This is a genomic window from Haemophilus parainfluenzae (assembly GCF_900450995.1).
Taxonomy (GTDB): Bacteria; Pseudomonadota; Gammaproteobacteria; order Enterobacterales; family Pasteurellaceae; genus Haemophilus_D; species Haemophilus_D parainfluenzae_O.
In genome coordinates, this window is record NZ_UGHY01000002.1 from 57,672 (window position 1) to 115,342 (window position 57,671).

At 39.8% G+C, this 57,671-nt stretch carries 50 protein-coding genes, 4 tRNA genes, 3 rRNA genes and 6 pseudogenes (2 of these 63 cut by a window edge); 26 read left to right on the forward strand and 37 right to left on the reverse strand.

The window, feature by feature from the left end:
• Both DX522_RS00340 and thrS read right to left on the reverse strand, forming a co-directional pair.
• A protein-coding gene (locus DX522_RS00340) for a D-hexose-6-phosphate mutarotase (protein ID WP_115179417.1) crosses the window boundary here: on the reverse strand, window positions 1-387 show its beginning. Its footprint begins 432 nt before the window's first position; 387 of the gene's 819 nt are visible here — the first part of the coding sequence; it begins with the start codon at window positions 385-387; its stop codon lies beyond the left edge, outside the window.
• A gap of 126 nt (window positions 388-513) precedes the next feature.
• Window positions 514-2,445 (reverse strand): threonine--tRNA ligase, encoded by a 1,932-nt coding sequence (gene thrS, locus DX522_RS00345; RefSeq protein WP_115179418.1) that lies wholly within the window; start codon window positions 2,443-2,445, stop codon window positions 514-516.
• Between the two features lie 260 nt (window positions 2,446-2,705).
• On the opposite strand from thrS, the gene DX522_RS00350 reads away from it, so the two are divergent.
• From DX522_RS00350 to DX522_RS00400, 11 genes and pseudogenes are all read left to right on the forward strand, one after another.
• Window positions 2,706-3,287 carry an FMN-dependent NADH-azoreductase gene (locus DX522_RS00350; protein ID WP_115179419.1) on the forward strand — a complete coding sequence of 194 codons (582 nt, stop codon included), beginning with the start codon at window positions 2,706-2,708 and terminating at the stop codon, window positions 3,285-3,287.
• Between the two features lie 202 nt (window positions 3,288-3,489).
• A complete protein-coding gene (trpE, locus tag DX522_RS00355; RefSeq protein WP_115179420.1) occupies window positions 3,490-5,040 on the forward strand; it encodes an anthranilate synthase component I in 1,551 nt (516 codons plus the stop codon).
• 12 nt (window positions 5,041-5,052) lie between these two features.
• Entirely contained in the window at window positions 5,053-5,637 is a 585-nt protein-coding gene (locus DX522_RS00360) for an aminodeoxychorismate/anthranilate synthase component II (RefSeq protein ID WP_115179421.1), read from the forward strand.
• A gap of 9 nt (window positions 5,638-5,646) precedes the next feature.
• Window positions 5,647-6,033, forward strand: coding sequence for a tautomerase family protein (locus DX522_RS00365; RefSeq protein WP_005629316.1), 387 nt, complete (start codon window positions 5,647-5,649; stop codon window positions 6,031-6,033).
• 11 nt (window positions 6,034-6,044) lie between these two features.
• Complete coding sequence (gene trpD, locus DX522_RS00370; RefSeq protein WP_115179422.1) at window positions 6,045-7,046, forward strand: anthranilate phosphoribosyltransferase; 1,002 nt, start codon at window positions 6,045-6,047, stop codon at window positions 7,044-7,046.
• Between the two features lie 56 nt (window positions 7,047-7,102).
• On the forward strand, window positions 7,103-8,539 hold the full coding sequence (trpCF, locus tag DX522_RS00375) for a bifunctional indole-3-glycerol-phosphate synthase TrpC/phosphoribosylanthranilate isomerase TrpF (protein ID WP_262054121.1): 1,437 nt from the start codon (window positions 7,103-7,105) through the stop codon (window positions 8,537-8,539).
• Between the two features lie 23 nt (window positions 8,540-8,562).
• A complete protein-coding gene (locus tag DX522_RS00380; protein WP_115179424.1) occupies window positions 8,563-9,321 on the forward strand; it encodes an SDR family oxidoreductase in 759 nt (252 codons plus the stop codon).
• Window positions 9,322-9,378: 57 nt separating this feature from the next.
• Window positions 9,379-10,529, forward strand: a pseudogene (gene trpB / locus DX522_RS00385) (tryptophan synthase subunit beta).
• Complete coding sequence (gene trpA, locus DX522_RS00390) at window positions 10,529-11,335, forward strand: tryptophan synthase subunit alpha (RefSeq protein ID WP_115179425.1); 807 nt, start codon at window positions 10,529-10,531, stop codon at window positions 11,333-11,335. The pseudogene trpB and the gene trpA overlap by 1 nt, the downstream one beginning before the upstream one ends.
• Window positions 11,336-11,418: 83 nt before the next feature.
• Window positions 11,419-11,772, forward strand: a complete 354-nt coding sequence (locus DX522_RS00395; protein WP_115179426.1) for a helix-turn-helix domain-containing protein — start codon at window positions 11,419-11,421, stop codon at window positions 11,770-11,772.
• Complete coding sequence (locus tag DX522_RS00400) at window positions 11,760-12,578, forward strand: IS3 family transposase (RefSeq protein WP_262054259.1); 819 nt, start codon at window positions 11,760-11,762, stop codon at window positions 12,576-12,578. The genes DX522_RS00395 and DX522_RS00400 overlap by 13 nt, the downstream gene beginning before the upstream one ends.
• A 46-nt stretch (window positions 12,579-12,624) precedes the next feature.
• Here the strand turns inward: DX522_RS00400 and metF are convergent, their stop codons facing one another.
• Window positions 12,625-13,515, reverse strand: a complete 891-nt coding sequence (gene metF / locus DX522_RS00405) for a methylenetetrahydrofolate reductase (RefSeq protein WP_115179428.1) — start codon at window positions 13,513-13,515, stop codon at window positions 12,625-12,627.
• 328 nt (window positions 13,516-13,843) lie between these two features.
• On the opposite strand from metF, the gene rplM reads away from it, so the two are divergent.
• From rplM to DX522_RS00425, 4 genes are all read left to right on the forward strand, one after another.
• The gene (gene rplM, locus DX522_RS00410) at window positions 13,844-14,272 is read left to right on the forward strand and encodes a 50S ribosomal protein L13 (RefSeq protein ID WP_005628896.1); all 429 of its coding nucleotides are present in this window, start codon (window positions 13,844-13,846) and stop codon (window positions 14,270-14,272) included.
• Between the two features lie 16 nt (window positions 14,273-14,288).
• A complete protein-coding gene (rpsI, locus tag DX522_RS00415) occupies window positions 14,289-14,681 on the forward strand; it encodes a 30S ribosomal protein S9 (RefSeq protein ID WP_005696173.1) in 393 nt (130 codons plus the stop codon).
• Between the two features lie 227 nt (window positions 14,682-14,908).
• Window positions 14,909-15,547 (forward strand): stringent starvation protein SspA, encoded by a 639-nt coding sequence (gene sspA / locus DX522_RS00420; protein WP_070713053.1) that lies wholly within the window; start codon window positions 14,909-14,911, stop codon window positions 15,545-15,547.
• Window positions 15,547-15,993: a ClpXP protease specificity-enhancing factor gene (locus DX522_RS00425; protein WP_115179429.1), complete on the forward strand. Its 447-nt coding sequence runs from the start codon at window positions 15,547-15,549 to the stop codon at window positions 15,991-15,993. Before sspA ends, DX522_RS00425 begins: the two co-directional genes overlap by 1 nt.
• Window positions 15,994-16,046: 53 nt before the next feature.
• On the opposite strand, the gene DX522_RS12015 is transcribed toward DX522_RS00425, so the two are convergent.
• From DX522_RS12015 to pheS, 7 genes are all read right to left on the reverse strand, one after another.
• Window positions 16,047-16,154: an IS3 family transposase gene (locus DX522_RS12015; RefSeq protein WP_115179430.1), complete on the reverse strand. Its 108-nt coding sequence runs from the start codon at window positions 16,152-16,154 to the stop codon at window positions 16,047-16,049.
• Window positions 16,155-16,157: 3 nt separating this feature from the next.
• Window positions 16,158-16,868, reverse strand: coding sequence for an IS3 family transposase (locus DX522_RS00435; RefSeq protein ID WP_115179431.1), 711 nt, complete (start codon window positions 16,866-16,868; stop codon window positions 16,158-16,160).
• Window positions 16,853-17,206 (reverse strand): helix-turn-helix domain-containing protein, encoded by a 354-nt coding sequence (locus tag DX522_RS00440; RefSeq protein WP_115179432.1) that lies wholly within the window; start codon window positions 17,204-17,206, stop codon window positions 16,853-16,855. The genes DX522_RS00435 and DX522_RS00440 overlap by 16 nt, the downstream gene beginning before the upstream one ends.
• An 83-nt stretch (window positions 17,207-17,289) precedes the next feature.
• Window positions 17,290-17,775, reverse strand: a complete 486-nt coding sequence (locus DX522_RS00445) for a C40 family peptidase (protein WP_115179433.1) — start codon at window positions 17,773-17,775, stop codon at window positions 17,290-17,292.
• A gap of 47 nt (window positions 17,776-17,822) precedes the next feature.
• On the reverse strand, window positions 17,823-18,122 hold the full coding sequence (locus tag DX522_RS00450; protein WP_005697518.1) for an integration host factor subunit alpha: 300 nt from the start codon (window positions 18,120-18,122) through the stop codon (window positions 17,823-17,825).
• Window positions 18,123-18,135: 13 nt separating this feature from the next.
• On the reverse strand, window positions 18,136-20,526 hold the full coding sequence (gene pheT / locus DX522_RS00455; protein ID WP_115179434.1) for a phenylalanine--tRNA ligase subunit beta: 2,391 nt from the start codon (window positions 20,524-20,526) through the stop codon (window positions 18,136-18,138).
• Between the two features lie 75 nt (window positions 20,527-20,601).
• The gene (gene pheS / locus DX522_RS00460) at window positions 20,602-21,591 is read right to left on the reverse strand and encodes a phenylalanine--tRNA ligase subunit alpha (RefSeq protein WP_115179435.1); all 990 of its coding nucleotides are present in this window, start codon (window positions 21,589-21,591) and stop codon (window positions 20,602-20,604) included.
• A 200-nt stretch (window positions 21,592-21,791) separates the two neighbouring features.
• On the opposite strand from pheS, the pseudogene DX522_RS00465 reads away from it, so the two are divergent.
• Window positions 21,792-22,657, forward strand: a pseudogene (locus tag DX522_RS00465) (fructosamine kinase family protein).
• A 64-nt stretch (window positions 22,658-22,721) separates the two neighbouring features.
• Here the strand turns inward: DX522_RS00465 and DX522_RS00470 are convergent.
• The gene (locus tag DX522_RS00470; protein ID WP_115179436.1) at window positions 22,722-23,576 is read right to left on the reverse strand and encodes an OmpA family protein; all 855 of its coding nucleotides are present in this window, start codon (window positions 23,574-23,576) and stop codon (window positions 22,722-22,724) included.
• Between the two features lie 179 nt (window positions 23,577-23,755).
• Window positions 23,756-24,816: pseudogene (gene sohB / locus DX522_RS00475) on the reverse strand (protease SohB).
• 140 nt (window positions 24,817-24,956) lie between these two features.
• Between sohB and asnS the strand changes: the two are divergent.
• The 4 genes from asnS to DX522_RS00500 all read left to right on the forward strand — a co-directional run bounded on the left by asnS (window position 24,957) and on the right by DX522_RS00500 (window position 28,416).
• Complete coding sequence (asnS, locus tag DX522_RS00480) at window positions 24,957-26,360, forward strand: asparagine--tRNA ligase (RefSeq protein WP_115179437.1); 1,404 nt, start codon at window positions 24,957-24,959, stop codon at window positions 26,358-26,360.
• A 127-nt stretch (window positions 26,361-26,487) separates the two neighbouring features.
• Window positions 26,488-27,180, forward strand: a complete 693-nt coding sequence (can, locus tag DX522_RS00485) for a carbonate dehydratase (RefSeq protein ID WP_115179438.1) — start codon at window positions 26,488-26,490, stop codon at window positions 27,178-27,180.
• A 202-nt stretch (window positions 27,181-27,382) separates the two neighbouring features.
• Entirely contained in the window at window positions 27,383-27,610 is a 228-nt protein-coding gene (locus tag DX522_RS11565) for a hypothetical protein (protein WP_262054122.1), read from the forward strand.
• The gene (locus tag DX522_RS00500) at window positions 27,598-28,416 is read left to right on the forward strand and encodes an IS3 family transposase (protein WP_262054262.1); all 819 of its coding nucleotides are present in this window, start codon (window positions 27,598-27,600) and stop codon (window positions 28,414-28,416) included. The genes DX522_RS11565 and DX522_RS00500 overlap by 13 nt, the downstream gene beginning before the upstream one ends.
• 55 nt (window positions 28,417-28,471) lie before the next feature.
• Here DX522_RS00500 and bioD read toward each other — a convergent pair whose 3' ends face one another.
• The 8 genes from bioD to rlmE form a co-directional block, all read right to left on the reverse strand.
• Complete coding sequence (gene bioD / locus DX522_RS00505) at window positions 28,472-29,206, reverse strand: dethiobiotin synthase (RefSeq protein ID WP_115179441.1); 735 nt, start codon at window positions 29,204-29,206, stop codon at window positions 28,472-28,474.
• 102 nt (window positions 29,207-29,308) lie between these two features.
• Entirely contained in the window at window positions 29,309-29,575 is a 267-nt protein-coding gene (locus DX522_RS00510; protein WP_115179442.1) for a YcgL domain-containing protein, read from the reverse strand.
• A 67-nt stretch (window positions 29,576-29,642) separates the two neighbouring features.
• Window positions 29,643-30,080, reverse strand: a complete 438-nt coding sequence (locus tag DX522_RS00515; protein WP_115179443.1) for a histone — start codon at window positions 30,078-30,080, stop codon at window positions 29,643-29,645.
• A 257-nt stretch (window positions 30,081-30,337) separates the two neighbouring features.
• Window positions 30,338-30,820, reverse strand: a complete 483-nt coding sequence (gene sixA, locus DX522_RS00520) for a phosphohistidine phosphatase SixA (protein ID WP_115179444.1) — start codon at window positions 30,818-30,820, stop codon at window positions 30,338-30,340.
• Window positions 30,821-30,889: 69 nt separating this feature from the next.
• Window positions 30,890-32,224, reverse strand: a complete 1,335-nt coding sequence (gene glmM, locus DX522_RS00525; protein ID WP_115179445.1) for a phosphoglucosamine mutase — start codon at window positions 32,222-32,224, stop codon at window positions 30,890-30,892.
• A 76-nt stretch (window positions 32,225-32,300) separates the two neighbouring features.
• Window positions 32,301-33,128, reverse strand: a complete 828-nt coding sequence (folP, locus tag DX522_RS00530; protein ID WP_115179446.1) for a dihydropteroate synthase — start codon at window positions 33,126-33,128, stop codon at window positions 32,301-32,303.
• A gap of 114 nt (window positions 33,129-33,242) precedes the next feature.
• On the reverse strand, window positions 33,243-35,141 hold the full coding sequence (gene ftsH / locus DX522_RS00535) for an ATP-dependent zinc metalloprotease FtsH (RefSeq protein WP_115179447.1): 1,899 nt from the start codon (window positions 35,139-35,141) through the stop codon (window positions 33,243-33,245).
• 96 nt (window positions 35,142-35,237) lie between these two features.
• Complete coding sequence (gene rlmE / locus DX522_RS00540; RefSeq protein WP_005697532.1) at window positions 35,238-35,870, reverse strand: 23S rRNA (uridine(2552)-2'-O)-methyltransferase RlmE; 633 nt, start codon at window positions 35,868-35,870, stop codon at window positions 35,238-35,240.
• 166 nt (window positions 35,871-36,036) lie between these two features.
• Between rlmE and yhbY the strand changes: the two genes are divergently transcribed.
• A complete protein-coding gene (yhbY, locus tag DX522_RS00545; RefSeq protein ID WP_115179448.1) occupies window positions 36,037-36,336 on the forward strand; it encodes a ribosome assembly RNA-binding protein YhbY in 300 nt (99 codons plus the stop codon).
• A 31-nt stretch (window positions 36,337-36,367) separates the two neighbouring features.
• Here yhbY and greA read toward each other — a convergent pair whose 3' ends face one another.
• Window positions 36,368-36,844, reverse strand: coding sequence for a transcription elongation factor GreA (gene greA, locus DX522_RS00550; protein ID WP_005697514.1), 477 nt, complete (start codon window positions 36,842-36,844; stop codon window positions 36,368-36,370).
• A gap of 152 nt (window positions 36,845-36,996) precedes the next feature.
• On the opposite strand from greA, the pseudogene dacB reads away from it, so the two are divergent.
• A pseudogene (dacB, locus tag DX522_RS00555) lies at window positions 36,997-38,435 on the forward strand (serine-type D-Ala-D-Ala carboxypeptidase).
• Between the two features lie 125 nt (window positions 38,436-38,560).
• On the opposite strand, the gene purF reads toward dacB, so the two are convergent.
• From purF to yfbV, 3 genes are all read right to left on the reverse strand, one after another.
• The gene (gene purF / locus DX522_RS00560; protein WP_115179449.1) at window positions 38,561-40,078 is read right to left on the reverse strand and encodes an amidophosphoribosyltransferase; all 1,518 of its coding nucleotides are present in this window, start codon (window positions 40,076-40,078) and stop codon (window positions 38,561-38,563) included.
• Window positions 40,079-40,092: 14 nt separating this feature from the next.
• Window positions 40,093-40,584, reverse strand: coding sequence for a CvpA family protein (locus tag DX522_RS00565; protein ID WP_115179450.1), 492 nt, complete (start codon window positions 40,582-40,584; stop codon window positions 40,093-40,095).
• 104 nt (window positions 40,585-40,688) lie between these two features.
• Complete coding sequence (yfbV, locus tag DX522_RS00570) at window positions 40,689-41,135, reverse strand: terminus macrodomain insulation protein YfbV (protein WP_115179451.1); 447 nt, start codon at window positions 41,133-41,135, stop codon at window positions 40,689-40,691.
• A gap of 220 nt (window positions 41,136-41,355) precedes the next feature.
• Between yfbV and DX522_RS00575 the strand changes: the two genes are divergently transcribed.
• The 3 genes and pseudogenes from DX522_RS00575 (at window position 41,356) to pta (ending at window position 44,077) form a co-directional block, all read left to right on the forward strand.
• Window positions 41,356-42,561 (forward strand): acetate kinase, encoded by a 1,206-nt coding sequence (locus tag DX522_RS00575; RefSeq protein WP_075915853.1) that lies wholly within the window; start codon window positions 41,356-41,358, stop codon window positions 42,559-42,561.
• Between the two features lie 64 nt (window positions 42,562-42,625).
• Window positions 42,626-42,949: pseudogene (locus DX522_RS12020) on the forward strand (AAA family ATPase); the annotation flags it as partial.
• Window positions 42,950-42,979: 30 nt separating this feature from the next.
• A complete protein-coding gene (pta, locus tag DX522_RS00580) occupies window positions 42,980-44,077 on the forward strand; it encodes a phosphate acetyltransferase (RefSeq protein ID WP_374057329.1) in 1,098 nt (365 codons plus the stop codon).
• Window positions 44,078-44,164: 87 nt separating this feature from the next.
• Here pta and rnd read toward each other — a convergent pair whose 3' ends face one another.
• The 13 genes and pseudogenes from rnd to wecA form a co-directional block, all read right to left on the reverse strand.
• On the reverse strand, window positions 44,165-45,316 hold the full coding sequence (rnd, locus tag DX522_RS00585) for a ribonuclease D (RefSeq protein ID WP_115179453.1): 1,152 nt from the start codon (window positions 45,314-45,316) through the stop codon (window positions 44,165-44,167).
• Between the two features lie 69 nt (window positions 45,317-45,385).
• Window positions 45,386-47,074, reverse strand: coding sequence for a long-chain-fatty-acid--CoA ligase FadD (fadD, locus tag DX522_RS00590; protein ID WP_115179454.1), 1,689 nt, complete (start codon window positions 47,072-47,074; stop codon window positions 45,386-45,388).
• Window positions 47,075-47,119: 45 nt separating this feature from the next.
• Complete coding sequence (locus tag DX522_RS00595) at window positions 47,120-47,662, reverse strand: Slp family lipoprotein (RefSeq protein WP_115179455.1); 543 nt, start codon at window positions 47,660-47,662, stop codon at window positions 47,120-47,122.
• 20 nt (window positions 47,663-47,682) lie between these two features.
• Window positions 47,683-48,393, reverse strand: a complete 711-nt coding sequence (gene tsaB, locus DX522_RS00600) for a tRNA (adenosine(37)-N6)-threonylcarbamoyltransferase complex dimerization subunit type 1 TsaB (protein WP_115179456.1) — start codon at window positions 48,391-48,393, stop codon at window positions 47,683-47,685.
• 2 nt (window positions 48,394-48,395) lie between these two features.
• A pseudogene (locus DX522_RS00605) lies at window positions 48,396-50,317 on the reverse strand (ATP-dependent DNA helicase).
• Between the two features lie 122 nt (window positions 50,318-50,439).
• A 5S ribosomal RNA gene (gene rrf / locus DX522_RS00610) occupies window positions 50,440-50,555 on the reverse strand.
• A 149-nt stretch (window positions 50,556-50,704) separates the two neighbouring features.
• Window positions 50,705-53,598 (reverse strand): 23S ribosomal RNA (locus DX522_RS00615).
• A 181-nt stretch (window positions 53,599-53,779) separates the two neighbouring features.
• Window positions 53,780-53,855 (reverse strand) — tRNA-Glu (locus DX522_RS00620).
• Between the two features lie 112 nt (window positions 53,856-53,967).
• Window positions 53,968-55,506, reverse strand: a 16S ribosomal RNA gene (locus DX522_RS00625).
• Together the 16S, 23S and 5S rRNA genes with 4 tRNA genes alongside form the textbook arrangement of a ribosomal RNA operon.
• Before the next feature lie 172 nt (window positions 55,507-55,678).
• A tRNA-Pro gene (locus DX522_RS00630) sits at window positions 55,679-55,755 on the reverse strand.
• 24 nt (window positions 55,756-55,779) lie between these two features.
• A tRNA-His gene (locus DX522_RS00635) sits at window positions 55,780-55,855 on the reverse strand.
• A 30-nt stretch (window positions 55,856-55,885) separates the two neighbouring features.
• A tRNA-Arg gene (locus DX522_RS00640) sits at window positions 55,886-55,962 on the reverse strand.
• Between the two features lie 183 nt (window positions 55,963-56,145).
• The gene (gene wecA, locus DX522_RS00645; RefSeq protein ID WP_049365564.1) at window positions 56,146-57,210 is read right to left on the reverse strand and encodes a UDP-N-acetylglucosamine--undecaprenyl-phosphate N-acetylglucosaminephosphotransferase; all 1,065 of its coding nucleotides are present in this window, start codon (window positions 57,208-57,210) and stop codon (window positions 56,146-56,148) included.
• Window positions 57,211-57,331: 121 nt separating this feature from the next.
• Here wecA and hemL point away from each other — a divergent pair, with 121 nt between their 5' ends.
• Window positions 57,332-57,671 carry the beginning of a glutamate-1-semialdehyde 2,1-aminomutase gene (gene hemL / locus DX522_RS00650; RefSeq protein WP_111316099.1) on the forward strand. Its footprint extends 944 nt past the window's final position, so only the first 340 of its 1,284 coding nucleotides appear in the window; the start codon lies at window positions 57,332-57,334; its stop codon lies off the right edge, out of view.

Sequence of the window (57,671 nt, forward strand, 5' to 3'; positions counted from 1 at the left end):
GGTAAATTCCATTTTCATTTTGGCTTCAATCACACCATATTCAGAAAACAGTGAAAATTCTAACCGCACTTCATTCGCTTGGAGATCATAATCACTCAATTGCCACAAACGTAAACGCGCTGTACCGTGTGAAGGTTGTTTAACGCCTCCAAACCAGGGGTAACAAAGCGGTACACCGCCTCGAATCGCGACACCTTTTGTAAAAGGTTCGATATCACTTAACCAAAAGATATCCTGCTCAGCCCCTTTAGGTTGCCAATTTAATAATTGCGCCCCTTGTAATGCAATTCGAGCTGAACCTACGGAGTGATTTAAGATTAAAACAGGAATTTCATTGATATGTTCTAAAGTTAATTCTGGTGTTAATTGTTGAATTTGAGCTGTCATATTAGCCTCCTTGTGATAAGGCCATTATATAGAAGAAAGAGATATTTGAGTTTATTTTTATACCGTGAATATAAAAAACCGCACATCAAAGTGCGGTCATTTTTAATTAAGATTTTAAAGAGTCAACTACTCTTCACCCAACAATTTCAACTCACGTTGTCTTACTTGGGATTTTAAGATTTCAGCAAATTCTTCAATAGTGAAAGTACCTAAATCAGCCCCTTTACGAGTACGTACTGCCACTTTGCCTTCTGCGATTTCTTTATCACCGCAAACGAGCATATAAGGTACGCGGCGTAAGGTATGTTCGCGAATCTTAAAGCCGACTTTCTCATTACGTAAATCTGCTTTTACGCGTAATCCAGCATCAGAAAGTTGTTTCACCACTTTTTGAACGTAGTCTGCTTGGCTATCTGTAATGTTCATCACAATCGCTTGAACTGGCGCTAACCATGCAGGGAAGAACCCAGCATATTCTTCAGTAATGATACCAATGAAGCGTTCAATAGAACCTAAAATCGCACGGTGAATCATAACCGGTGTACGGCGATCATTATCTTCTGCCACATAAGATGCATTTAAACGACCTGGTAATGCAAAGTCTAATTGGATAGTACCGCATTGCCATTCACGATCTAAGCAGTCACGTAATGCAAACTCAATTTTCGGACCATAGAACGCACCTTCACCTTCTTGAATTTCATATTCAAGACCGTTATGCGCTAATGCTGCCGCAAGACCTGCTTCTGCACGATCCCACATATCATCCGCACCAATACGTTTTTCAGGACGAGTTGATAATTTCACCTGAATATTTTGGAAACCGAACGTGCTGTAAATGTCGTAAACCATTTTAATACAGCTGGTTACTTCGCTTTCAATTTGATCTTCAGTACAGAAAATGTGTGCATCGTCTTGAGTGAAGCCACGGACACGCATTAAACCGTGTAAAGAACCTGATGGTTCGTTACGGTGACAAGAACCAAATTCTGCCATACGGATTGGTAAATCACGGTAAGATTTTAAACCTTGGTTAAAGATTTGAACGTGTCCCGGACAGTTCATTGGTTTAATCGCATATTCACGGTTTTCTGATTGTGTAGTAAACATCAAATCACCGTAGTTTTGCCAGTGACCTGTTTTTTCCCATAACACACGATCCATCATGAACGGACCTTTCACTTCTTGATAATCGTATTCTTTTAATTTAGTACGTACGAAGGTTTCCAATTCACGGAAAATTGTCCAACCATCGTTATGCCAGAACACCATACCCGGTGCTTCTTCTTGCATATGATATAAATCTAACGCTTTACCAATTTTACGGTGGTCACGTTTTGCCGCTTCTTCTAAGCGAGTTAAGTATTCAGCTAATTGTTTTTTATCTGCCCAAGCCGTACCATAGATACGTTGTAACATTTTATTTTTGCTATCACCACGCCAGTACGCACCTGCAACCTTCATTAATTTGAAGTGTTGGCAGAAACGCATATTTGGCACATGTGGCCCACGACACATATCAATGTATTCTTCGTGATGATAAAGCGCAGGCGTTGCGGTACGTTCGATGTTTTCATCTAAGATAGCCATTTTGTATGGCTCACCGCGTTTTTCAAAAGTATCTCTTGCTTCTTGCCAGCTTACCGGAGTTTTGATTACGTCATAATTGGTTTTCGCCAATTCAAGCATACGTTTTTCAATCGCATCAATGTCTTCTTGCGTTAAAGAGCGGTCTAAATCCACGTCATAATAGAAGCCATTTTCAATCGTTGGACCGATTGCCATTTTGACATCTGGGAATAATTGTTTGATTGCGTGACCAAGCAAATGCGCGCAAGAGTGACGAATAATTTCTAAACCGTCTTCATCTTTTGCTGTAATAATTCCAAGGTTGGCATCTTCATTGATGATGTCACACGCATCACGACGTTCACCGTTTACACGGCCAGCGATGGTTGCTTTGGCAAGACCGGCTCCGATATCTTGAGCCACTTCTAACACAGAAACTGGACGATCAAATTCACGTTTAGAACCGTCCGGTAAAGTAATAATAGGCATAATTTTTCCTTATACAGTGGTCGCCCATACGAAAGGCAACATGCAAATAATGATTAAAAACAAACCGCACTTTCATTCACTCCCACTATCGAGCAAACCAAGTGCGGCGGAGAATTTTAGCACTTTCCACCACACTTGTTAATATCTCGCTGAATTCTTTCCAATGAGTAAACAATGATTTTCCTGATAGCGACTTTATCTATTCAAAATTTCCGATAAAATGACCGCACTTTTGATAAATACAAATTAAAGGAAACTCTATGAACGTATTAGTATTAAAATCAAGCATCCTTGCAGATAACTCTCAAAGCAATAAATTAGCCGATTACACCATTGAAAAATTAAAAGAGCACAATATTGTGGTACGTGATTTAGCGGCGCAACCCCTTCCCCATTTTGATGCAACGGCAGCTACTGCGGTACGTGGCGAGCCTAAAACAACGGAAGAAAATGCACTTTTAGCGCTATCAGATGAATTAGTCGCTGAATTAAAGGCTGCGGATATCATCGTCATTGGGGCGCCAATGTATAACTTAGGCATCCCAACACAACTTAAATCTTATTTTGATTTTATCGCTCGCCCTCGTGTAACTTTCCAATACACCGCAAATGGCCCTGAAGGTTTACTTCAAGGTAAAAAAGCGATTGTATTAGCAAGCTTTGGTGGCATGTATGATGAAAACAACAACGTGACGAATTACTTAAAAGCGATTTTAGGTTTTGTTGGCATTACCGATGTTCAGTTTGCTTATGCAAAAGGTATTGGATTAGGTGCAGAGGCAATTGAAAATGCACAACGTTCAGCAAGAAATAAAATTGATGAGATCGTTGCTTCTCTCTAATCACTGAATCAACCTCTTCTATTAAGCTATTTTGAGATATATCTCGAAATGGCTTTTTTCTAATCAACTTTCTCTATTTTTAATATCTTTGGTTAAAAATTAAAAAAATATTGTAAAATCACGCCAATTTTTTGATTATTTTCTTGACTTATGCATTGTGTACTAGTTTAATAGTGCAAAAGTTCAGAATACAGGATTGATTATGAAAAATACCCCTTTTATTGCGGTGACCTCTCAACCGGTTCCCTATCATGCCGACACCACTGCAATTTTTAATACGCTTTGCAAACAGAACTCAAATTCTCTTCTCCTCGACTCTGCCGAAATTGGTAGTAAAAATAGCTTACAGAGCCTTATTCTGATTAATGCTGCCGTTAAAATTACTTGTTTAGGTAATCAGGTGACCTTTAGAGCACTGAATGCGAACGGCAAACAAGTGTTAAACGAAATTCATCCTGTATTAAGCCAACTCGGTACCGTAAGTGCGGTCAATTTTGAGAATGAATTTTCTGTGCAATTTGCGCCGCTTGACAATCAATTAGATGAAGACAGCAAATTACAAGCTGCAACTATTTTTAATGGACTTCGTGTAATTTCTAACCATTATCAACATAGCAGCACACCTGTCTTTTTAGGTGGTTTATTTGCTTATGATTTGGTGGCAAATTTTATTCCAATGCAAGGTGTTAAATTAAAAGATGATGGTATTAACTGCCCGGATTACAGTTTCTATCTCGCAGAAAACTTAATTACCATCGATCATCAAACCCAACAAGCTACCTTAAAAAGTTTCTGTTTCAGTCAAGAAGAGCAAGTGGAAGTCGCCAAGACAGCACTTTCTATTGCTCAAAAATTAAAAAATATTGATGGCGTACTTTCCATTAAAGCGGCAAGTGATGAAGTCAGCACCAACTTTGAAGATCCTGAATTTATCAGCATTGTAAAAGCATTAAAACATCATATTAATATTGGTGATGTGTTCCAAATCGTGCCATCTCGACGTTTTTCATTAGCTTGCCCAAATACCCTTGCGAGCTATGCGCAATTAAAACATAACAATCCAAGCCCTTATATGTTCTACATGAAGGATGAGGATTTCATTTTATTCGGTGCATCACCAGAAAGTGCGTTGAAATATGCACCGGATAATCGTCAATTAGAAATTTACCCAATTGCAGGTTCTCGCCCGCGTGGTTTTGATGCCCATGGCAATATTGACCCTGAATTAGATGCGCGTTTGGAATTAGAATTGCGTCTTGATCATAAAGAGCAAGCTGAACATTTAATGTTAGTAGATTTAGCCCGTAATGATATTGCTCGCGTGTGTCAAAGCGGTACACGTAAAGTCGCCGAATTAATGCAAGTGGATCGCTATTCGCACATCATGCATTTGGTTTCTCGCGTAGTGGGTAAACTTCGTCCTGAACTTGATGCCTTACACGCTTATCAAGCTTGTATGAATATGGGGACTTTAACTGGTGCGCCTAAAATCAAAGCGATGCAGTTAATCTATCAATTTGAACAGCAAAAACGTCACAGCTACGGCGGTGCGGTCGGTTATCTCACCTCTGATGGTCATTTTGATACCTGTATCGTGATTCGTTCTGCTTTTGTACAAAATGGCATTGCCCATATTCAAGCGGGCTGTGGTGAAGTGTTGGATTCTGATCCACAAATGGAAGCGGATGAAACTCGCCATAAAGCAGCTGCAGTGCTTAAAGCAATCAAACAAATCAATACCCAAGCAAAATAAGGACGATAAATTATGGCTAATATTCTCTTTTTAGATAATTTTGATTCATTCACTTATAACTTAGTGGATCAATTCCGTGTGCTTGGGCATAACGTAAAAATTTATCGCAATGACACTAATTTAGAACAAGTGGTACAAGAGGCATTAAATACACCGGATACGATTCTTGCGCTCTCACCGGGACCAGGTACTCCGGCAGAAGCTGGTATTTTGCTCCCACTTATTGATCGTTTAAAAAATGATGTGCCAATTATTGGTATTTGCTTAGGCCATCAAGCGCTTATTCAAGCCTTTGGTGGAGAGGTTGTACATGCAGGCGAAGTATTACATGGTAAAGTATCGCGCATTCAACATGATAACCAAGCCATGTTTAAAGATATTGCCAACCCAATGCCTGTGGCGCGTTATCACTCTTTAATGGGTAAAAACCTGCCTGACGAATTTATTGTCAATGCCGATTACAATGGTATTGTGATGGCGATTCGTCATAAAACCTTGCCAATTTGTGCTTTCCAATTCCATCCAGAAAGCATTCTTACCGTGCAAGGTTCGAAATTATTACAACAATCTGTGGAATGGTTATTAAACAGAGATTAAGGAAGAAAAATGATTACCGTATATGGATTAAAAGAAGTGCTTGCACCTCGTCGTCAAGATATTGCTGAAGTAATTTATAACTGTTTAAACCTTGGTTTAGACATTCCTCGCGGAAAGCATGCGATTCGTTTCTTATGTTTAGATAAAGAAGATTTTCTTTATCCTATCGATCGTAACGATGATTACACCGTTATTGAAATTAACCTTATGCAAGGTCGTATGGAAGGGACGAAAAAACGTTTAATCAAAATGCTCTTCAGCGAACTCGAATACAAAATTGGGATTAAATCTCACAACGTTGAAATTACGATTAAAGAACAACCGGCGCATTGTTGGGGTTTCCGTGGTATGACTGGCGATGAAGCGCGCGATTTAGATTACGATATTTACGTATAAGGGACGAGATTATGCAAACGGCTCAATTATTAGAACAACTTTACAGCGGAAAAACACTTAATAAAGAAGAAAGTGCGGTCATTTTTAATGCTATTATGCAAGGCGAACTGAATAACGAACAAATCGCTGCCATGCTGATTGCGTTAAAAGTACGTGGCGCCACCATCGATGAATTAAGTGGTGCGGTATCTGCGTCTTTGCAAAATGCCAAACCATTCTCTCGCCCTGACTACCCTTTTGCGGATATTGTAGGAACGGGTGGCGATGGTCAAAATACCATTAATATTTCTACTGCCAGTGCCATTATTGCAGCCTCTATGGGTGCCAAAGTAGCAAAACACGGGAACCGTAGTGTATCGAGCAAATCAGGTGCCAGTGATGTATTAACCGCACTCGGTGTGAATGTGAATGTCACGCCAGAGCAAACTCGTCAAGCGCTTGATGATATTGGCGTATGTTTCTTATTTGCTCAACAATATCACAGTGGGTTTAAACATGTCGCCCCTGTTCGTGCTGCATTAAAAACACGTACGCTTTTTAATATTTTGGGTCCATTAATTAATCCTGCTCGCCCAACTTATCATTTGCTTGGTGTGTATGCCCCTGAATTAGTGAAAACCTATGCTGAAACCGCTGTCGCATTAGGCCATCAACATACTTTTGTAGTTCATGGTGCGGGTCTAGATGAAGTCGCCGTACATGGTGAAACCCAAGTGGCAGAAATTAAAAACGGTAAAATTAACTACTTCACTTTAACGCCAGAAGATTTTGGTTTAAAAACACAATCTTTAGAAAGTTTACGTGGTGGCGAACCGCAAGAAAATGCCCAATATCTGACCGCACTTTTACAAGGTAAAGGCAAAGCGGAACATGCTAATGCGGTAGCGGCGAATGTGGCATTATTGTTGAAATTATTTGGTCATGATGACTTAAAACAAAATGTTCAAAATGTGTTGACTCACCTTGCATCAGGCAAAGCGTTTGAGACACTACAACATTTGACAAAATATTAAGATAAAGGCCAATTTGATACACCACAATAAAGCCCCAATAAATAAGAAGAAAAATTATGATCACGCAAGATTTCACCAAACCAATTGACTCTGCTACGGTGCTACAAAAAATCGTCTTAGACAAAGCACAATGGGTTAAAGCGAAGGAAACCGAATTTCCGCTTTCACAATTTAAAGAAAACATTCAAAAATCTGACCGCTCTTTTTATGATGCATTGACTAAAGGCACCCATCAAAAATCGGCTTATATTTTGGAATGTAAGAAAGCTTCGCCTTCTAAAGGATTAATTCGTGGCGAATTTAATTTAGATGAAATCGCCAATGTGTATAAACATTATGCGTCAGCTGTTTCTGTGCTAACGGATGAAAAATACTTCCAAGGTAAATTTGAATATTTGCCGCAAGTACGTGACGTTGTCTCACAACCTGTATTGTGCAAGGATTTTATGATTAGCGAATATCAGGTGTATCTTGCGCGCTACTATCAAGCTGATGCTATTTTATTGATGCTTTCAGTGGTGAATGATGAAACCTATCGCGTACTGGCTGATCTTGCACATTCTCTCGGTATGGGCGTATTAACAGAAACCAGTAACGAGGAAGAGTTTGAACGCGCGCTTGCTTTAGGTGCAAAAATTATCGGAGTCAACAATCGTAATCTTCACGATCTCACTGTTGATTTAAACCGCGTAGTAGAACTTACACAAAAATATGCCGATCGTATCCCCGCTGATGCACGTATTATCAGCGAATCAGGGATTTATAATCACAGTCAAATTCGTGATTTGCAAAAAGTGGCACATGGCTTTTTAATCGGCAGCAGCCTAATGGGCAGTGCTGATTTAAATAATGCTGTGCGTGAAGTGATTTTTGGAGAAAATAAAGTATGCGGTTTAACTCGCACGCAAGATGTCAAAGAGGTTTACGCAAACGGGGCATTATACGGCGGCTTAATTTTCGTCGAACATTCAAAACGCTGTGTGAGCCTACGTCAAGCCCAAGAATTAGTGACAGCATCACCTCTTCGTTTTGTGGGTGTATTCCAGAATCAAGAGATTGATTTTATTTTAAAAATCGCTAAACAATTGCAGCTTTATGCTGTTCAGCTACACGGTTCAGAAACTGCTGAATTTATTACCTCACTTCGTCACCAACTGCCTGAGGAAACTCAAATTTGGAAAGCCATTTCAGTCGATACTGAGGCACAAAGTGCGGCTGATTTTACGTATGATTTAAATATCGCACGCTATATTTTCGATAGCCAATCTGCTAATCAACAAGGTGGCACAGGAAAAACCTTTAATTGGTCACTCATTCCTGAAAACTTGAAACACAAAATTATTTTGGCTGGTGGCATTTCACCTGACAATATTGAACAAGCCATTAAGCAAGGTTGCCTAGGGGTTGATCTCAATTCTGGTGTAGAAACTGCCGCTGGCGTAAAAGATAGTGAAAAAGTGCGGTCAGTTTTTAAGACGATTTTATCAAATTAATCTGATTGCTAAGGGGAAGCATTATGCAAAGAACAGCGTTAGTAACCGGCGCAACTGCCGGATTTGGTGCGGCAATTTGTCGCACACTCATTGAAAATGGCTATCGTGTAATTGGCACGGGACGTCGTGTAGCTCGTTTAGAACAATTACAGCAAGAATTAGGTGAAAACTTCCACTTTCTTGCCTTTGATATTTCAGATCGCCAGGCAACAGAAGATGCTTTCCATTCCCTCCCCGCTAATTGGCAATCCATTGATTTATTGGTGAATAATGCAGGTTTAGGATTAGGCTTAGAAAGTGCAGATAAAGCGAGTTTAGATGATTGGATGCAAATGATTGATACCAATATAAAAGGACTCGTCACCATCACTCGTCTTGTGTTACCACAAATGGTAGAACGTAATTCAGGCCATGTTATTAATTTAGGCTCAATTGCAGGTACTTATCCTTATCCAGGTGGCAATGTATATGGTGGCACTAAAGCTTTTATAAAACAATTTAGTTTAAATCTTCGAGCCGATCTTGCTGGTACACAAATTCGCGTGTCCAATGTTGAACCCGGTCTTTGTGGTGGAACTGAATTTTCTAATATCCGCTTTAAAGGTGATGATGCCCGAGCTAAAAAACTCTATGAAAATGTAGAATATGTCAGCCCACAAGATATTGCTAATATTGTTTTATGGCTCAATCAACAACCTGAACATGTCAATATTAATCGCATTGAAGTGATGCCTACTGCACAAACCTTTGCACCACTTAATGTCGCAAGAATTCAAAAATAACAAGGAAATATTATGTCAGAAACCCTTTTAAATCCTTATTTCGGTGAATTTGGTGGAATGTATGTACCGGAAATTCTCGTACCGGTGCTACAACAGCTAGAAAAAGCCTTTGTTGAAGCAAAAGACGATCCTGAATTCCAACGTGAATTTCAAGATTTACTTAAAAATTATGCAGGCAGACCGACCGCTCTTACCCTTTGTCGTAATTTAACCAAAGGGACAAAAGCAAAAATTTATTTAAAACGTGAAGATTTACTTCACGGTGGTGCCCATAAAACCAACCAAGTATTAGGCCAAATTTTATTGGCAAAACGCATGGGTAAAACACGCATTATCGCCGAAACCGGTGCAGGCCAACATGGTGTTGCGACAGCCCTTGCTTGTGCGATGTTAGATATGCCTTGCCGTGTTTACATGGGGGCTAAAGACGTGGAACGTCAATCACCAAACGTCTTCCGTATGCGTTTGATGGGGCAGAAGTAATTCCTGTACAAAAAGGTTCTTGCTCATTAAAAGATGCGTGTTGTGAAGCCATGCGTGATTGGTCAGCTAATTATGAAAATACCCATTATTTATTGGGTACAGCGGCAGGCCCTCATCCATTCCCGACGATTGTGCGTGAATTCCAAAAAATGATTGGTGAAGAAACCAAACGTCAAATTTTAGAAAAAGAAGGTCGCCTACCAGATGCTGTCATTGCAGCAGTCGGTGGTGGTTCGAATGCAATTGGTATGTTTACTGATTTTATTGATGAAAAAGGTGTACGCTTAATTGGTGTGGAACCCGCTGGTCACGGCATTGAAAGAGGTGAACATGGTGCACCATTAGGTCATGCAAAAGTCGGTATTTATTTCGGTATGAAATCACCTTTAATGCAAACGGAAGATGGTCAAGTAGAAGAATCCTACTCTATTTCTGCTGGATTAGACTTCCCTTCTGTAGGACCTCAACATGCTTACTTGCAAAGTATTGGTCGTGCAGAATACCCAAGTATTACAGATGATGAAGCGTTAAATGCTTTCCAAGAATTAGCAAAACATGAAGGAATTATTCCTGCATTGGAAAGTTCGCATGCATTAGCGCATGCGTTAAAAATGGTTCATCAAGAACCGAATAAAGAACAAATCTTAGTGGTGAATCTCTCTGGCCGGGGTGATAAAGATATTTTCACTGTTGATAAAGTTTTAAAAGAAAAAGGAATGCAATAATGAGCCGTTTTGAAACTAAATTTGCAGAACTTGCAGCGAAAAAAGAAGGGGCTTTTGTACCTTTCGTTACATTATGCGATCCAACATTTGATCGCTCTTTTGAGATTATTTGCACGTTAGTCGAAAATGGCGCAGATGCTTTGGAATTAGGCTTTCCATTTTCTGATCCGCTATTAGATGGTCCAGTTATCCAAGCGGCTAATAACCGAGCGCTTAATGCGGGCCATAGCACTGAAGACAGCTTTAAATTACTCGCTAAAGTGCGGTCAAAATATCCAGAAATTCCGATTAGCTTACTCCTTTGTGCAAATTTAATTTTTGCGAAAGGATTAGATAATTTCTATCAACGCTGTGCAGAAGTCGGCGTGGATGCAGTTTTAGTGGCAGATATTCCACTATTGGCAAAAGAAGACTATGTTCAAGCTGCTAAAAAGTATGGCATTCAACCTGTCTTTATCTGCCCACCAAATGCTGATGCAAAAACAGTACAAGGCGTTGCTGAAAACAGCGAAGGTTATACATATTTAGTTTCTCGTGCAGGTGTAACAAGCGCGGAGAATCAAGCTCATGCAGCAAACTTAGATACGCTCGTAGAGCAACTTAAAGCCCACAATGCGCCACCAATCCTACAAGGTTTTGGTATTGCTCAACCAGCTCAAGTGAAAGAAGCCCTTCAACTGGGGGCAGCGGGAGCTATTTCAGGCTCTGCAACAGTAAAAATCATTGAACGAAATTTAGATAATCAAGCTCAATGCTTATCTGAACTTGCCGAGTTTGTTCGCAATATGAAAGCTGCAACCAAATAATAAATAAAAAAGTGCGGTTAAAAATTGATCTGCACCCCAAAAGTTGGACTCAACAAACCAACAATTGAGGTGCAGATTTTTTTATGGGTAAACACTACACAATCGAATTTAAATTACAGGTTCTTCAATCTATTTTGAATGAGAAAATGAGTATTAGAGAAGCAACTCGTTTTTACAATATCTCCTCTGACACATTAGTCAGAACCTGGTTGAAACGGTTTGAAAAAAGTGGCATAAAAGGACTTATTCCCCGTAAACCATCAGGACGACCGCCAATGAAACCCAAATATGCCAGAATGCCACCGCCACCCAAAACTGAAGAAGACCGTTTACGCCTGAGAATTTTACAGCTTGAAGCGGAGGTGGCCTACCTAAAGGAGTTGAGAAGGCTCAGACTTCAGGACGAAGCCGAGCAACGGAAATTATCCAAAGGTTAAGAACACGCTATCCGTTAAAATGGCTTTTAGGCTTTGCACAGTTAGCGCGTAGTACGTTTTTTGCGAAACGTCAGATTAAACCGGATAAGGATGAGTTGTTGAAAAAGACCATTAAACGCATCAAAGCCAATCATCCTGATTATGGCTACCGACGAGTTCATGCCAGCTTGCCAGGCGTGAATCATAAAAAAGTTCAACGTTTAATGCAGGCACTTGGGCTTCAAGTGCGGTCAAGAAAAAGCAAGAAATTTACCACCTATCGAGGCACAATAGGCCATATTGCTCCGAATCGTCTTGAGCGAGATTTTAGTGCAACGGCCCCGAAACAAAAATGGGTGACCGATATCACAGAGTTTAAGGCGAAAGATGGGAGTAAAGTCTATTTATCTCCAATTTTAGACTTATTTAACAATGAGATAATCTCCTATAACCTCAGCTATTCCCCAAACTGGGCGCAAGTAGAGGACATGTTAATGCAAGCCGTCAAAGGATTAAATAAAGCTTGTGGTGTCATTTTACATTCAGACCAGGGATGGCAATATCAAATGGTAGCTTATCGTCGAATCTTGGCTGAACATGGCATCATTCAAAGTATGTCGAGAAAAGGGAATTGCTTAGATAACGCCGCAATGGAAAGTTTCTTTGGGCGATTAAAAACAGAATGTTTTTATGGTCGGGAATTTAAAACAAAAGAAGAGATAGTTGATGCTGTCAGAGATTATTTGGATTACTATAATCACCGACGGATTCAACTAAAATTAAAAGGACTGAGTCCGATACAATATCGAAAACAATCCTTTAAATAACAGTCTAACTTTTTGGGGGCAGATCAATTTTAACCGCACTTTTCTTTTATGGATTTGTTTTAGGGCGAATGCCTAATGTGTGACAAATCGCATACGTGAGTTCGCTACGATTTAATGTATAGAAGTGGAAGTCATTCACACCTTCATGAGAAAGGATTTTTACCATATCCATTGCCACACTCGCCGCGACGAGATTGCGAGTAGTAGGATCATCATCTAATCCTTCATACGCTTTAGCCAACCATGCTGGAATTTTTACATTCGTAAATGATGCCATTTTTTGCAGTTGCTTGAAATTAGTAACAGGTAGAATACCTGGAACAATTTCAGCCTCAATACCAATGGACGCACAGCGATCACGAAAGCGAAGATAACTATCAATATCAAAGAAGAATTGAGTAATGACATGATTAGCACCTGCGTCAATTTTACGTTTCAAATTGATTAAATCTGCTTGTGCTGATTTTGCTTCAGGATGAACCTCTGGGTATGCTGCAACTGAGATATCAAAATCAGCTACGGAGCGGAGTAGTTCAACTAAATCAGCCGCATAGAAAGGTTTTTTCGCATAGCCTTTTGGCTCATCACCGCGTAATGCCACAATGCGACGAATACCGCTATCCCAATAATCTTTTGCTATTTCTTTTAATTCTTCAGGTGTTGCATCAATACCTGTTAAATGTGGTGCGGCTTCTATGCCTGTTTCTGCTTTAATGGCTTTTACGATGCTATGCGTACGATCACGTTCGCCAGAGTTTGCGCCATAAGTCACGGAAACAAATTTAGGATTTAATACTTTTAAGCGATGGATAGAATCCCAAAGCATGCTTTCCATTTTTTCATTTTTAGGCGGAAAGAACTCAAAGGAGACATTAATTTTTTTGTTAATGTCGGCAAGATGTTGATTTAATGTGTTAATTTCTTTTGCGTAGCTCATAGCATACCTTTTTACGTTTTCATTAGAATGCACTTATCATAAGATAAGAACTAACATGCGTCAATTTCAATGATTTCAGCAAAATGATGAATGAAATTAATGATTATTTGTTGTGCGTTGTATTTTAAAAGAAAATCAATTTATTTGCACAAAAAGTTAGCATTTTTTCTAAAAATAGGTATAATACGCCGACCCTGTAAATGCACGGATTCCCACCGTGCATTATTTTATCGAGATCACACTCGAAGGGGTGGAGATTAAGATCAATGGTTGTGTTTCAGACAATATGGAACACTGGGTATCAAACTTATATTTTGGTAATTAATTAATGAAAACTTTTGTAGCAAAACCGGAAACAGTAAAACGTGACTGGTATGTGGTAGATGCGACAGGTAAAACTTTAGGTCGTTTAGCTACTGAATTAGCACGCCGTCTTCGTGGTAAACACAAGGCTGAGTACACTCCACACGTAGATACTGGTGATTACATCATCGTTATCAATGCAGACAAAGTGGCAGTAACTGGTCGTAAAGAAACAGATAAGCTTTACTACTGGCACACTGGCTATGTAGGTGGTATCAAACAAGCGACTTTCAAAGAAATGATCGCTCGCCGTCCTGAAGCGGTGATTGAAATTGCGGTTAAAGGTATGTTGCCAAAAGGTCCATTAGGCCGTGCAATGTTCCGTAAATTAAAAGTGTATGCGGGTGCAGAACACCAACACGCAGCACAACAACCACAAGTATTAGACATTTAATCACGAGGTTTAGGAAATGGCAGAGAATCAAAACTACGGCACTGGTCGCCGCAAAAGCTCTTCAGCTCGTGTATTTATCAAACCGGGCAGTGGTAAAATCACTATTAACCAACGTGAATTAGACGTATATTTCGGTCGCGAAACAGCTCGTATGATCGTACGTCAACCGTTAGAATTAGTGGAATTAACTGATAAATTAGACCTATACATTACTGTTAAAGGTGGTGGTATTTCTGGTCAAGCGGGTGCAATCCGTCACGGTATCACTCGTGCATTAATGGAATATGATGAGACTTTACGTCCTGCTCTTCGTGCAGCTGGCTTCGTTACTCGTGACGCACGTCGCGTTGAACGTAAAAAAGTTGGTTTACACAAAGCACGTCGTCGTCCACAATACTCTAAACGTTAATTTTTTATTATCGTTTCAAGAAAGCAGAGAGCAATCTCTGCTTTTTTATATCTGTAAAAAACAAATTATTAAAAATTGCCTCTCTTTGATTTCTTGTTTTCGTTTGTAATTATTTGATTTTAAAATAAAAATGAGAAATTATTGGCAATTTAGATCTCTGTTATGTTAAAATAGTCGCCCACTTTTAGTAGAAGTATATAGATTATTTTGGATCTTCGGAGGAATAAATGTCCAATGCATCAAGTAAACGTTCAGTAATGACTCTTTTTTCAAATAAAAATGACATTTACTGCCATCAGGTAAAAATTGTCTTAGCTGAAAAAGGTGTTGCTTACGAAAACGAAGAAGTTGATCTGCAAGCATTATCAGAAGATTTAATGGAATTAAATCCTTACGGCACATTACCAACATTGGTGGATCGTGATTTAGTATTATTCAGCTCACGCATTATTATGGAATATCTTGATGAGCGTTTTCCACATCCTCCACTTATGCCAGTTTATCCGGTTTCTCGTGCGAAAAGCCGTCTTTTAATGTTACGTATTGAACAAGATTGGTACCCAACATTAGAGATTGCTGAAAAAGGCACAGAAGTTGAACGTGAAGAAGCGTTAAAACAGTTAAAAGAAGAGTTGTTAGCGGTATCCGCTATCTTCCAACAAACCCCTTATTTTATGAGTGAAGAGTTTGGCTTAGTCGATTGCTATATTGCACCATTATTATGGAAATTACGCAATATGGGCGTGGAATTTAGCGGTACAGGAAGCAAAGCAATCAAAGGCTATATGGATCGTGTATTTAGCCGTGATTCTTTCTTACAATCAGTGGGTGAAGCTGCTCCTAAAAATTTAATGGATGATAAATAATGGCTCATATACCTTCTCCAAAACGTCCTTATTTGCTAAGAGCCTATTATGATTGGCTAGTGGATAATGATTTCACCCCATATTTAGTGGTAGATGCTAATTATTATGGTACTAATGTGCCTGTGGAATACGTGAAAGATGGGCAAATCGTCTTAAATCTTTCAGCGGGGGCGACTGGGAATTTGCAATTAACAAATGACTTTATCCAGTTTAATGCACGTTTCAAAGGTGTGGCTCGTGAGTTATATATTCCGATGGGCGCCGCTTTAGCTATTTATGCTCGTGAAAATGGTGATGGCGTGATGTTTGAGCCAGAAGAAATTTACGATGAGCTAAATCGTGAGCCAACATCCGAACAGCCATTAAGCTTTGCAGAAGCGGTAAATAAGCCAAAGACTGAAAAGAAACCACAGAAATCAGCATCTCATTTGCGAATTGTGGATTAATAAAAGAAAAACAAAATGCGGTCAATTTGATCTGACCCCAAAAAGTTAGACTGTTATTTAAAGGATTGTTTTCGATATTGTATCGGACTCAGTCCTTTTAATTTTAGTGGAATCCGTCGATGATTATAGTAATCCAAATAATCTCTGACAGCATCAACTATCTCTTATTTTGTTTTAAATTCCCGACCATAAAAACATTCTGTTTTTAATCGTCCAAAGAAACTTTCCATCGCAGCATTGTCCAAGCAATTCCCTTTTCTCGACATACTTTGAATGATGCCATGTTCAGCCAAGATTCGACGATAAGCGACCATTTGATATTGCCAGCCTTGGTCTGAATGCAAAATGACACCACAAGCCTTATTTAATCCTTTGACGGCTTGCATTAACATGTCCTCTACTTGTGCCCAGTTTGGGGAATAGCTGAGATTATATGAGACTATCTCATTGTTAAATAAGTCTAAAATTGGAGATAAATAGACTTTACTCCCATCTTTCTCCTTAAACTCTGTGATATCGGTCACCCATTTTTGTTTCGGGGCCGTTGCACTAAAATCGCGTTCAAGATGATTCGGTGCAATCACCCCTATCGTGCCTCGATAGGTCGTCAATTTCTTGCTTTTTCTTGACTGCACTTGAAGCCCAAGTGTCTGCATTAAACGTTGAACTTTTTTATGATTCACGCCTGGCAAGCTGGCATGAACGCGTCGATAGCCATAATCAGGATGATTGGCTTTGATGCGTTGAATGACCTTTTTCAGCGGCTCATCCTTATCCAGTTTAATCTGAAGTTTAGCAAAAAACGTACTACGCGCTAACTGTGCAAAGCCTAAAAGCCATTTTAACGGATAGCGTGTTCTTAACCTTTGGATAATTTCTGTTGCTCTGCTTCGTCCTGAAGTCTGAGCCTTCTCAACTCCTTTAGGTAGGCCACCTCCGCTTCAAGCTGTAAAATTCTCAAACGTAAACGGTCTTCTTCAGTTTTGGGTGGCGGTGGCATTTTTGCATATTTGGGTTTCATCGGCGGTCGTCCTGATGGTTTACGGGGAATCAGTCCTTTTATGCCACTTTTTTCAAACCGTTTCAACCATGTCCTGACTAGGGCGTTGGAAGGAATATTGTAAAAACGCGCGGCTTCTCTAATACTCATTTTCCCATTCAAAATAGGTTGAAGAACCTGTAATTTAAATTCGATTGCGTAGTGTTTACCCATAAAAAAATCTGCACCTCAATTGTTGGTTTGTTGAGTCCAACTTTTGGGGGCAGATCAAAATTAACCGCACTTTTTTCTTTTCACTATACTCGTCTAACTTGCCAAAAAGCTTTTTTCCAATAAGGGCTGTTCATCGAAGAGTAAATCACGCCACCTTTGGTTGATGCATGTAAAAACTTATCTTCTTTCACATAAATCCCCACATGATAGCCATTTGGTCCTCGTCCCGTTTTAAAGAAAATTAAATCGCCAGTTTGGATATCTTCTTTACGAACAAGTTTTCCGTAACCCGCTTGATCTTTCGTAGTTCGAGGAAGATTGATATTAAAACGATCAATAAAGGTCTTTTGCACAAAACCAGAACAATCTATACCACCTCGAGATTGCCCGCCTAAAACATATGGAGTACCCGCCCATTCATATTGTTGTTCACTTAACATAGCAATGGCCATAATAGGATCACCAATCTGACCTTTATAGTTCATTGCATAATCTTCACGAACACCACTTGAACAAGCAAAAAGTAAAAAACTTCCTGCGACTAAAAAAGCACATTTAATCTTATTCATGTTCAATCCTGACAAAAGTGCGGTCAAAAACGACCGCACTTTTCTTACTATTGTTTTGGCTTGGTGTTTTCCACACGAGCACGTAATTTTTGCCCTGGCTTAAATGCCACTACACGGCGAGCAGAAACAGGAATGCTTTCACCTGTTTTCGGATTACGCCCTGGACGGGAAGCTTTATTACGAAGTTCAAAATTACCAAAACCTGATAATTTCACTTCGCCACCAGATTCTAACGATAAACGAATTTCCTCAAAAAAGTCTTCCACTAATGCTTTAGCTTCAGCTTTTTGTAATTGATACTTATCTAATAAGTATTCAGTAATATCAATTTTTGTAATCGTTGCCATGTTAGTCTCCTGTTTAATCTCTAAGCTCCGCATTAAAGCGTTGTTTAACTTCGTTTAATACAGCTGAGATTACCGCATTAATCTCATCATCTTCAAGCGTTTTTTCATTATCTTGAATAGTTAAACTGATTGCTAAGCTCTTATGTCCGCTAGCAACGCCAATGCCTTGATATACGTCGAATAAATTGACTTGTGTTAATTTTTCTCCGCCGGCTTGCTTACATGCTTCGATAATATCGCCTGCTGGCACATTATCGGCAACAACTAAAGCTAAGTCACGACGGTTTGCTGGGAATTTTGAAATCTCTTTGGCTTGCACCACTCGACGATTTGCAATGGCCTCCCATAAAATTTCAAAAACAATTGCTTTGCCATTTAATCCTAGTTTTTGAGCGATAAGTGGATGAATAGTTCCAATAAAACCAATTTCTTTTCCATCTAATTCAATTGAAGCTGATTGTCCTGGGTGCAGTGCACTGTGTGCTTTTGCCACAAATTTAACACGGCTACCCACTTCGGTGAGAGAAAGAATGCTTTCTAAATCACCTTTAAGATCAAAGAAATCTACATTTTCTGCTTTACCCGTCCAGCATTCTGATTTTGCTGTACCAGTAATCACACCTGCAAGAACAAATTCTTGGCGCACACCAAATTCTGCATTGGCATCAGGAACAAAGCGTAAACCTGTTTCAAATAAACGCACGCGGTTTTGTTGACGATTTTGGTTGTATAGTACTGCACCGAGTAATCCACTTAACAATGATACGCGCATTGCTGACATTTCAACTGAAATTGGATTTGGTAATACAAGTGCATCAATTTCTGGATGAAGTAATATCTGTACTTTTGGATCAACGAAGCTATAAGTAATTGCCTCTTGATAATCTGCATCCACGAGTGCGGTCTTAATTCGACTTAATTCTAAATCAGCTTCTTTATGCTCACGCATACGAAGATGTGCTAATGGTGCATTATTTGGAATGCTGTTATAACCATAAATACGGGCTACTTCTTCAATTAAATCTTCTTCGATTTCAATATCAAAACGCCAGCTTGCAGAAGTCACAGTCCAAACATCATTCGCATATTTCACGGCAAAGCCTAAACGCTCAAAAATCTCGGTCACGGTTTCAGTTTCGATATGATGACCTAATAAGCTATCTAATTTTTCACGACGTAAAGTCACTTCATTGACTTTTGGTAAATATTGCTCGCTCACGACTTCACAAATTTCACCTGCTTCACCACCGCAGATGTCAAGTAACAATGCTGTTGCACGCTCCATTGCGTGACGTTGTAGCGTAAAATCAACACCACGTTCAAAGCGATGTGAAGAATCTGTGTGTAAACCATATTGTCTTGCACGTCCCGCAATCGCTAATGGTGCAAAGAATGCCGATTCTAAAATCACATCTTTTGTTGTTTCAGCATCAACACCGCTTGCTTGGCCACCAAAGATACCCGCCATTGCTAGTGGACCAGTTTGATCTGCAATCACTAAAGTATTCGGTTGTAATTTTGCCGTTGTGCCATCTAATAAAACAAGTTCTTCGCCATTATTGGCTAAACGTACTTGAACAGGTTGAGCCACTTTTGATGCATCAAAAGCATGCATTGGTTGACCTAATTCAAGTAAAACATAGTTGGTAATGTCCACAATAGGATCGATAGAACGAATACCACAACGACGTAGTTTTTCTTGTAACCAAATTGGTGACTGCGCTTTAACATTCACATTTTTCACCACGCGCAATAAATAACGCGGGCATGCTTCAGGCGCGCTTAATTCAATTTGAACTTTATCTGAAATCGTTGCAGGTACGGCATCAAAGTGCGGTTGATTAACAACTTGTTTATTAACTACGCCAACTTCACGCGCAATACCTGCAATACTTAAACAATCTGCACGGTTTGGTGTTAAACTAATTTCAATGGCTTTATCATCTAAATCTAAGTATTCACGTAGATTTGTGCCTACTGGTGCATCTAACGGTAGCTCAATAATACCATCTGCATCCACATCAATGCCTAATTCAGAAAATGAGCAAAGCATCCCTTCTGAAGGTTGACCGCGTAATTTAGTTTTCTTAATTTTAAAATCACCAGGTAATACAGCGCCTTCAGTTGCACATGCTACTTTTAAACCTTGACGGCAATTTGGTGCACCACAAACGATATCTAATAAGCGCTCGCCACCAACATTTACTTTAGTGACACGTAATTTGTCTGCATCTGGGTGTTGTGCACATTCAACAACTTCACCCACAACAACACCTGTAAAGTCGCCAGCTACTTTTTCAACACTATCAACTTCTAAACCAAGCATAGTGATTTGATCACATAACTGCTCTGTTGAAATTGATGGATTAACCCATTCTCTCACCCAATTTTCGCTAAATTTCATTATCTCTGTATCCTTTATTGATGAACGTGTTACGTTCTAAATTAATCATTATCGTCAATTTAACCAAGTGGTTAATTACTTAAATTGTTTTAAAAAACGTAAGTCGTTTTCAAAGAATGAGCGTAAATCTGTGACGTTGTAGCGTAACATGGTTAAACGCTCAACCCCCATGCCGACAGCGAAGCCAGAATATTCATTTGGATCAATACCTACGTTACGTAACACATTAGGATGCACCATACCACAACCTAATACTTCTAACCATTTACCATTTTTGCCCATTACATCAACTTCAGCAGAGGGCTCAGTAAATGGGAAATAGGATGGACGGAAACGAACTTGTAAATCTTCTTCAAAAAATGCACGTAAGAAATCGTGTAATAAGCCTTTTAACTCGGTGAAATTTGCTTTTTTATCTACATAAAGCAATTCAATTTGATGGAACATTGGTGTATGTGTTTGATCGTAGTCATTACGATACACACGACCTGGCGCCATAATACGAATAGGCGGCTGCATTTTTTCCATGGTACGAATTTGCACACCAGAGGTTTGTGTACGAAGTAATAATTCAGGATTAAACCAGAATGTATCGTGATCAGCACGTGCGGGGTGATGTTTAGGGATATTTAATGCATCGAAATTGTAATAATCACTTTCAATTTCGAGACCGGTTTCCACAGAAAAACCTAGCTCTGAAAAGAATTTTGTTACGCGATTGATGGTAATGGTCACAGGGTGTAAACCACCAGTTTCTGTTTTACTACCAGGAAGACTCACATCAATACGTTCTTTTTCTAATTTCGCATTGAGTTCAGCTTGCTCCCATTCTGCTTTTTTAGCATTTAAAAAATCTAATGCCGCTTGTTTTGCCTCATTGATTTTAGCGCCCATTGCTGGACGCTCTTCTGCAGCAACATTACGCAACTCTTGCATAAGTTGGGTGAAATGCCCTTTTTTACCAAAATATTCCACACGAATTTCATCTAATGTGGCTAAACTTCTATTTTCGATTTGTTCAATCGCCGATTTTGCTTTCTCAACAAGATCTTTCAGATGTTGCATAGTTTCCCCTGATTATCTTTTCTAACTAAAAATACGCTTAATGATAATACTAACTCATTAAAAAATCACGCGTTTATTGGTGAATTGATGTTTCAGATGAAAAATGACAAAAATTTTTGCTATTTTTTGAGATATGTCACAGTAATTTTTAACATTTTGGATAGAATGAAGAAGAGTCGACCATGTCTAGGAGGCGTATTATGTGGAAATCAATTTCTCAAGTCTTAGCTGATCAATTTGGTGCTTACTATAACATCAAAGAAAAAAACAAAGTTCCTGGTGGCGAAGTGAATGAAACTTGGCTTATTACGGATGGAATCCAACCTGTCTTTGTTAAAGTGAATGAACGGTCTTATCGTTCAATGTTTCGTGCTGAGGCTGATCAATTAAACCTACTAGACAAAACCAATACAATCCGACTTCCGCAAGTGTATGGCGTAGGCTGTTCTCAAAACCATAGTTTCTTATTATTGGAGGCGCTTCCTATTAGTCAACAAACCAATGCAACGCCACATTATTTTGCTGAAGAATTAGCTAAACTCCATCAAGTATCTGGCACTAAAAACTATGGATTAGATTTTGATACTTGGCTTGGACCTGAGTATCAACCGAATAAATGGAATGGAAGTTGGGCAAAATTTTTTGCAGAACAACGTATTGGATGGCAATTACAACTTTGCAAAGATAAAGGTTTAGACTTTGGCAACATTGATTTAATTATTGAAAAGGTAAAACACAAACTTTCAAAACATAATCCTAAACCTTCTTTGTTACATGGTAACTTATGGATTGAGAATACGGCTATCGTAGGTAATCAAACCTTTACTTATGATCCTGCTTGCTACTGGGGGATAGAGAATGTGATTTAGCATTCAGTGAGCTTTTCCAACCGTTCTCAGCTGAATTCTATGAAATTTATGACCGCACTTTACCTCTTGATAAAGACGGCTTTGAAGAAAGAAAACACCTTTATCAGCTCTATTATCTACTAAATTTCAGTCATCGTTTTAATGGGAGTTATATCAACTTAACCACTAAATTGATTGAAGAACTTCTACTTGAATAATTTCTTAAACATCAGATAAAAAAGAGCGTAATTTTCATTACGCTCTTTCTATCTTCTCTATCTATTATTTTTGATAAAGAGGTGCTGGACCTTGAGTACCACCGTTAGATTGACCACCTTCTTGTAATTTTAATACAGAACCAGAAGCAGTGATCTCAACGCGGCGATTAGGGTGTAAACAATCTTTTAATGCTTTTCCATGTGGAATACCATCACAAGCTTTCACTTGAGGGTTTTTACCGTAGCCAACAGCGGTAATTTGAGTATTCACACCATCTTCAATTAAACGTGCTTTAACACGATCAGCACGACGTTGTGAAAGATTTAAGTTATAAGCATCAGAACCTAAACGGTCTGTGTAACCCGCAACTTTAACATCTTTAGCACCAGTAGATTTTAATTGAGATGCTACGCTATCAACAACTTGTTTACCTTGTGCAGTTAAAGTGTCTTTGTTGAAGTCAAATAAGAAGTCACCACTTAAATTGAATGCTGAATTACCGTTACAGCCGTTTGGATACCAGAAAAAGCTTTGCGCGTTATGGTTTTTGTCAAACAACACTTTGTATTGACAAATTTTATGTTCGCCATTTTCACGGTAATTGAACACGTAATCCCATTCAGATACACCATATAGGCCTTCAGTGAAGTGTGGATCACCGATTAATTGACGAATCTGATCTTTGTTCATACCATTTTCAATCATACGAACATTATCCCAATTTGGCCAAGTACCGAATTGGCTACCATCATGGTTGAATTTTGCTGAGTCAATTTTAGGCCATACTAATTGAGGTACTTGTTGACCATTTACATCTTTATACTCTGGAGTACCTGCGTCAGTAACTTTGCTTAAGTTGCCACAAGCAGCAGCAGTTGCGATAGCAACAGTTGATAATAAAATACGAGATAATTTCATTGGCTTTACCTTTTATTTGTTAGAAACCCTAGAAAGGGCATAACTAAACTTTATGAATAAAATATAACAAAACTGTTAAAGTTTCGGATGCATATATTAATGGCAAAAAATCGTCTTGTAAATAATAAAATCAGTAAATTAGCCCTCTTTTTTGTAAAGGAATGTAAAGATATCTATTTTTAATGTATAAAATCATTTGCTCGCTTTATAGCATAACGATGAACAATATTTACCGCACTTTCTTCAGCTTGACGACCTAATTTTTTTATCAAGGATTTTTTCAAGCGATACTTCACACTTACTACATGTTTTTCTTTGATTTTTTCCAAAATTAAATCATCACTGGTTGAAATTTCATCGACTAATTTCAAGTCGATTGCTTGTTGACCAAACCAATGTTCCCCAGTAGCAATTTTATCAATATCTATACAAGGGCGATTTTGTGAGACGAATTGTTTAAATAATTGATGTGTTTCTTCCAACTCTTGTTGAAATTTTTGTTTGCCTTTTTCGGTATTCTCACCTAATACAGTTACTGTGCGTTTAAACTCACCAGCTGTCATCACATCTACATCAACATCATATTTTTTCAATAAACGGTGAACGTTTGGAATTTGTGCTACGACGCCGATAGAACCAATAACAGCAAAAGGCGCAGATACAATTTTATCTGCTACACAAGCCATCATATAACCGCCACTTGCTGCAACCTTATCTACAGCGATGGTTAATTTTATGCCTTTTGGTTTCAAACGAGACAACTGAGAGGCTGCAAACCCATAATCATGAACAATACCCCCGGGCTTTCTAAACGTAATAATACTTCGTCTTCTGGTGTTGCTACATTTAAGATTGCTGAAATTTCTTCTCGAAGTGCGGTCGTTTCTGACGCTGAAATATCACCATGAAAATCTAAAACATACACACAGCTTTTCTTTTCGTCACCTAAGGTTTCACCTTTTTTTAATTTCTCTTTACGTTTTTTTGCCTTTTGTTTTTCTGCTTTTTTCTCTGCTTTTTCTGCTTGTTTAAGTTCTTCTTTTGAAAGCGGGAAATCGCGTAAATGCTTTACTGTGTCCTTAAATTCTTTTGAAAGATCTGTCACAACCAACTCACCATGATATGTTGCATTACGCTGTTTTGCCGAAATAATCATTGCTACAATAGCAACAATCACAAGTAAAATCGTTAAAATCTCCAAAATAAAAATGCCATAGCCGGTCAAAATATCAGACCACATAGTTTTCTCCTAAAATAAAGTGAAGGCATTATTTTACTGTGCAAGCCTGATTTACACTAACTTTTTATGGAAAATTTTGCGATTTAAGGTAAACTAACGCAGTTTTATTGCCTAATTTATAATGAATTACAGAGGTTTATATGTCTAAAGTTGCATCCATTGTTGATGTGTTACAAGGTAAAGTCGCTATTGGCGAAAAAGTTACTGTGCGCGGCTGGGTTCGTACCCGTCGAGATTCTAAAGCTGGCCTTTCTTTCCTCGCTGTTTATGACGGCTCTTGCTTTGATCCTATTCAAGTCATCATCAATAACGATATTGAAAATTATGAAAGTGAAGTATTACGCTTAACAACGGGTTGCTCTGTGATCGTAACAGGTACCATTGTTGAGTCGCCTGCTGAGGGGCAAGCTGTTGAACTTCAAGCTGAAAAAGTAGAAGTGACAGGGTTTGTAGAAGATCCTGATACTTATCCAATGGCAGCAAAACGTCACTCAATTGAATACTTACGTGAAGTGGCTCACTTACGTCCACGTACCAATATTATCGGTGCCGTAGCGCGTGTTCGTCACTGCTTAGCACAAGCTATTCATCGTTTCTTCCATGAACAAGGTTTCTATTGGGTGGCTACCCCATTAATTACTGCATCAGATACTGAAGGTGCGGGTGAAATGTTCCGTGTTTCAACACTTGATTTAGAAAACCTTCCCCGTGGCGAAGATGGTAAAGTTGATTTCAGCCAAGACTTCTTCGGAAAAGAATCATTTTTAACGGTTTCAGGCCAATTAAATGGCGAGACTTATGCTTGTGCATTAAGCAAAATCTATACTTTTGGCCCAACATTCCGTGCTGAAAACTCAAATACAACTCGTCACCTTGCTGAATTCTGGATGGTTGAACCTGAAGTTGCGTTTGCAACGCTTGCTGACAATGCTAAATTAGCAGAAGACATGTTGAAATACGTGTTCCGTGCGGTGCTTGCTGAGCGTAGAGATGACTTAAAATTCTTTGAAAAACATGTAGATAAAGATGTTATTACTCGTTTAGAAAACTTTGTAAACTCTGATTTTGCTCAGATCGACTATACCGATGCGATCGACGTTTTATTAAAATCAGATAAGAAATTCGAATTCCCTGTTTCTTGGGGTATCGATTTATCTTCTGAACATGAACGTTTCTTAGCAGAAGAATATTTCAAATCACCGGTTGTAGTGAAAAACTATCCAAAAGATATCAAAGCCTTTTATATGCGTTTAAATGACGATGGTAAAACTGTGGCAGCAATGGATGTTCTCGCACCAGGAATTGGTGAAATCATCGGTGGTTCCCAACGTGAAGAACGTTTAGAGGTATTAGATAAACGTATGGAAGAAATGGGCTTAAATCCTGAAGATTACTGGTGGTATCGCGATCTTCGTAAATTTGGTACTGTACCACATTCAGGTTTCGGTCTTGGCTTTGAACGCTTAATCGTTTATGTAACCGGCGTACAAAATATTCGCGATGTGATTCCATTCCCTCGTGCACCAAGAAATGCAAATTTCTAAAAATATTGGTTAAATTGACCGCACTTTCTTTAAAGTGCGGTCATCATTTTAGGAGATAATTTTATCCCCTATTTCATTTATTGTGCTTAAAACAAGCTTTCAGCACATCGTATTGAGGAAAGTAAAAATGGACAAAATTAAACAACTCTTTGCTAATAACTACAGTTGGGCGCAAAGAATGAAGGAAGAAAATTCCACTTATTTTAAAGAACTTGCCGATCACCAAACACCTCATTACCTCTGGATTGGCTGCTCAGATAGCCGTGTTCCAGCTGAAAAATTAACAAATCTTGAACCAGGTGAGTTATTTGTACATCGTAATGTAGCCAATCAAGTTATTCATACAGATTTTAACTGCCTTTCAGTTGTGCAATATGCCGTTGATGTACTCAAAATTGAACATATTATTATTTGCGGCCACACCAATTGTGGTGGTATCAAAGCAGCGATGCAAGATCACGATCTAGGGCTAATCAATAACTGGTTGCTCCATATTCGTGATATTTGGTTTAAACATGGTCATCTATTAGGCAATCTTTCAGCAGAAAAACGCTCAGATATGCTCACTAAATTAAATGTTGCAGAGCAAGTTTATAACCTAGGACGTACATCTATCGTAAAAAGTGCTTGGGAACGCGGACAAAAACTCTCCCTGCATGGTTGGGTGTATGACGTAAATGATGGATTCTTAGTGGATCAAGGTGTTATTGCAACCAGTCGAGAAACCCTTGAAATCTCTTACCGTAATGCAATTGCTCGCCTATCTAGTCTCGCGGAAGAAGATATTCTGAAAAAAGAGCCTCCAGAAAACGAAGAATAAAAAAAAGTGCAGTTAAACTGATCTGCACCCCAAAAGTTGGACTCAACAAACCAACAATTGAGGTGCAGATTTTTTTATGGGTAAACATTACACAATCGAATTTTAATTACAGGCTCTTCAACCTATTTTGAATGAGAAAATGAGTATTAGAGAAGCTGCTCGTTTTTACAATATTCCTTCCAACGCCCTAGTCGGGACATAGTTGAAACGGTTTGAAAAAAGTGGCATAAAAGGACTTATTCCCCGTAAACCATCAGGACGACCGCCAATGAAACCTAAATACGCCAGAATGCCTCCTCCACCCAAAACAGAAGAAGGCCGTTTACGCCTGAGAATTTTACAGCTTGAAGCGGAGGTAGCCTACCTAAAGGAGTTGAGAAGGCTCAGACTTCAGGACGAAGCCGAGCAACGGAAATTATCCAAAGGTTAAGAACACGCTATCCATTAAAATGGCTTTTAGGCTTTTCACAGTTAGCGCGTAGTACGTTTTTTGCTAAACTTCAGATTAAACCGGATAAGGATGAGCAGCTGAAAAAGGCCATTAAACGCATCAAAGCCAATCATCCTGATTATGGCTACCGACGTGTTCATGCCAGCTTGCCAGGCGTGAATCATAAAAAAGTTCAACGTTTAATGCAGACACTTGGGCTTCAAGTGCGGTCAAGAAAAAGCAAGAAATTTACGACCTATCGAGGCACGATAGGGGTGATTGCCCCAAATCATATTGAACGCGATTTTAGTGCAACGGCCCCTAAACAAAAATGGGTGACTGATATCACAGAGTTTAAGGCGAAAGATGGGAGTAAAGTCTATTTATCTCCAATTTTAGACTTATTTAACAATGAGATAGTCTCCTATAACCTCAGCTATTCCCCAAACTGGGCGCAAGTAGAGGACATGTTAATGCAAGCCGTCAAAGGATTAAATAAAGCTTGTGGTGTCATTTTACATTCAGACCAGGGATGGCAATATCAAATGGTAGCTTATCGTCGAATCTTGGCTGAACATGGCATCATTCAAAGTATGTCGAGAAAAGGGAATTGCTTGGACAACGCTGCGATGGAAAGTTTCTTTGGGCGATTAAAAACGGAATGTTTTTATGGTCGGGAATTTAACAGTAGAGAAGAGATAGTTGATGCTGTCATAAATTATTTGGATTACTATAATCATCGACGGATTCAACTAAAATTAAAAGGACTGAGTCCGATACAATATCGAAAACAATCCTTTAAATAACAGTCTAACTTTTTGGGGTCAGATCATTTTAACCGCACTTTTTATTCTAAACTTACTATTTAACTAATTCTGTCTGCATATACATTAAACGATCGATATTCGTTAAATAATGTCCTAACTCTTGGGATTCTGGTTTATGGATATAAGGAATTTTCCCTAACAATGGTGCATCAATCTGAGCTTCTAAAATCTCTATAACTTCCTTGTAGTGGCCCAAGCAAGGATTAATTCGATTAGCAATCCAACCCAGTAAAGGCATACCAAGTTGTTTAATTACTTGAGCGGTAAGTAGTGCATGGTTGATGCAGCCTTCTTTAATACCAACAACCAATACAATGGGCATTTTATGCTCAACAACCCAATCAGCAAAGCTTTTACCTTCCACCATGGGGGTGAGTAAGCCAAATGAGCCTTCTACTACAACGGATTGATATTTTTTCACTAATGTCGTTAAAGCCTGATCAATCTTGCTTAATTTAATGCGTGATTTATCGCAAATCAGCATCGGCATAGGATGTGCAAAAGTATAACTATTTACTTCCTGATAGGATACTGGCTCATTTGTTGCATCCATTAAAGCCAACACATCTGAATTATTTTCAGCATCATAATCTGTTTCAGATTCATCGGCTTGATTTTCTATAGGATAGATACCTGCTTCACAGTTACAAGCAATCGGCTTATAACCCACAATTCGTACGCCCTTTGCTTGTAATGCCTGAATAATGGCACGACAGGCGGTGGTCTTACCCACGTCAGTATCTGTACCTGCCACAAAGAAACTACTCATTTTTATTCTCCTATCAAAAGTGCGGTCAATTCTAAAGGAGTTTTTTGAAGAAAATATTGAGATAAAGCAAGATTTGGAGATTTTTAGGAAAAAATAAAAGGCTTATTTGATCTCACTCAAACTATTAAACAAGCCATCATCTTGTTTTGGCATTTGGAGATAAAATCCTTGCTGAGTAATTTTTTCCATTATCTCATTTTTATCTGCATGGACAAGCGGTTTACTTCCCTTCAAATTGAAAGGCATAAGAAACTGCGGCTTACCAAAACTCTGCATTAATATATCCGGTACAGCTGAAAAATCATCTCGTTTCGAAATATAGAGGTAACAGCCTGGCTTACGTAAACTTTTATAAATTGCACATAACATTTTATTGCTCCAAAAGAAAAAACCTACCAAATAATCTCTGATAGGTTTTCATTTTACAAAAGTTTAATTATTTAGTCACAGCATCTTTCACTTCAGCTGCTTTATCTGCTGCCGCATCTTTTGCTTCAGAAGCGGCATTTTTCACTTCTTCCACTTTAGAAGACATTGCTTCTTTTGCTTCAGCCATTTTGTTTGCTGCTGCATCTTTAACTTCTTCAACTTTAGCTACTGCTGCATCTTTTGCTTCCGCAACTTTTTCTACTGCAGCTTCTTTTGCAGAATTCATTGCATCAGTTGCAGCATTTTTAACATCAGTTGCAGCATCTTTTACTGCATCTTTCACATCGTTAGCTGCTGAAGCTGCAGCATCTTTAACTTGTGTTGCAGCGTTTGCTGTAGCATCTTTTGCTGCTTCAACTTTTTGAGCTGTTTCTTGTTTATCAAAACAACCGGTTACAGCTAAAGATGCACCCAATACTAATGCGGCTAATACTGATTTTTTCATTGTTACTCTCCATTTTATGTTTATGGTTAAGAATTAATCCAAAGCCATTTGCTTTGTGCAACTTAGTCTACGCAAAAAAACTCAAAAGAAAACACCTGCAAAAAAAATTTACATTTCTAAAGACATAACTTTTTGAGATTTTCTTAAAAAATAACTCATAACCAAATGATTTTAAATAAGTTAGATAAAAGTTCCGCAGAAAAATTTTATTTTTTGTAAAGATAGAAAAAATATTTTTGTATTTTTTTTAATCAATTTTAACCATTTTCTTTGGGGTAATGGAAAGCTTCAATGGTGCCTTTTTCACCATTCCAGTCAATTTGAACAATCGTTGAAGGGTAAAAACTGATTGGATTTCGCTTGCCATAAAGCTCCGAAATAATACTACCCACTAAAGGTAAATGAGAAACGAGCAAAACACTTTTAATTCCTTCTTCTTGCAAGACAGATAGATAATCTGCCACCATTGTAGCATTACCATAAGGTGTAACCCCACTCCAAATTTCGACATCATTAAGTGTGTTATCTAAGGTTGAATTCACAAGCTCAAACGTTTCTTGTGCTCGTACATAAGGGCTGACAATCACTTTCTGAACTGAAAGTGCGGTTGAATTTAGATGATTTTTAAGCCATTGACCTTGTGATATTGACTGTTTACGCCCATAGTTATTTAAATGCCGCATCTCGTCAGATGAAGCAATAACTTCCGCTTCTCCGTGACGCATAACAAAAATTTTCATATATTGGCTTTCCTAAAAATAATAAAAGATAAATTTTATAGATCAAAATGGGGGCAAGCCCCCACTTTATTAATTTGCTTTAACTGCTTCTGCAATTTCTTCTGCACATTGTTTTGCAAGTACACCGTCTTCACATTCAACCATGACGCGAATAAGAGGCTCAGTACCAGACTTACGTAATAAAATTCGACCTTTGCCTTCTAAACGTTTTTCCACATCTGTAGCTACTGCTTTTACCGCTTCACTTTCTAGTGGGTTATCACCACCAGTAAAACGAACATTAATGAGTACTTGAGGGAATAATTTCACCGCACTTGCAAGCTCATTTAAAGATAAACGATGTTGAACCATTGCGCTTAATACAGCTAGTGATGCAATAATACCATCACCTGTCGTATTTTTATCCGCGATAATAATATGGCCAGAGTTTTCTCCACCTAACGTCCAGTTATGTTCTACCATTTTTTCTAACACATAACGGTCGCCAACGTTAGCACGCACAAAAGGTACACCTAACATTTTTAAAGCAATCTCTAAGCTCATATTACTCATTAATGTGCCCACTACACCACCTTTTAATTGGCCTGAACGTAAAGCTTCACGAGCAATAATGAAAAGGATTTGGTCTCCATCCACTTTATTACCTAAGTGATCCACCATCATAATACGGTCACCATCACCATCGTAAGCAAGACCGACATCCGCTTTAGTTTCAAGCACTTTTTCCTGTAATGCTTTTACGTCGGTTGCACCGCATTTTTCGTTGATATTGATTCCATTTGGATCTGTACCAATTTCAATCACTTCCGCACCCAACTCACGTAATACATTTGGTGCAATGTGATAGGTTGCACCATTTGCACAATCCACTACGATTTTATAACCATCTAAACCAAGGTGAGCAGGGAAAGTACTTTTACAAAATTCAATATAACGTCCTGCGGCATCACTGATACGGCTTGCTTTACCTAAATCAGCTGACTCCACGCAATCCATTGGCTGATCAAGCATGGCTTCAATTGCTTCTTCAATATCATCTGGTAATTTTGTGCCTTGTGAAGAGAAGAATTTAATCCCGTTATCATAGTAAGGGTTATGAGATGCCGAAATGACAATACCCGCTTCTAAACGGAAAGTACGAGTTAAATAAGCCACGGCAGGTGTTGGCATTGGACCGGTAAATGCGGCAGTTAACCCCGCTGCAGCCAAACCTGCTTCAAGTGCAGATTCCAGCATATAACCTGAAATACGAGTATCTTTCCCGATTAACACAGTGCGAGAACCTTGAGAGGCTAAAACCTTACCTGCTGCCCAACCTAATTTCAATGCGAAATCAGGTGTGATTGGATATGTCCCTACTTTTCCACGTACACCATCAGTGCCAAAATATTTACGATTTGCCATGTTTATTCCTTATAAATTTGAATAATTGATATTGTAGAAACCATTTATTCTACAACATATAAAATCTGTTACTTTCTTACGCCTGTTGAGTTGCTCGCCATACTTTTAAGGCATCAGCTGTTGCAGCCACATCATGCACACGTAAAATAGTCGCACCATTTTGTGCAGCAATTAATGCGCCAGCTACACTTCCCACAACACGTTCAGTTACGGGTTTATCTAATACGGCACCAATCATCGATTTACGTGAAAGGCCTGCTAAAATGGGATAACCACTTTTACAAAACTGAGCTAACTGCTGTAAAAGTTTATAATTATGCTGCACGGTCTTACCAAAACCAAACCCCATATCCCAAATGATATTTTCTTTAGCGATTCCCGCATCTAAACAAGCTTGAGTCCGAGTTTCTAAAAACTGATAAACATCTTGGACTACATCATCATAATGCGGATTAGTCTGCATTGTGCGCGGCTGTCCTTGCATGTGCATAATACAAGTTGGTAAATTCAACTGTCCTGCTATTTCGAGTGCGCCAGGTTCACGTAAAGCTCGAATATCATTGATTAAATCCATGCCGACCTTAGCTGCTTCTTGCATCACAATTGCTTTAGAGGTATCCACTGAAATCCAACAATCAAAACGTTTTTGTACCGCTTCAACCAAAGGTATCACCCGTTGCAATTCTTCAGCTTCAGACACTTCTTCTGCCATTGATCGAGTTGACTCTCCGCCAATATCAATAATTGTTGCACCTTCTTTCAGCATTTTTTCAACTTGAAATAATGCTTTGTCTAGACTGAAAAACTGCCCGCTATCAGAAAACGAATCAGGTGTGAAATTCAAAATTCCCATAATTTGAGGGAATGATAAATCTAGACATTTGTTGTTAGCATAAAGTTTCATAAAGTGCGGTCAATTTTTAAATCAAATTTGAAAGGTTAGATTATAACGGAATATAGTAATGAAAAGAATCAAATAATAAATAAAAAAGCCTTCCCAATTAGGAAGGCTTTATTTTTATGCTTCAGGATCTTCTGAATGATTAACCGCATTTTCAGTTTTCTCTTCTTGCGGTTTTGCTGTTGATTTCGTGTCTTTGTTATCTTCCCAACCTGATGGTGGAGTAACAGGTTCACGATTCATTAGCTGCTTGATTTGTTCTTCTTCAATGGTTTCATATTTCACTAACGCATCTTTCATAGCGTGAAGAATATCCATATTGTCGATCAAAATCTGTCTTGCTCTCGCATAGTTACGATTCACAATCGCACGAACTTCTTCATCAATTGCATGTGCTGTTTCGTCAGACATATGTTTTGCTTTCGCCATTGAGCGACCTAAGAACACTTCGCCTTCATCTTCAGTGTAAAGAATCGGACCAAGTTTATCTGAGAAGCCCCATTGAGTCACCATATTACGTGCAATATTGGTTGCCACTTTAATATCGTTAGATGCACCGGTAGAAATATTTTCTTCACCGTAAATCAAATCTTCTGCTAAGCGTCCCGCATAAAGTGTTGAAAGTTTACTTTCTAATTGTTTTTGGCTGATACTAATTTGATCGCCTTCAGGTAAGAAGAAAGTTACACCTAATGCTCGGCCACGAGGGATAATCGTGACTTTATGTACCGGATCATGTTCAGGCACTAAGTAACCCACAATGGCATGACCCGCTTCATGGTACGCTGTCGATTCTTTTTGTTTATCCGTCATGATCATGGTGCGACGTTCAGGTCCCATATTGATCTTATCTTTGGCTTTTTCAAACTCAAGCATCGATACAGTACGTTTATTGCTACGCGCAGCAAATAGTGCAGCTTCATTCACTAAGTTCGCTAAATCTGCACCTGAATAACCAGGTGTACCACGAGCAAGTGTCATTGCATCTACATCATCAGCCACAGGCACTTTACGCATGTGAACTTTTAAAATTTGCTCACGACCTTTCACATCCGGTAAACCCACAACGACTTGACGGTCAAAACGACCTGGACGCGTTAATGCAGGATCAAGTACATCTGGACGGTTAGTTGCAGCAATAACGATTACGCCTTCGTTACCACCGAAACCATCCATTTCAACTAGCATTTGGTTAAGGGTTTGTTCACGCTCATCGTGTCCACCACCTAAGCCAGCACCACGTTGACGACCTACCGCATCAATTTCATCAATAAAGATTAAGCATGGTGCATTTTTCTTCGCTTGCTCGAACATATCACGTACACGAGAAGCACCAACACCCACAAACATCTCTACAAAGTCAGAACCTGAAATGGTAAAGAAAGGCACTTTTGCTTCACCCGCAATAGCTTTCGCTAATAAGGTTTTACCTGTACCTGGAGGACCTACCATCAAAATCCCTTTTGGAATTTTCCCCCCAAGGTTTTGGAATTTTTTCGGTTCACGCAAGAAGTCAACTATTTCAGCCACTTCTTCTTTTGCTTCATCACAACCTGCAACATCTGCAAAAGTCACCTTAATTTGATCTTGGGTCAGCATTTTAGCGCGGCTTTTACCGAAGCTCATAGCTTTCCCGCCACCGCCTTGCATTTGACGCATGAAGAAAATCCATACCCCTACAAGGAATAACATTGGGAACCACGAAATTAAAATTTGTGATAATAAACTGCGTTTTTCAAAAGGCGTACCTTCGATTTTAACTTTTTTATTTAATAAGTCATCTAAGAGCTTTTTGTCTTCCAACGGTGGCATCACGGTCATATATTTAGAACCGTCATTTTTGGTCACAGTGATTTCATTCGCATCAAAGCGCGCTTCCTTCACTTGACTGTTACTCACATCATACACAAAGGTTGTGTAATCTGTTGAATCACTCACGCCATTGGAATTAAAACTTTGGTAAGCTGTCATCATGACAATTGCTACCACAACCCATAGAACTAGATTTTTGACCATATCGTTCAAGGTTTAACCTGCCTTTCTTAAGTTAATTAAAATTAAACGAGATACTATCTCATCCCCGACATAATGAAAAGCTATCAAAGCAATTATCTATTCGCCTTTATAACCGCTTGCTACAATATAAACTTCGCGAGAACGCCCACGAGAGGCCTCAGGCTTACGCACTTTTACAACACTAAAGAGTGAACGTATTTCGCGCAGATACTCGTCAAAACCTTCTCCTTGGAATACTTTGACCACAAAACTGCCTTTTTTTGCCAAAACTTGCTTACACATATCCAAAGCCAGTTCAACTAAATACATTGCACGAGGAATGTCAACAGATGGCATACCACTAAAATTTGGCGCCATATCAGACATCACGACATCAACTTTTGCTTCACCAACTCGTTCTAATAATGCATTCAGCACATTTTCGTCACGAAAATCGCCTTGCAAGAAATCCACGCCGACAATTGGATTCATATCCAAAATATCACAAGCAATCACTCGGCCCTTTCCACCGATTTGGCTCACAACATATTGTGACCAACCACCTGGTGCGGCACCGAGATCCACCACAGTCATTCCCGGTTTAAACAATTTATCCGTTTGTTGAATTTCATCTAACTTAAAGTAAGCACGTGAGCGTAATTTTTGTTTATGTGCTTTCTGAACAAACGGATCTTTAAAATGTTCGTTTAGCCAACGAGAAGAACTCGCCGAACGTTTTTTCTTTCCCATAATCTCTTTCTTTTGTACTATTTTTTGTAGTAGTTTCGTCTATATTTGGGTACAATCTGCCAAATTCAAGGCTAGACTTACCAAAAAGTGCTGAAAAACCACGTTTTTTCTGACCGCTCTTTTCGGTCTTTTTATGATTCATATTCATCTATTTAAAGGATTCCTTATGACAATATTATCAACAAAACAAAAACAATTTTTAAAAGGACTCGCTCATCACCTTAGCCCTGTCGTCATGCTTGGCGGTAACGGCTTAACCGAAGGGGTATTGGCCGAAATCGATAATGCGTTAAATCATCACGAATTAATCAAAGTAAAAATTGCTGGCGCAGATCGCGAAACCAAACAATTAATTATTGATGCGATTGTTCGTGAAACCAAATCATCTAACATTCAAACCATCGGACATGTTTTGGTGCTTTATCGACCAAGCGAGGAAGGTAAAATCCAGCTGCCTCGTAAATAATTGTTATCCCCTCAATTTGAGGGGATGTTTTTTAGATGTAATTTACTTCAATAATCTCGAACTCAACCGTTCCACCTGGTGTGGTAATATTCACGGTATCATCCAACTCTTTCCCTACCAAGCCACGAGCAATCGGTGAATTCACAGAAATCAAACCTGATTTAATATCTGCCTCATCATCGCCCACAATTTGGTAAGTAACTTCTTCATCAGTATCGGTATTAACTAATACAACTGTCGCACCAAAAATAACTTTTCCGTTATTCGGTAATTTAGTGACATCGATAACCTGACAATTTGCAAGTTTGCTTTCAATTTCTTGAATGCGTCCTTCGCAAAAACCTTGTTGTTCACGCGCAGCGTGATATTCTGCATTTTCTTTTAAGTCACCATGCTCACGTGCTTCAGCAATCGCCTTGATAATTTCAGGGCGACGCTCATTTTTTAAGAAATCTAATTCTTGGCGTAATAGCTCCGCACCGCGCACGGTCATTGGAATTTGTTTCATTCTTTTTCCTTAAAATTTGGTAAAAACAAAACCACGACAACGTCTTGCAACCTTGCCGCAGCCAATGAAAAATAAAAAATGATTTACTCTCTTGAGTTCGGAGCTTATTATTATTCGTCTTGAGAAAAATAGCAACCATAACAGAACTAAAAATGACTAAAAAATCTTCTATTTCGACCGCACTTAAAGCGGCATTTATCACACTCGGCTTTTCTTTTTCTGCTATGGCTGAAGTTAATGTGGCTTCTATTACCCAATACCTACCTGAAGGTGCTTCTGCCAGTATCATTGCCAAAAACCTCAATAAAGATCAAATTATCGCAGACTACAATGGTTCAACATTTATGTTGCCTGCCAGTACGCAAAAAGTTTTCACAGCTGTCGCCGCTAAATTAGTATTAGGCGATGCCTTTCAATTTGAAACATCACTTTTAAGTAACGGAAAGATTCAGAATAATGTTTTAGAAGGCGATCTTGTTGTGCAATTTACTGGCGATCCTGATCTAACCAGTGGACAACTTTATAGCCTATTAGCAAATTTAAAGAACCAAGGCATTCAGAAAATTAATGGTGATCTTATTTTAGATACCTCTGTATTTTCGAGCCATGATCGTGGGTTAGGTTGGATTTGGAACGATCTTACAATGTGCTTTAACTCCCCTCCTGCTGCAGCAAATATCGATAATAACTGTTTTTATGCCGAGTTAGATGCAAATCAACCTGTGGGTGAAACCGTCAAAATTAACGTTCCTGTTCAATTTCCTATTCAAGTTTTCGGACAAGTTTATATTGTGGATCAACAAGAAGCGGGTTATTGCCAGTTAGACGTTGTTGTTCATGACAATAATCGCTATCAAGTAAAAGGCTGTATTGCTCGCCAAAGTAAACCATTTGGGCTCAGCTTCGCTGTGCAAGATCCTGATGCCTACGCAGCCGCCATTATTCAACGTCAATTAAAACGTCTTGGTATTGAATTTACCGGTCAGGTAAAACAACCTCAAAAGCCACAGCAAGGGCAAAAACTCGCCCAGCATTTATCTAAACCGTTGCCTGAGCTATTGAAAAAAATGATGAAAAAATCGGATAACCAAATTGCCGATGCCTTATTTAGAGCGGTAGCCTACAACTACTATAAACGCCCTGCTTCATTCCAATTAGGTACATTGGCGGTTAAATCAGTATTACAAAAACAAGGTATTAAATTTGGTAACAGCATTTTAGCCGATGGTTCGGGCTTTCTCGTCATAATTTGGTTGCACCGAAAACCATGCTTTCTGTTTTGGAATACATTGCCAAAAATGAAGATAAATTACACTTAATGGAAACCTTTCCAATTGCAGGTGTAGACGGCACAATCAGTGGCCGTGGTAGCTTAATTAATCCACCACTAGTGAAAAACGTTATCGCTAAGACTGGCTCATTAAAAGGCGTTTATAACCTTGCCGGTTTTATGACCAATGCACGTGGTGAAAAAGTGGCTTTCGTTCAATTTATCAATGGCTATTCAACCGGTGATTTAGAAAGTAAAACAAAACGTGCTCCACTTGTGCAATTTGAGAGCGCACTTTATAACGATCTTTATAAAGACTAAAACGCATTAAAAATGATCGCACTTTGAATACATTAAGTGCGGTTATTTTTCTTTATATTTTCATCAAAAAGAAAAAGCACTAAACATTTCATTAAATTTAGTGCTTTTTACGATCTTAAATGTGCTTAACCTTCATTATGAATTTCAAGATTGCTTGCATCTTTTTCCCGTTTTTTCTTTGCTGGATCATTACGTTGAGAAGCGATGCTATCAAGGTATTCTGGTGTGATATCGCCAGTGATATATTCACCAGTAAAGACTGAACAATCAAAGCCTTGAATGGTTGGATTTTCTTGGCGTACTGATTCTGTCAGTGCTTCAAGATCTTGGAAAACCAATTTATCTACACCAATCAATTTCGCAATTTCATCAACATTACGGCCATAGGCAATGAGTTCTCGTTTTGTTGGCATATCAATGCCGTACACATTCGGGTAACGAATTTCTGGCGCGGCTGATGCAAAGTAAATTTTCTTCGCACCTGCTGCTCTAGCCATACTCACAATTTGTTCGGATGTTGTACCACGAACAATGGAATCATCGACTAATAACACATTTTTATCTTTAAATTCTGCTTTAATCGTATTGAGCTTACGACGGACTGAACTAATACGTTGTGCTTGTCCAGGCATAATAAATGTACGACCAACATAGCGATTTTTCACAAAACCTTGACGGTAAGGTTTATCTAAGATTTTCGCAATCTGTAACGCAATGTCTGTTGAAGTTTCTGGTACTGGAATAACAACATCAATGTTATCAGCTTCCTCAACCCATTCTTTTGCAATTTTTTTACCTAAATGTTCGCCCATGTGAACACGTGCGGCATAGACAGACACTCCGTCTATTGTTGAATCAGGACGAGCAAAGTACACGTATTCAAAAATGCACGGATTTAAGACCGCACTTTCTGCACACTGCTCAGCATAAAGCTGGCCATCAAAGGTCACATAAATCGCTTCGCCTGGCGCAACATCACGCACTAATTCAAAACCTGCGACGTCTAATGCCACACTTTCAGAGGCAAACATATATTCCACAGAACCATTTTCTTCTCGTTTACCTAACACGAGTGGACGAATACCAAACGGATCGCGAAATGCTACCATGCCATGTCCAATAATCATTGCTAAGCATGCGTAAGCACCACGAATATCTTTGTGTGTCGCACGAATTGCATTAAAAATATCTTGCGGATCGAGATGGTATTTATTCACTCTATCCAAATGATTCGCAAGAATATTGAGAAGAAGTTCTGAATCCGAATTGGTATTTATATGACGACGCGCTTCTTTAAATAATTTATCTTTTAATTCGGTTGAGTTGGTTAAGTTACCATTGTGAACAAGGGTTAAACCATAAGGTGAGTTAACATAGAAAGGCTGAGCTTCAGATACACTTGAACTGCCGGCGGTTGGATAACGTACATGTCCTAGGCCTGCGTGACCTTGTAAACGTAACATATGCTCTTGTCTGAACACATCGCTTACAAGACCATTAGCCTTACGCAAACGGAAGCGGTTTTCATCATCGATTGTGACAATCCCCGCCGCATCTTGACCTCGATGCTGTAATAACGTTAATGCTGCATAAATGGATTCATTAACCGGATTTTGGCTAACGATACCGACAATTCCACACATACTGATTGACTACCTTATTGTTTAAAAGTTGAGTTTAAAAAACTAGAACTTGCTTGTAGTTGTTGGAAAAACCATTCAATAATAAAGCCGAAATGAGGAATTAATTTTGATTCTTTCCACCAATCGGTTTGTTCAAAGTTAGTGAAGGTATCCAAGAAGAATAAGATCGCAGCAACGATTAACGCCCCACGAATTAAGCCAAATGCCGCACCGAGAACACGATCTGTTCCGGTAAGTCCTGTTTTATCCACTAATTGGCTAATCACATAATTAACAATGCCGCCTACAATTAGGGTTAAAACAAATAAAATGCCGATTGCCGTGCCGTTACGCACGTAGTCAGATTCAATTTGAGTAAGATAGGTGGCGAGATAAGGATAAAATTGGCTCGCGACAATAAATGCAACGACCCAGCTTACAAGGGACATCACCTCTCGCACAAATCCACGTAATAAACTCACGATAATCGAAAATGCGATGATGCCAATGATAATATAATCAATCATTAAATAGTCTCTCAATTAAAAAGGGTCGCCATTGCGACCGCAGTATTCTACATAAAAAAATACAAAAGGAAAACGTTTGCCTCAATTAAATTTGAAGCAATTAGCTAAATTTCTTGCCAAAATGCTTTATCCAATTTTTGCTGTGCCTTTTGTAATACTTCTGCCAAGTGCTGATATGTCGGTTTATCTTGCACAGTTGGCAAACTTTCATGTTGTTTTCTCAAACGCTCACTAATCTCATAAAACCACTGAGAACTTTGCGGTTCTAAGGGTAATTTTGCTCGTTTCCCCAACCAATATAAACCTTGAAATGGCATCGCTAACGCACAAAGTGCGGTCAAAATAGCAAGCGAAAATGCAGTAAGATCTGCTTTGGCATAAAGTTGCTGCCAGACCACCGCAAACACTGCCATAAAAGGCATAAATTTTTGCGCAAATTTTGTGGCTTTAATAATGCGATTTTCGGGAAAAATCATGCCGAGCTTCGCTTCTAGTGGCCACGTTTGCAAATAAATTTGCCCTTGTTTTAAAGTTGAAAAAAATGATGACATGAAAACATCCTTGAAAATAACCGCACTTATAATACTCTAGTTTAGGTTTAATTGTCATCCCCAACTAGAAATTGTTGAAATTTTCAACTTTTCTAATAAAAGATCGTATTTTACCCTCCAGTTAATTTATTTTATATGCTAAAAGGTGTATTCTATATAGGATTTATACTCCGTTCTTTTGAATGGATTTTTATTAACCTCAATCAAAAATAGGGTTCCTATGTCAAAACTTGTTCTCATCCTTAACTGTGGTAGTTCTTCATTAAAATTTGCAATCCTTGATCCTGCAACAGGTGAAGAAAAATTATCAGGCTTAGCAGAAGCATTTTATCTTCCTGAAGCTCGTATCAAATGGAAACTTAACGGAGAAAAAGGTAGCGCAGATTTAGGTGCTGGTGCAGCGCACACTGAGGCGCTTAACTTTATCGCATCAAATATTATGACTGATGAGCTGAAAAACTCTATCACCTCGATTGGTCACCGTATCGTTCACGGTGGTGAGAAATACACTCAATCTGTTGTTGTAACAGATGAGGTAGTTAAAGGTATTGAAGATGCGGCACAATTTGCTCCACTTCACAACCCTGCTCACTTAATCGGTATCCGTGAAGCATTTAAAACATTCCCACACTTAAAAGATAAGAACGTTGTCGTATTTGATACAGCATTCCACCAAACCATGCCAGAAGAAGCATATCTATATGCACTTCCATACTCACTTTACAAAGAACATGGTGTACGTCGCTATGGTGCACACGGTACTAGCCACTACTTCGTTTCTCGTGAAGTCGCTGAATACGTAGGCAAACCAGCAGACCAAGTAAACGCAATCATCTGTCACTTAGGCAACGGTGGTTCTGTTTCTGTAGTTCGTAACGGTAAATGTATCGACACATCTATGGGTTTAACCCCGTTAGAAGGTTTAGTCATGGGTACACGTTGTGGTGACATCGACCCTGCAATCGTTTTCTACCTATACAAAAACTTAGGCATGTCAATGGATCAAATCGAAGAGACCTTAGTGAAAAAATCAGGTCTTTTAGGTTTAACTGAAGTAACGAGCGACTGTCGTTATGCAGAAGATAACTACGACGATGCATCTAAACCAGAAGCAAAACGTGCATTAGATGTTTACAGCTACCGTTTAGCAAAATACATCGGTGCATACATGGCTGTTTTAGGTGATGATCACTTAGATGCGATTGCTTTCACTGGTGGTATTGGTGAGAACTCAGCACACGTTCGTGAATTAGCATTAAATCACTTGAAATTATTTGGTATTAAAGTGGATAACGAACGCAATCTTGCTGCTCGCTTTGGCAAATCAGGCGTAATCACTGCTGATGACTCTGCATTCAAAGCGATCGTTCTTCCAACTAACGAAGAATTAGTAATTGCACAAGATACAGCACGTTTAGCGGGCTAATCAACTTTCTTCAAACCTGCTGAGAAATCAGCAGGTTTTTTCATTCATTAAAAGGTATATCAAAATGACCAAAGCAGTTATTCTTATTCCAACTAGCGCAGAAGCAAATTTAGCGGCAGCATTAGACGCAGCTAAAACAACAGGCGCTGTCGTATTCAATGCAGTAGAAGATGTAAAAGCCGCTCAAACATTAATCGCAAATAATCAAAAAGACGTGTTATTAGAAAAAATTGTTGCTGATTTCCAAGCATTAAATGCAAATTTAGTGGTTGTTAAAGGTGTTCAACCTTCAGCTCAAGCGCCTTTTGCAAATAGCCTAAACTTCGCGATTGCACAAACTTTAGATGCTCAAATTATCTTAGTGGCAAATAATGAAGAAGGCACATTAGTAGAAGCCGTTGCTTCAGAATTTGGCGGTGTGAACAACTCTGAAATCTTAGGTGTATTTGGTGCACAAGCAAGCAAAATTAAAACCTTAGATGCACAAGCATTAGCGAATTCAATCTCTGCACCACTTTCTCGTGAAGCACGTATTTCTCCAGCCGCATTCCGTTTCAAATTAACTGATTTAGCACGCAAAGCAGGTAAAACCATCGTATTACCAGAAGGTGATGAACCTCGTACTGTTAAAGCGGCAGCAATCTGTGCTGAACGTGGTATCGCAAAATCGGTATTATTAGCGGCTCCTGAATCAGTGAAAAAAGTTGCGGCAGAACAAGGCGTGACTTTAGGTGCTGATGTAACAATCATCAATCCAGCTGACGTACGCGAAAACTACGTTGCTCGTTTGGTTGAATTACGTAAATCTAAAGGTTTAACTGAAGAACAAGCGCGTGCACAATTAGAAGACACCGTTGTATTAGGTACGATGATGTTAGAAGCGGGCGAAGTAGATGGTTTAGTCTCTGGTGCCGTTCACACCACGGCAAATACGATTCGTCCACCGATGCAAATCATCAAAACAGCACCAGGTAGCTCAATTATCTCGTCTGTATTCTTCATGTTATTACCAGACCAAGTATTAGTATATGGAGACTGTGCAGTAAACCCAGAACCAACCGCTGAACAACTGGCTGAAATCGCAATTCAATCTGCTGAATCAGCAAAAGCATTTGGTTTAAATCCGAAAGTCGCAATGCTTTCTTACTCAACCGGTACTTCTGGTTCAGGTCAATCTGTAGAGAAAGTGAAAGAAGCTACGCGTATTGCACAAGAAAAACGTCCTGACTTATTAATTGATGGCCCATTACAATACGATGCGGCAGTGATGAAAGACGTGGCTGCTTCTAAAGCACCAAACTCTAAAGTGGCAGGTCAAGCAAACGTCTTTGTATTCCCTGATATCAACGCAGGTAACATCGGCTATAAAGCGGTACAACGTTCTGCTGATTTAGTGGCTGTAGGCCCAATGCTTCAAGGCATGCGTAAACCGGTTAATGATTTATCTCGTGGTGCATTAGTGGATGATATCATCTACACCATCGCATTAACTGCGATCCAAGCAACACAAGCTTAATTAAAGCCTTTGTTGTAAAACACTAAAGAAAATAACCGCACTTTTGATAATTCAAAGTGCGGTTATTTTTAGGATTGTTTTTAATGGCTACTCTACAGATTTTAAGCATTCAACCAGCTTCAAGCCAATCTCTCTTCGCCACCCTAAAAGTAAATCAGGCTGTTTGGTCATATCTTCATTTTTTAGCCAGACCCATTTAATGAGATCTTCTAAATTTCGTTTACTTGCCAGAATATCAAGAGTTAACCCTTTTGGTGTCAGTTCATAGGCTTTTTCTTGTAACAATCGAATTGCCTTTTTATAACGAGGATCATCCACAATACGCACTAAACGCTTAGGGTAATCATAAGGTGAAATTCGGCGGCTTTGTGCTAATAATTGAAGCATTTTTTTGCCGCGTACACGCACTTCATTTTCAGATAATCCAAGCGCTAGCATTTCTGATGTATTACGAGGATTGTTTTTTGCCACTTTCCAAAGGTTATCCGACTTCACCACATAAGAAAGGGCTAAATTTCGTGCCATTGCCGTTTCTTGTCGCCATTTGGCCAATAGCTGTAAACGCGCTAATTCGAGCGGATTCAATTTCCAAACATTTGGAATCTCTAAATAGGCTTTGTCTGGATCGCGATCATCTAATTTACTGGTTTTCGCGATCGCAAGCTGGCAATCATCAATTACTGCTTGAGGCCAAGGTGATTGCGCTAATTCTATTTGCATTTTTTGATAGACCGGCAAGAGATACCATACATCCCCTGCAGCATATTGTAGCTGTACGGGGGAAAGTGGTCGTTTTAGCCAGTTTGTACGTGTTGCCCCTTTATCCATTTCAACGTCCAAATAATGCAACACAAGTTTGGCCAGGCCTGCTGAATTAGCAAAACCTAAAAAACGCGCCATGATTTGCGTATCCATCATAGGTTGTGGAAGTGCATCAAACTCTTGTAAGAAAACCAATAAATCTTCATTACAAGCATGCAAAATTTTTATCACCTGCTGATCGCGTAATAATTCTACAAAAGGTGAAAAATCACTAATGGATAAAGGATCGATCAATGAAACACGATCACCATCATAAAGTTGAATTAATCCTAATTTAGGATAATAGGTCGATACCCGCATAAATTCGGTATCTAAAGCGACCGCACTTTGCTGACGCGCTAATTGGCAAACCTGAGCGAGCTCTTCATTATTTTGAATTAATATAAAGTGCGGTTGATTTTGGCATTCTTTTATCATTGTAATAGGATGTATTTTCAAATAGAGGTAAAGACTAAACAGGGATATGAGTACATATCCCTGATTTAATTAGTGTTGTGAGCGTTTTGCTATTTCTTCATCACGCAGTACGCGTCGTAAAATTTTGCCTACATTACTTTTCGGTAATTCATCCCGAAACTCAATATCTTTCGGGACTTTATAACCCGTGAGATGTTGTCTGCAATGTTGGCGTAATTCATCACGCGTGAGGCTATCATCTTTCTTCACAACAAAGATTTTGATGGTTTCTCCCGACACTTCATGTGGTACACCAATAGCGACCACTTCAGCGACTTTATAATTTAGCATCACCACATCTTCGATTTCATTTGGATAAACGTTGAAGCCTGAAACCAAGATCATGTCTTTTTTGCGGTCAACAATACGGAGGCTATAGCTCTCATCCATAATGACGATATCACCCGTTGCCATCCAACCATCTTGAAGCACTTCAGCAGTCGCTTCAGGACGTTGCCAATAGCCACGCATGACTTGTTCACCTTTAACCCAAAGCTCTCCAGCTTCACCAAGTTGTGCTTCTGAGCTATCATCTTTGATAATTTTAATATCGGTATTTGGCACAGGTACGCCAATTGTGCCATTGTGCTTCACTACATTAATTGGACAAGCAGCAATTAGCGGTGAACATTCTGTCATACCATAACCTTCAATGATGTTGCAGCCAGTTAAATCATGCCAACGCGTTGCGACCGATTGTTGGATCGCCATACCACCGCCAACAGAAAGTTTTAATCGTGAAAAATCCACTTCTTTGAAATTTTCATTATTAAGTAGCGCATTAAACAGGGTATTTACCCCTGTAATCGCTTCAAAACGGTATTTTTTGAGTTCTTTCACAAAGCCATCAATATCACGTGGATTCGTAATTAAGAGTGCGGTAACGCCAAGCTCTAAGAAAAGTAAACAGTTTACCGTTAAGGCAAAAACATGATAAAGCGGTAAAGCCAGTACGGCAATACGTTGCTTAGCATGATCGCCAATAAATGGCTCGGCAATCCACTTCGCTTGGAAAATATTGGTAATAATATTGCCATGTGTCAGCATTGCACCTTTAGCAACACCTGTTGTACCACCTGTATATTGTAAGAAGGCTAAATCTTCACGCTCCACTTGTGGACGAACATATTGGCGATATTTACCAATACTTAACACTTCACGGAAAGTCACTGCATTCGGTAATTTATATTTTGGCACTAACTTTTTGACATATTTCACGACAAAATTGACCAAATTACGCTTACCAAAAGAAAGTTGGTCACCCATTCTTGTCAAAATCACGTGTTTTACTTTAGTGTTAAACACGATTTTTTCTAAGGTTGAGGCGAAGTTTGAAACAACAACAATCGCCGTTGCACCGCTATCTTGTAACTGATGTTCTAATTCACGTGGGGTATAAAGTGGATTGACGTTTACGACAACTAAGCCCGCACGTAAAATGCCAAAAAGTGCAATAGGATACTGCAATAAATTCGGCATCATAAGTGCAACACGCTCGCCTCGTTTTAATTTCAATTCATTTTGTAAATATGCAGCAAATGCACGGCTTCGCTCTTCTAATTTACGAAAAGTTAGCACTTGTCCCATATTGATATATGCGGGACGATCTGGATGCTCACGAATTGCCTTATCTAAAATATCGAGAATTGAATCATACTTTGATGTATCCAGTGTAGTTGGTGAATCTTCTGGATAATTTTGAAACCAAACTTTTTCCATTTTTATCCTTATTCTTTGGAAATTTTTCTTAATTTTATCATTTAGTTAATAGAGATAATAGCGAATTTCAGGCTCGCCATACCAATAATACGGCCGTCTACCGAAAAAGCCCCAATCATCCCACATATCATCTGGATAATAATAGCTTTGCGAAATATTCCAGACACGATAATGATTGGTTTTAATAACTGGATAAATATAATTGGCTTGATCGACCTTGCCTTGTTCTGTTTTCAGCAAGGTACCACCAATTGTAATAAATTGATCTTTTAAGCTTTCTGGCTCCACAAAACCATCAAGATAAGCGATAAAACGTCCATTAGGTTGTTCATCAATCATAGGTTTTGCTGAAGTTGAATAAACCGGATAGCTTAATACTTCAATTTTAGTTTTATTCGGCAAGGCTTGTGCGGTTAATACTTTTCCACCCAAGCGTATTGATTTGCACTGACAGCTATAATCACTCGGTTGAATTGAAGATAATGATTTTAAAGTAAACTGCTCTTTTTCCAGCCCTTTCGGCGCATTGACACATCCCACTAATGTGGCCGAAAGTGCGGTCAAAACTAAGATCGTTTTTTTATTCATCTTCAACTCCTTTTTGAAAATTATTCACGCCCAGGTAATTTTTTCCAAGTTACTTCATTACGCAAATAAACCGGTTCAATTTCTAAGGCGGATATGATTTTATTCTGAGCATAATCTGTTAAAGCAAGCTCAAGCATATATTGTGCAGAAGGTAAAATAATATCACTCCCTTCTAAACCACTGTCTTTAAATTGAGGATACGCTGCCCAACCTGTTCCGACTCGATAGGTGGTTAAATCTGAAAGCTGTTCAAGCGCTTTTTCAGGTTGGCAAACTTGTTCTTCTATAACAGGATTCCATTGAAAAAACTCACCCAATTCTGACCGCATTTTTTCTCGTTTTACTTGAGAAAAATAAACTTCATTCATTCTCGCATCAATGGCAGCTACCACATTTTCAGCTTGATGTAATTCAAATGCAGCCTGCGCCATTGCTGTTAAATTTGATACAGCAATAACAGGTAAATCAGCACCAAATGCAAGCCCTTGAGCAATCCCTGCGCCGACACGGACACCAGTAAAACTACCAGGACCTCGTCCAAATGCTAACGCATCTACTTGCTTCAAATTGATGCCAGAATTAGCGAGCAACTCATCAATCATTGGAAGAATACGTTTTGTGTGTGTACGTTCTGCTAATTCATCTAAGTGTGTTTTTTCGCCTTTATGCCAAAGTGCAACAGAACAGGCTTCTGTTGAAGTATCAAGTGCTAATAAGGTGATATTTTTCATTATTAATCCATTTTCTCATTTTGTAAGAATTGTACCACTTTGTTGAGATCTCGGGTACGGGTTGAATTAGGTAAACTTTTTAGAAAGGTTTCGCCGTAATTTCGCATAACAAGACGATTATCACAAATAATTACCGCACCACGATCTGTGACATCTCGAATTAGGCGTCCTACACCTTGTTTCAGCGTAATAACCGCTTCAGGGATCTGTATATCATTAAATGGATCGCCTCCTTGCAATCGGCAATCTTCAATGCGTGCTTTTAGTAAAGGTTCATCTGGCGCAGTAAAAGGCAATTTATCAATAATGACTAATGATAACGCATCACCACGAACATCCACACCTTCCCAAAAGCTCGAGGTTGCAACTAGCACGCTGTGGGTTTCATGAATAAATTGTTCGAGTAATTTGGCTTTAGGCATTTCACCTTGTAATAAGATAGAAAGCTCGCTATTTTCTCTAAAATACTCTGCCAAGCCTCTCATCATTAAATAAGAAGTACAAAGCACAAAGCATCGCCCCTTATTCGCTTCAATGATAGGCAACAACATTTCACCAAGAGCTTGTAACGTATTATTTTGATTCGTTGCTGGTAAATAACGTGGCACGCAAAGTAGCGATTGATTAGGATAATCAAAAGGGCTGTGAAGAATTTTTTGTTCTGCTTCCTCAATACCAAGTCGCTGACAGAAATGATTAAAAGTGCCGCCAACTTCAAGAGTCGCAGAGGTGAAAATCCAAGCTGCTTCTTTATTATTTAGCTGTTCGCCAAATTTATCTGCGACAGTAAGTGGCGTAATATGCACACCAAATTGTCGCCCCATACTTTCGTACCAATAACAATAGCCAACAATGGCCGTATCACAAAGACGAATTAATTGATTATTTATACTTTCAGTGCGTTCAAAAATACTATCCAAAGTCTGAGAGCGACCTAATGCAATCTTGATAACTTCAGAAAGAAACTCAATTTTTTCTTGTAATAATTCAACCGATTTTTTAACAGCACTTTGCTTAAATAGCTCACGCCAATTTCCTCGCTGATTTCCTTCCCAAGAAGAAGGCGAAAATCCTGAATAACTTTAAGCAATGTATCTGCAGTAGTGCCAAGCTGCGGCATATCTTTCAATTCTGTTCGATAAACAATATTGATATCTTTACATAAATCAAATAGCTGGCGAGAAGTTAATGATTGTCCAAAATACTGGCTTGCAATATCGGGAAGTTGATGTGCTTCGTCAAAGATGATGACTTCTGCATTGGGAATAAGCTCACCAAAGCCACTTTCTTTTACCGCCATATCAGCAAAGAAAAGATGATGATTTACTACGACAAGATCCGCATTTAGCGCTTTTTTACGAGCTTGTGCCACATAGCATTCAGCGTAGTTAGGACAATCTGTTCCTAAACAACTTTCTGCCGTACTCGTCAATTGAGGCAAAATTGGGCTATCTTCAGCCAATTCAATACATTCTGTTAAATCACCTGTTTTCGTTGCATTATTCCATTTTCTTACTTTACTTAAATCGGCTAAAATAGATTTATCCCCAAGCACACCTTGAGCAATTACTTGATCCAGTCGTTCCAAACATAAGTAATTGGATCGACCTTTCAATAATGCAATTTTTCCAGAATAATTTAAGGCTTTTTTTATGGCAGGTAGATCTCTTGAAAAGAGTTGATCTTGTAGATTTTTAGAGCCGGTTGAAATAATCGTTTTCTTTCCTGCAATAAGTGCTGGTGCTAAATAAGCAAAAGTCTTTCCAGTACCCGTTCCAGCTTCTACAACAAGCGGTCGCTTATTTTGAATAGCATATCCTACTGATTGAGCCATTTCGAGCTGTTCTGCTCGAGGCTTAAATCCTTTGATATTCTTACTCAATTCACCATCACTGGAAAAAATCTTACTTATCTGTTTTTTCATAATTATTGCTATCTAGAAATAGGCGAAGATTTTATCATTATTAGACTCATTTATGTATGAATTCTAATATTTTATATAAAACAAAAACCCCAAGCTCTTCAGCTCGGGGTTCTACATTCAGTACCTGGCGGTGTCCTACTCTCACATGGGGAAGCCCCACACTACCATCGGCGCATCGGCGTTTCACTTCTGAGTTCGGTATGGGGTCAGGTGGGACCACCGCTCTATCGCCGCCAGGATTATTCCTTTAATAACTTCTATTTTCTCTCTGCTCCGCTATCTCTAGCGTCTCACAACCAAACAAGCTGATTCACCTTCAATACTTTCTCTTTCTTCTCTGAGTTTCGTCTTTGTATCATTACAACACCCAAAACCCTTGAGCGTTGTATAGTTAAGCCTCTCGGGCAATTAGTACATGTTAGCTCAACGGCTCGCACCGCTTACACACCATGCCTATCTACGTCTTAGTCTTAAACAACCCTTACAGATTTATAATCTGGGAGAACTCATCTCTTGGCAAGTTTCGTGCTTAGATGCTTTCAGCACTTATCTCTTCCGCACTTAGCTACCCGGCAATGCGTCTGGCGACACAACCGGAACACCAGTGGTGCGTCCACTCCGGTCCTCTCGTACTAGGAGCAGCCCCAATCAATTCTCCAACGCCCACGGCAGATAGGGACCGAACTGTCTCACGACGTTCTAAACCCAGCTCGCGTACCACTTTAAATGGCGAACAGCCATACCCTTGGGACCTACTTCAGCCCCAGGATGTGATGAGCCGACATCGAGGTGCCAAACACCGCCGTCGATATGAACTCTTGGGCGGTATCAGCCTGTTATCCCCGGAGTACCTTTTATCCGTTGAGCGATGGCCCTTCCATTCAGAACCACCGGATCACTATGACCTACTTTCGTACCTGCTCGACTTGTCTGTCTCGCAGTTAAGCTTGCTTATACCATTGCACTAACCTGACGATGTCCGACCGTCATTAGCAAACCTTCGTGCTCCTCCGTTACTCTTTGGGAGGAGACCGCCCCAGTCAAACTACCCACCAGACACTGTCCGAGACCACGTTTCGTAATCTTCGTTAGAACATCAAACGTTAAAGGGTGGTATTTCAAGGACGACTCCATAATCACTGGCGTGACTACTTCTAAGTCTCCCACCTATCCTACACATCAAAATTCAATGTTCAGTGTCAAGCTATAGTAAAGGTTCACGGGGTCTTTCCGTCTAGCCGCGGGTACACCGCATCTTCACGGCGATTTCAATTTCACTGAGTCTCGGGTGGAGACAGCCTGGCCATCATTATGCCATTCGTGCAGGTCGGAACTTACCCGACAAGGAATTTCGCTACCTTAGGACCGTTATAGTTACGGCCGCCGTTTACTGGGGCTTCGATCAGGAGCTTCTCTTTCGATTACACCATCAATTAACCTTCCAGCACCGGGCAGGCATCACACCCTATACGTCCACTTTCGTGTTTGCAGAGTGCTGTGTTTTTAATAAACAGTTGCAGCCAGCTGGTATCTTCGACCGGTTCAACCTTCGCCCGCGAGGGACTACAATCTACGCCGGCGCACCTTCTCCCGAAGTTACGGTGCTATTTTGCCTAGTTCCTTCACCCGAGTTCTCTCAAGCGCCTGAGTATTCTCTACCTGACCACCTGTGTCGGTTTTCAGTACGGTTTAGTAAAGCCTTTCGCTTAGTGGCTTTTCCTGGAAGTGTGGTATCAGTTACTTCAACTCCGTAGAGCCTCGTCATCATCTCTCAGTGTTAAGGAAGTCCGGATTTGCCTAAACTTCCCACCTACCAACTTAAACGCACATATCCAACAGTGCGATAACCTAACCTACTCCGTCCCCACATCGCAGCTTTACCAAGTACAGGAATATTAACCTGTTTCCCATCGACTACGCTCTTCAGCCTCGCCTTAGGGGCCGACTCACCCTGCCCGATTAACGTTGGACAGGAACCCTTGGTCTTCCGGCGAACGGGTTTTTCACCCGTTTTATCGTTACTTATGTCAGCATTCGCACTTGTGATACGTCCAGCATGCTTCTCAACACACCTTCATCCGCTTACACAACGCTCCCCTACCCAACAGACTTTCGTCTGATGCCGCAGCTTCGGTGCTATATTTGAGCCCCGTTACATCTTCCGCGCAGGCCGACTCGACTAGTGAGCTATTACGCTTTCTTTAAATGATGGCTGCTTCTAAGCCAACATCCTAGCTGTCTAAGCCTTCCCACTTCGTTTCCCACTTAATATAGACTTTGGGACCTTAGCTGGCGGTCTGGGTTGTTTCCCTCTCCACGACGGACGTTAGCACCCGCCGTGTGTCTCCTGAGTATCACTCTTCGGTATTCGTAGTTTGCATCGGGTTGGTAATCCGGGATGGACCCCTAGCCGAAACAGTGCTCTACCCCGAAGGTGTCCGCTCAAGGCTCTACCTAAATAGATTTCGGGGAGAACCAGCTATCTCCCGGTTTGATTGGCCTTTCACCCCAGCCACAAGTCATCCGCTAATTTTTCAACATTAGTCGGTTCGGTCCTCCAGTTAGTGTTACCCAACCTTCAACCTGCCCATGGCTAGATCACCGGGTTTCGGGTCTATACCTTGCAACTAGACGCCCAGTTAAGACTCGGTTTCCCTTCGGCTCCCCTATTCGGTTAACCTCGCTACAAAATATAAGTCGCTGACCCATTATACAAAAGGTACGCAGTCACCCTTTCAGGCTCCCACTGCTTGTACGTACAAGGTTTCAGGTTCTATTTCACTCCCCTCACCGGGGTTCTTTTCGCCTTTCCTTCACAGTACTGGTTCACTATCGGTCAATCAGGAGTATTTAGCCTTGGAGGATGGTCCCCCCATCTTCAAACAGGATATCACGTGTCCCGCCCTACTTATCGTTAGCTTAGTACCATAACCTGGACTTCGAGTACGGGGCTATCACCCTGTATCGCCAAGCTTCCCAGCTTGTTCCTCTGTCTCTGTCATTATCACTAACAGGCTCCTTCGCGTTCGCTCGCCGCTACTGACGAAATCTCGGTTGATTTCTTTTCCTCGGGGTACTTAGATGTTTCAGTTCTCCCGGTTTGCCTCACTTACCTATGGATTCAGTAAGTGATAGTAGATTCTTCATCTACTGGGTTTCCCCATTCGGATATCTTGGATTAAACGCCTCTTATCGACTCATCCAAGCTTTTCGCAGATTAGCACGTCCTTCTTCGCCTCTGATTGCCAAGGCATCCACCTTGTACGCTTAGTCACTTAACTATACAACCTCAAAAATTCTTGATGTTGTGTTTTCAACTAAACACTTGATTGCTTTTGTTCAATCAAGATTTTATTCTTACTCAGACTTTTTCTTATCCTTAAAAGGACTTGAAAGTCTCTTCAGTTTTTCAGCTTGTTTCCTGGTTGTTAAAGAACAGAAGATAATAAAGTTATCTTTATTTGGCGTCCCCACGGGGATTCGAACCCCGGTTACCGCCGTGAAAGGGCGATGTCCTAGGCCTCTAGACGATGGGGACAACAAATAAAGATACTCTATCTTACATTTTGCTTACGCACTTTTCTCCCTTCATTCATTTTCTACAATATATCAATCAATCTGTGTGGACACTTATTGTCTCTCGTTTTTGGTAAGGAGGTGATCCAACCGCAGGTTCCCCTACGGTTACCTTGTTACGACTTCACCCCAGTCATGAATCATACCGTGGTAAACGCCCTCCAAAAGGTTAAGCTATCTACTTCTGGTACAACCCACTCCCATGGTGTGACGGGCGGTGTGTACAAGGCCCGGGAACGTATTCACCGCAACATTCTGATTTGCGATTACTAGCGATTCCGACTTCATGGAGTCGAGTTGCAGACTCCAATCCGGACTTAGACGTACTTTGTGAGATTCGCTCCAGCTCGCACTATCGCTTCCCTCTGTATACGCCATTGTAGCACGTGTGTAGCCCTACTCGTAAGGGCCATGATGACTTGACGTCATCCCCACCTTCCTCCGGTTTATCACCGGCAGTCTCCTTTGAGTTCCCGACCTAATCGCTGGCAACAAAGGATAAGGGTTGCGCTCGTTGCGGGACTTAACCCAACATTTCACAACACGAGCTGACGACAGCCATGCAGCACCTGTCTCAGAGCTCCCGAAGGCACCAATCCATCTCTGGAAAGTTCTCTGGATGTCAAGAGTAGGTAAGGTTCTTCGCGTTGCATCGAATTAAACCACATGCTCCACCGCTTGTGCGGGCCCCGTCAATTCATTTGAGTTTTAACCTTGCGGCCGTACTCCCCAGGCGGTCGATTTATCACGTTAGCTACGGGCGCCAAACTTAAAGCTCAACCCCCAAATCGACATCGTTTACAGCGTGGACTACCAGGGTATCTAATCCTGTTTGCTCCCCACGCTTTCGCACATGAGCGTCAGTACATTCCCAAGGGGCTGCCTTCGCCTTCGGTATTCCTCCACATCTCTACGCATTTCACCGCTACACGTGGAATTCTACCCCTCCCTAAAGTACTCTAGCGACCCAGTATGAAATGCAATTCCCAGGTTAAGCCCGGGGCTTTCACACCTCACTTAAGTCACCGCCTGCGTGCCCTTTACGCCCAGTTATTCCGATTAACGCTCGCACCCTCCGTATTACCGCGGCTGCTGGCACGGAGTTAGCCGGTGCTTCTTCTGTAGTTAACGTCAATCACCTAGTCTATTAAACTAAATGCCTTCCTCGCTACCGAAAGAACTTTACAACCCGAAGGCCTTCTTCATTCACGCGGCATGGCTGCGTCAGGGTTGCCCCCATTGCGCAATATTCCCCACTGCTGCCTCCCGTAGGAGTCTGGGCCGTGTCTCAGTCCCAGTGTGGCTGGTCATCCTCTCAGACCAGCTAGAGATCGTCGGCTTGGTGAGCCTTTACCTCACCAACTACCTAATCCCACTTGGGCTCATCCTATGGCATGTGGCCCGAAGGTCCCACACTTTAATCTTTCGATATTACGCGGTATTAGCTACAGTTTCCCGTAGTTATCCCCCTCCATAAGCTAGATTCCCAAGCATTACTCACCCGTCCGCCACTCGTCATCAAAGAAGCAAGCTTCTTTATGTTACCGTTCGACTTGCATGTGTTAAGCCTGCCGCCAGCGTTCAATCTGAGCCATGATCAAACTCTTCAATTCAAGTTCAATCGCTCAATACTGCTGACATAAAATGTCACTACTTAAAAAGTATTATGAATTTCTAGTTAGCACCTATTAAGACTTCAAAATTAAAATATATTTTTAAAACAAGTCAATCAACAAGTGCCCACACAGATTGTCTGATATATTGTTAAAGAGCAAAAAAATAAATTGGTCGGCGAGATAGGATTTGAACCTACGACCCACTGGTCCCAAACCAGTTGCGCTACCAAGCTGCGCTACTCGCCGTCAGATTTCTCAATTAAGAGAAAATGGGGTGGCTAATGGGATTCGAACCCACGACAACTGGAATCACAATCCAGGGCTCTACCAACTGAGCTATAGCCACCATTGATTAGTTGTTCATCGCATTGACTTCTGGCGCGCTCGACAAGATTCGAACTTGCGACCTTTGGCTCCGGAGGCCAACGCTCTATCCAACTGAGCTACGAACGCGTTACTGCGTCGTTGCAGGGGCGTATATTAATGATTTCCAAATATCTTGTCTAGCACTTTTTTGAAAAAAAATATCAAAAGATAAATTTTTGTTCAATTTGTATAGAATTTATTATGCATTCGTTTATTTTTAATGCTAAAACGTAAAAAAGGATAGCAAATTGCTATCCCTCTTTATTTAATCTATTGCTTATTACGACGTGCGCGACGTTTCATTCTTCGTACCCATCGGGTGATTTTCCATGCTTTTGTAATTGAATAAGCATAAAGGAAGAATAATACAATAAACGCAATAAACATTGCCCATTCATTAATATAGAAGACTTCGCCTAAAATCCCGATTGTGGCACAAATGGCCGCAAAGAAAGTAATTAATAAAAAGGCTTGGCGAGAGGTTAATCCAGCACGAACCATTAAGTGGTGTACGTGTAAGCGATCCGGACGGAATGGACTTTTTCCTTTGCGTAAACGGCGATAAATGATGGCCACCATATCAATTAAAGGAACAGCAATAATCCAAAGTGCGGTCACTGGATTCATCGGATGTCCTTTTCCTTGCGTACTTAAAAGTAAAATCCAAATAATCGTAAAGCCGATTAAAGTACTTCCAGCATCGCCCATAAACACTTTATATTTTGGTCCGAACGGAATCCCTAAGTTTAATAATAAATAAGGCAGAATCGCGACAATTAAACCAAAACTCCAATATGCCATATCCATTTGTCCATCACGGAACATCAAGATACCAATGGCAGCAAATGAAACAATAGACAACCCACCTAGCAATCCATCAATACCATCAATCATATTAAAGGCATTAATAATCGCGATTGTGGCAAATACGGTAATAATCAATCCGATAGAACCAAGTGTTAATTGGAATGGCCCGAGAATTTGACCTAAATGATCTAAATAAACATTACCTAAATCGATCATTAAAATCGCAAGCACTGCTTGAATTCCTGCACGCAAGAAAGGGCTAATATCAAAGCGGTCATCTAAGATACCGATTGCGAGCAGAATAAAGATACTGAATATATAAAGATAAGGTAAACGAAGTTGATCCCACTCCATTAAATAATAGCAAAGGTTTCCCATAAAAAGAGAAACACCGCCAATCAGTGGAATCGCACCTTGGTGACGCTTACGATAATTTGGTTTATCCACCAAGCCAATTTTATTCGCAATTGGTCGCATCACAATCAAGGTTAAAAATGCCCCTAAGAAAGTTACAATAAGACTTAGCATAGTTTGTATCCTAAAAATTTTTTGCAAAGGATAACATAAAGAAAAATCAGCACACAAAGATTTTTCTCAAATTCAGTTTTTTAGTACAATATGCCCACTTTTAATATAAGGATTAAAAATCATGACAAAATCAACCGCACTTTTCTCTCGTGCACAAGAAGTTATTCCTGGTGGCGTAAACTCCCCTGTTCGTGCTTTTAAAGGCGTAGGTGGCACACCCGTATTTATTCAAAAAGCCAAAGGCGCTTACATTTACGATACCGAAGGCAAACAATATATCGATTATGTAGGTTCTTGGGGGCCAATGATTTTAGGTCACAACCACCCTGCTATTTTGGATGCTGTATTAAAAGCAGCAGAAAATGGTTTGAGCTTTGGTGCACCAACACCATCTGAAATTGATTTAGCGGAATTGGTCTGTGAAATTGTGCCATCAATTGAAATGGTTCGTATGGTGAGTT

What these genes read in the sequence shown, in the direction of transcription:
- folP (WP_115179446.1), bottom strand. Translation starts at nt 33,128, where the DNA reads ATGAAACTTTATGCTAACAACAAATGTCTAGATTTATCATTCCCTCAA.
- thrS (WP_115179418.1), bottom strand. Translation starts at nt 2,445, where the DNA reads ATGCCTATTATTACTTTACCGGACGGTTCTAAACGTGAATTTGATCGT.
- can (WP_115179438.1), top strand. Translation starts at nt 26,488, where the DNA reads ATGGACAAAATTAAACAACTCTTTGCTAATAACTACAGTTGGGCGCAA.
- pheT (WP_115179434.1), bottom strand. Translation starts at nt 20,526, where the DNA reads ATGAAATTTAGCGAAAATTGGGTGAGAGAATGGGTTAATCCATCAATT.
- trpCF (WP_262054121.1), top strand. Translation starts at nt 7,103, where the DNA reads ATGATCACGCAAGATTTCACCAAACCAATTGACTCTGCTACGGTGCTA.
- trpD (WP_115179422.1), top strand. Translation starts at nt 6,045, where the DNA reads ATGCAAACGGCTCAATTATTAGAACAACTTTACAGCGGAAAAACACTT.
- DX522_RS00395 (WP_115179426.1), top strand. Translation starts at nt 11,419, where the DNA reads ATGGGTAAACACTACACAATCGAATTTAAATTACAGGTTCTTCAATCT.
- asnS (WP_115179437.1), top strand. Translation starts at nt 24,957, where the DNA reads ATGTCTAAAGTTGCATCCATTGTTGATGTGTTACAAGGTAAAGTCGCT.
- sixA (WP_115179444.1), bottom strand. Translation starts at nt 30,820, where the DNA reads ATGAAAATTTTTGTTATGCGTCACGGAGAAGCGGAAGTTATTGCTTCA.
- rnd (WP_115179453.1), bottom strand. Translation starts at nt 45,316, where the DNA reads ATGATAAAAGAATGCCAAAATCAACCGCACTTTATATTAATTCAAAAT.
- wecA (WP_049365564.1), bottom strand. Translation starts at nt 57,210, where the DNA reads ATGCTAAGTCTTATTGTAACTTTCTTAGGGGCATTTTTAACCTTGATT.
- DX522_RS00425 (WP_115179429.1), top strand. Translation starts at nt 15,547, where the DNA reads ATGGCTCATATACCTTCTCCAAAACGTCCTTATTTGCTAAGAGCCTAT.
- DX522_RS00595 (WP_115179455.1), bottom strand. Translation starts at nt 47,662, where the DNA reads ATGAATAAAAAAACGATCTTAGTTTTGACCGCACTTTCGGCCACATTA.
- DX522_RS00515 (WP_115179443.1), bottom strand. Translation starts at nt 30,080, where the DNA reads ATGAAAAAATCAGTATTAGCCGCATTAGTATTGGGTGCATCTTTAGCT.
- bioD (WP_115179441.1), bottom strand. Translation starts at nt 29,206, where the DNA reads ATGAGTAGTTTCTTTGTGGCAGGTACAGATACTGACGTGGGTAAGACC.
- trpE (WP_115179420.1), top strand. Translation starts at nt 3,490, where the DNA reads ATGAAAAATACCCCTTTTATTGCGGTGACCTCTCAACCGGTTCCCTAT.
- fadD (WP_115179454.1), bottom strand. Translation starts at nt 47,074, where the DNA reads ATGGAAAAAGTTTGGTTTCAAAATTATCCAGAAGATTCACCAACTACA.
- DX522_RS00565 (WP_115179450.1), bottom strand. Translation starts at nt 40,584, where the DNA reads ATGATTGATTATATTATCATTGGCATCATCGCATTTTCGATTATCGTG.
- DX522_RS00360 (WP_115179421.1), top strand. Translation starts at nt 5,053, where the DNA reads ATGGCTAATATTCTCTTTTTAGATAATTTTGATTCATTCACTTATAAC.
- rplM (WP_005628896.1), top strand. Translation starts at nt 13,844, where the DNA reads ATGAAAACTTTTGTAGCAAAACCGGAAACAGTAAAACGTGACTGGTAT.
- greA (WP_005697514.1), bottom strand. Translation starts at nt 36,844, where the DNA reads ATGAAACAAATTCCAATGACCGTGCGCGGTGCGGAGCTATTACGCCAA.
- yfbV (WP_115179451.1), bottom strand. Translation starts at nt 41,135, where the DNA reads ATGTCATCATTTTTTTCAACTTTAAAACAAGGGCAAATTTATTTGCAA.
- purF (WP_115179449.1), bottom strand. Translation starts at nt 40,078, where the DNA reads ATGTGTGGAATTGTCGGTATCGTTAGCCAAAATCCGGTTAATGAATCC.
- tsaB (WP_115179456.1), bottom strand. Translation starts at nt 48,393, where the DNA reads ATGAAAAATATCACCTTATTAGCACTTGATACTTCAACAGAAGCCTGT.
- rpsI (WP_005696173.1), top strand. Translation starts at nt 14,289, where the DNA reads ATGGCAGAGAATCAAAACTACGGCACTGGTCGCCGCAAAAGCTCTTCA.
- trpA (WP_115179425.1), top strand. Translation starts at nt 10,529, where the DNA reads ATGAGCCGTTTTGAAACTAAATTTGCAGAACTTGCAGCGAAAAAAGAA.
- DX522_RS00510 (WP_115179442.1), bottom strand. Translation starts at nt 29,575, where the DNA reads ATGTTATGTGCAATTTATAAAAGTTTACGTAAGCCAGGCTGTTACCTC.
- DX522_RS00380 (WP_115179424.1), top strand. Translation starts at nt 8,563, where the DNA reads ATGCAAAGAACAGCGTTAGTAACCGGCGCAACTGCCGGATTTGGTGCG.
- glmM (WP_115179445.1), bottom strand. Translation starts at nt 32,224, where the DNA reads ATGGCAAATCGTAAATATTTTGGCACTGATGGTGTACGTGGAAAAGTA.
- sspA (WP_070713053.1), top strand. Translation starts at nt 14,909, where the DNA reads ATGTCCAATGCATCAAGTAAACGTTCAGTAATGACTCTTTTTTCAAAT.
- metF (WP_115179428.1), bottom strand. Translation starts at nt 13,515, where the DNA reads ATGAGCTACGCAAAAGAAATTAACACATTAAATCAACATCTTGCCGAC.
- DX522_RS00575 (WP_075915853.1), top strand. Translation starts at nt 41,356, where the DNA reads ATGTCAAAACTTGTTCTCATCCTTAACTGTGGTAGTTCTTCATTAAAA.
- DX522_RS00440 (WP_115179432.1), bottom strand. Translation starts at nt 17,206, where the DNA reads ATGGGTAAACACTACGCAATCGAATTTAAATTACAGGTTCTTCAACCT.
- DX522_RS00365 (WP_005629316.1), top strand. Translation starts at nt 5,647, where the DNA reads ATGATTACCGTATATGGATTAAAAGAAGTGCTTGCACCTCGTCGTCAA.
- DX522_RS00450 (WP_005697518.1), bottom strand. Translation starts at nt 18,122, where the DNA reads ATGGCAACGATTACAAAAATTGATATTACTGAATACTTATTAGATAAG.
- DX522_RS00445 (WP_115179433.1), bottom strand. Translation starts at nt 17,775, where the DNA reads ATGAATAAGATTAAATGTGCTTTTTTAGTCGCAGGAAGTTTTTTACTT.
- pheS (WP_115179435.1), bottom strand. Translation starts at nt 21,591, where the DNA reads ATGCAACATCTGAAAGATCTTGTTGAGAAAGCAAAATCGGCGATTGAA.
- DX522_RS00470 (WP_115179436.1), bottom strand. Translation starts at nt 23,576, where the DNA reads ATGAAATTATCTCGTATTTTATTATCAACTGTTGCTATCGCAACTGCT.
- yhbY (WP_115179448.1), top strand. Translation starts at nt 36,037, where the DNA reads ATGACAATATTATCAACAAAACAAAAACAATTTTTAAAAGGACTCGCT.
- rlmE (WP_005697532.1), bottom strand. Translation starts at nt 35,870, where the DNA reads ATGGGAAAGAAAAAACGTTCGGCGAGTTCTTCTCGTTGGCTAAACGAA.
- DX522_RS00350 (WP_115179419.1), top strand. Translation starts at nt 2,706, where the DNA reads ATGAACGTATTAGTATTAAAATCAAGCATCCTTGCAGATAACTCTCAA.
- ftsH (WP_115179447.1), bottom strand. Translation starts at nt 35,141, where the DNA reads ATGGTCAAAAATCTAGTTCTATGGGTTGTGGTAGCAATTGTCATGATG.